Origin of the sequence: Streptococcus cristatus, assembly GCF_001578775.1 — a bacterium.
Taxonomy (GTDB): Bacteria; Bacillota; Bacilli; order Lactobacillales; family Streptococcaceae; genus Streptococcus; species Streptococcus cristatus_A.
This window is the reverse complement of sequence record NZ_KQ969062.1, coordinates 585,410-641,234: the sequence shown is the minus strand read 5'-3', so window position 1 is coordinate 641,234 and position 55,825 is coordinate 585,410. Positions and strand designations below refer to the sequence as shown.

Below are 55,825 nucleotides of genomic sequence, written 5' to 3'. Positions count from 1 at the left end.
ATCTTAGGCTTGCCGAATGGCTGCACCGTCTTTAGTGAAAGAGCTCCCTCCCCCGCTGCGACGACTAATTCTTTCTTGCTGATCGTCAGGATTTCACCCGGACGACCACTGCCTTCTACTTGGCTAACCTCGTAAATCTTGAAGCGCTGGCCAGCTAGCAAGGTATGGGCCACCGGCCAAGGATTCATGCCCCGAACCTGATTGAAAATCTGGCGACTGGTCTTTGTCCAATCAATCCGCTCTTGTTCTGGGCTGATATTCGGTGAAAAAGTCACCAGCTCTGGATCTTGAGGCTGAGCTTGAATCTCTCCTGCTACATAGGCTGGCAAAACTTCTAAAAGAAGGTCGCGACCAATCACTGCTAGTTTTTCAAAGAGAGTTCCCACATTATCAGACTCTTCAATAGCTGTCGCTCGGCTGGAAATCATATCACCAGCATCCATCTCCTTGACCATCTCCATAATGGTCACACCCGCTTTTTGGTCACCATTTATCAAGGCATAGTGAATGGGCGCTCCGCCACGGTATTTGGGCAAGAGAGACGCATGGACATTCACTGCAAAGTTAACGCTGTCCAGCAAGCGGCTAGGCAAAAATTGACCAAAGGCTGCTGTCACGATGCCGTCAGCCCCTAAGTTCATAATCTCTTCCAAGTCCGCGCTTTTAGCTAACTTTTCTGGTTGGTAAACTGGCAAGCCGTTGGCTAAAGCTACTTCCTTAACCGGTGTCATGCGGATTTCCTTTTTGCGGCCCACCGCTCGGTCTGGCTGAGTAACTACCGCTAAAATCTCATATTGTTCGCTTTCCAGCAGGCCTTTTAAGACCGTTGCTGAAAAGTCAGGCGTTCCCATAAAAATTAATTTCACTGTCATTTCCTCAAATCTGTCGCAAAATCCTGTCACCTGCGACTGTTTTTCTTTCTATTATATCAAAAAAGCGAGCAAAGCTGATAGCTCTCGCTCACTTTCGCCATCAGATAAAATTCTGGGGTTCATTATCAATACTGAGGCGCAGGTTCTTATTTTCCGCTTGCTGCGTTAGTTCCAAGACCCGATCGAGTGTAGCTTGCAGATCATCCTCAAAGCGATACTTCAGTAAAATCTGATAGTGGTAGAGATTGTGGGTTCGAGCAATGGGCTTGGGTGTGGGACCCAAAATTTGCACCTTGTCCGATAAGCCACTCCGTAAAATTTCCATGACCTGATAAGATTTCTTGACTACCGTTTCCTCATCCTTGTGGGACAGGGTCAGCCCGACTGTATAGTAATAAGGCGGATAGCCCAACTGTCGTCGAATTCCCATTTCATAAGCGTAAAAGCCTTCGTAATCCTGCTTTCTGGCAAAGTCAATGGCATAGTGCCGAGGATTGTAAGACTGGATAAAAACTTGTCCAGCTTTTTCAGCCCGACCTGCCCGACCGGCTACCTGAGTCAGTAGCTGAAAGGTCCGTTCCGAAGAACGAAAATCTGGCAGATTCAATGCCGTATCCGCATTAAGGACACCGACCAAGGTCACATTAGGAAAATCCAATCCCTTAGCAATCATCTGAGTTCCCAGCAGAATGTCTGCCTGTCCCTGACCAAAAGCCTCTAGGATTTCTTCATGACTGCCTTTCTTACGGGTCGTATCCACATCCATCCGCAGAATGCGAGCCTCTGGAAAGAGAGTCGTCAGCTCATCATAGGCCTTCTGCGTCCCCGTACCATAGTAGCGGATGCTGTGACTGGCACAATTAGGACAGGTTTGCGGAATGTCCTTGGTGAAGCCGCAGTAGTGGCAATTCATGGTCTTGGTATCCATATGCAGGGTCAGAGAAATGTCACAATTGGGGCAGGTGTCCACCGTGCCGCATTCCCGACACATGACAAAGCTGGAATAGCCTCGCCTGTTGAGCATGAGAACCGTCTGCTCGCCTTTATTTAGACGATCCTGAATAGCTTCTAGCAGGACTGGTGTGAAATTGCTAGCTTCATTTTGCCCGATATAATCTCGGAAGTCCACCACTTGAACCTGAGGAATCTGCGCCAGCGGATTGGCCCGCTTGGTCAGCTGCAAAAAGTCATAAACGCCTCGGCTGGCTCTGGCCCTGCTTTCCAAACTCGGAGTCGCCGAACCCAGCACCAAGACAGCTTGATTGTAACGAGCTCGCAGAAGAGCCACCTCTCTGGCATGGTAGCGAGGATTGGAATCCTGCTTGTAGGAAGACTCATGCTCCTCATCAATGATGATAGCTCCGATATTTGTCAAGGGGGCAAAGATGGCCGAACGAGCACCGACAACGACCTGAGCTTCTCCCCGCTCCACCTTGCGCCACTCATCGTACTTCTCACCGTCAGATAGGCCTGAATGCAAAATAGCTACCTTGTCACCAAAGCGCGAAATAAAGCGATCGGTCACCTGAGGAGTCAGAGAAATTTCCGGCACCAGCATAATTGCCGTTTTACCTTGACCTAGAGCCTCCTCAATCACCTTGAGATAAACCTCGGTCTTGCCACTCCCCGTCACTCCTTCTAGCAAAACGGGCTGAGCGTCAGCTTGACCAATTTTTTCACAAATCGCAGCGACCGCGATTGCTTGCTCCTCATTTAGAACCAGCTTTTTATCCTGTCGCTCCTTTTGGAAATGCGCCGCAGACCGGCTGACCTCTCTCTCCTCTGTATGAAGAAGCTCCTTTTCTAAGAAAATGCTGACCACTGCAGGCGAAAACAGTTTGCGTAGGTTTTTGAGAAGCCCTGATTGCGGATTTTCCAGCAGAAATGCCTGAAGCTCCTGCTGCTTTTTCGCTCGGGCAGAAGGCAGAAACTGAACCAATTGCTCTCTATCAACTTGATACCAGGTTTCTGTCTTGATATGCTTACGGTCCGTCGCTTGGTATTCCAAGCGAATCTTACCAGCCTGAGTCAAGCGCATGAGCTTGGACTGACTTTTCTTGTCCAAATCAGAAAAGCGAAGACTAGCTTCCTGGCCAAAAATGGCCTGCCGCTCTTCGGAAGAAAGCTGCTCCGTTGGATAAAGCAACTTGTCATAGCTGGAATTAAGAAGACTCGGCAACATGGCCTTCAGAATGGAAATTTTATAGGAAAAGACAGACTGGCGCAATTGGTCGGCTAACCAGAGCTGCTCGGCATTGAGAACCGGCCTAAAGTCAAGAACTTCAGCAATATCTTTCAATTCTCCGATATGCCCCGCCAGATCTTTAGCCTCCTCATCAGCCAAGCCAACAATCAGCCCCTGAATCAACCGACCGCCCTTACCAAAAGGCACATGCACCCGCATCCCAGCTTCTAGCATCCCAGAAAACTCCTCTGGAACCGCATAGCTGTATGGTTTATCCGTCTGCATCAGAGGAACATCGACAATAACCTTGGCAACTTTCACACTCTCACCTCACTTTCCCTAAACGAAAAATAAGATTGAGTAACCCCAACCTTAAATTTTCTCACCCTCTTCTTTTTCTTTGGCAATTTGTTCTTTGATCTTGCGCTCTTCTTCTTCTTTGCGCAGGCGTTCTTCTTCCGCACGTCGGCGAACTGCTTCACGTTTTCCTTCTGGATCTGGGTGAATCACAACATTACCAGATTCAATTTCTTCCAAAGCACGTAGCGTTGATTTCACTGATTTAAAATCTTGAGTTGGCTTAGCGCCAGCTTCTAGCTCATGGGCACGCTTAGCTTCTAAGATAACCAAAGAATATTTTGACGGCACCTTGTCTAACAAGGTATCAATAGACGGTTTTAACATCATAACTATTTACCTAATTTCTAACTTTATTAACGGACGACTGCTTCATCCTTAGGAAGCATGTCTTGGTAGTGACCGATGATCCGGTCCACACGAAAATGCTCGGCTTCAATCACACGTTTCACACGTTCAGCTGCCAAAGGCACTTGGTCATTGACAATAGCGTAGTCATACTCTCGCATCAAGGCAATTTCTTCTTTTGCTTTCTCAATTCGCTGAGCAATAACGTCTGCACTGTCTGTACCGCGGCCAACCAAGCGGTCTTTCAGCTCTTCCAAGTCTGGCGGAGTCAGAAAGATAAACACAGCATCGGGCACTTTTTTCTTGACTTGGAGTGCTCCTTGAACTTCAATTTCCAAGAAAACATCTATCCCCTTATCCAAGGTCTCATTGACATAAGTGAGTGGAGTCCCGTAATAATTGCCGACATACTCTGCATACTCGAGCATCTGCCCTTGACGGATCAACTCCTCAAACTCTTCACGAGTGCGAAAGAAATAATCAACACCATCAACTTCTCCAGGACGCTGCGGACGAGTCGTCATAGATACAGAATACTGAAACTGATTGTCCGTACTCTCAAAAATTTCCCGTCTTACTGTTCCTTTCCCAACGCCTGAGGGACCAGAAAAGACAATTAACAAGCCTCGTTCTGTCATCATATCTCCTTCACAGTCTTTCTATCTAGTGTAACAAAATTACGCTCATATTTCAAGAAGATTCAAAGAGATTTCCTTGATAATCCTCCAGAATTATGCTAGATTTTAGACGTTTTTATTCATCAAATAAACCTTGAAGGCTGGCAAAAGGACTGTTGGCTTCTTTCTTCTCCATTTGCTGCCTTTGATAGTCTTCCTCCGTCAGCACCTGCCAGTCATTTCCCGTAGGCATACTCGCACCTGCTTCCTCTTCAGGAGTCAAAACTTTTAACGGAATATGAAGTAAAATATTGTCCGCCACACTAGCTGCCAGATCGATCGAATCCCCCTCAAATGGTAGAACCAAATCATCTTCCAGCAAATCTTTTTGCACAGAGCCATCTTCGACAGAAGCAAAGACTTCATGAACCGCGTAGGCTTCCTCCCTATCAACTGGAGCCATACTGCGACTAGAAGCGAGGGTAATCTTGTAGGTCAAGGTGTAATCCAAAAAATAAAGCCCATTTTCATACTGAGCCTGACCTCTGGCCACGATTTTCTGGATATCTAACACTTCACGATTACGCTCTTGTAGCTCTTGCGCCAAATCAAATTCTTGGTCGAACTGCAAGCCGCCAGCATTCTTCTTAATTTCTTGAATATTTAACATTTCAGCCTCATTTTATATTATTTCTTTCTTCATTATATCATTTTATCGGCCAAATACCTATACCTTAAAAAGTGAATAAAGCAACTAAAAAGAAAATCTCTCAGCCAGTTAGACTGAGAGAAAACACGTTTTTCCTACAAAGGGGTTATTTTCGGAATTTGAACTGGCTGTAAAGACCAAAGACGACAATCCAGACAGCTGATCCGATTGCTCCCACCACCGTTGACTCTTGTAAGAAAAGAGTGACAAAGACAAAGGCAAAGAAGAGCATGGTCAAAGGATTGAGAAACTTGTAGGCTGGCATGAGATAACCATCTGCCATAAAATCTGGTGACTTGCGATATTTAAGGTGGGCCAGCATAGTCAGACCATAAATAGCGATGTAAACACCAGATGAGGAAGCCGTAATCAGAGCAAAGGAGTCCGATACTCCCGGAAGAATCTTGATAAAGGCCGCAAAGGCAATGGTAGCCGCTGAAGCCAAAATCGCATTCTGCGGAACATTTTGCCGAGATAGTTTCCCAGCTCCTATTTTCTCAAGAAAAGGATTGGGCGTATCGTGGGCAATCTGATACAAATGGCGACCTGTTGAGTAGAGGGTCGAGTTCAGTGCGGAGGCCGCTGAGGTCAGAACCACGAAGTTAATCAAGGCTGCCGCCCATTTGAGACCTGCTAACTTAAAAACAATAACAAAGGGAGAGTCAGCCGTTGCTAGTTTTTCCCAAGGAATGATGGCCATAATGGCAAGAAGAGACCCCCCGTAAAACAAGACAATCCGCAAAGGAATTTCTTTGATAGCTTTTGGCAAGACCGCTCGTGGATTAGCCGTTTCAGAAGTGGTAATCCCGATAAATTCAATGGCCTGATAGGCAAAGAAAACCATCTGGAAAGCCATGACAAAACTTACAAAGCCATTAGGGAAAAGATGAAAACCTCGGCCAATATTCCCAAAACTGGCTACTCCGTGAGGCGTTTTAAAGCCTGTCAATACCATAAAGATAGCCGTTGCAATCAAAGCTATGATGGCTACAATCTTTATCATAGCAAACCAAAATTCGACCTCGCCAAAGACTCGAACCGCTATCAGATTGACCAAGCTAAGAAGGGCTAGAAAGACAAGCTGAATCATCCAAGCTGGCCAATCAGGAAACCAATATTGCACATACTGGGCAACAGCCGTAATCTCAGCCATTCCGATAAAAATCAGAGAAATCCAGTAGGACCAACCAGAAAAATACCCCCAGCCAGTTCCCAAATATTTGGTAATAAAGTTGATAAAGGTATGCTGGTCAGGGTCGTAGTAAAGCATTTCCCCAATCGCCCGCATCATCAGATACATGAAAAGACCCGTCAGCATGTAAATCAAGATAATGGATGGACCCGTCAGGCTAATCGAGCGTCCCGCCCCCAAGAAAAGTCCCGTGCCGATGGTTCCAGCAATGGCTATAATCTGAACATGCCGATTTTGTAAGCCTCGTTTCATCCCGTTCTTTTCTGTTTTCTCGTTATTTTTCAACTTATTTTCACTCATTCAATCATTTCCTTTCACAAATCGCTTTATTGTATCACAATTCAAGCAATTCTGCTAGATTTTTCCATTTTATATAAACATTTACTCTAGAAAATTTATGCAAAAAGACAGACTCATAGTTCGTAGAATCATTTATAACAGACAGGATAAAGCTTTGTATGCTGTTCTTATAAAGAGGCTCTATCTAGCTCTAACTCCCTTACTTGTCTAGGATAAACATCCCTATTATCCACCACTTGATGATAATCTGCAAGCAAGTAGCAGTCCTGAAAATTCAGTTCTTCATTTTCCTTAGCATACAAACAGAAATCATCTTCTAGCTCTTCCGATTTTACAGCCTCCATGATATCTTTTAAAAAATAGGTTTGGTTTTCTTCATTGGTCAAAAGTCCCTTTCCATTCATAGGCCAGATAAGCTCCTAGACATTGATAGTCCAAGCTTTCTGCAACCTTCTTGGAAGCTTCGTTGTGCGCATCCCATAGTGGAAAGAGTGAGCGTTTTTGAGCTTCTAAAATCATCCGGGCTCCCAAGATTTTGGCCAAGCCCTGCCTTTGGTAGGCTGGCTTGGTAGCAATTTCAATCTCAAGAGCTCCATGATAGACCAATCCTGTCGATACAGCAGCGATGATTTCCTTATCTGAATAGAGTAAAAAACCAAAGCCACCCGACGCTTTAAAATGGTCAAAATCAGAAAAATCACCCCGCAAATCCTGAGACCAGACTTCCTCAGCCAAACGCTCATAACTCTCCTCAACAATCGGACAAAGGTGGTAGTTTACTGGTAGACTGCTCTGACATTTCTCCAAGGCCTCTGTGTCAAAGTCTGCCCTGTCAGCAAAAGCGTAGCGAGTAAACCGTTGCAACTCACTCTGACTATCCAGAAACTCTTGCCAACTGGGCTCCTCAGAGATAATGACCTTGTCAGCCAAGCTGTATTTTGTGCTATAGTCCTGCCACAAATCCGGATCCACCTGACCAGCTGGAAAAAGAAAGTTCCCTAGTTGGTAAAGGCAAGTTGTCTCAGGCGCATTCATGAAGAATTGCCCTAGACCAGCATCCAAACCGTAAATTACCATATTTTTGGTCCAGGTTTGGAAAAGGTTCTTAGCTTTTTTCATTGTTCGCATCCTTCATTCACTTACTTCAAACTCCAGCCGCCGTCGATTTTGATAATCTCGCCCTGCATAGCAGCTGCCTTACCACTTGCCAGAAAGAGGCTGACATCAGCCACTTCCTGAGGATCCAGCCAGCGCTTGATCGGCGTTTCCTCAGCAACCCAATCTGCCAGCCCGCCTGGCTCAAAATCTGCAGCAGTCATGGCTGTCTTGACAGCGCCTGGTGCCAGGCCAAAAACTTGGATATTTTGATCCGCATAGTCCAAGGCTATCTGCTTGGTCAAACCAGCTAGAGCATGCTTGGAGGCTGTATAGGCAGCACCGCCTCCGCCAGCCAAAAAACTAGCAATCGAGCACATATTAATGATGATACCAGACTTTTTCTCCAGCATTTTCTGCAGGTAAAAACGAGTGATTTTCATGGTTGCGGTCAGATTGAGCGCAAAAATCTGCTCCCAATCCTCGTCACTGGTCTCGTTCAAGGGACGATAATCGTCCAAGACACCTGCTGTATTACAGAGAATGTCCACCTCAGGCAAGCTAGTGAAGAGCGGTGTCAAATCCTCTGTTAAATCCATTTTAAAAAAACGTAGTTCATTTAAAAAGCCAGGATTTTCATCCTTATCTACCCCATAAACGCGGTAGCCATTTTCCAAAAAGGTCAGAGCCTGAGCTCGGCCGATGCCAGAGCTAGCTCCCGTCACCAGTACTGTCTTAGTCATCCACTTCTACCCAATCTGTCGCGAGGACATCACAAGGAGTTGGACTCCACATGGAGAAGCCCTCCCCTTCGCCTGAAACATTGATGAGGAAATAAGGTGTCACCTCGAGAGCCACCCCATTCTGCTCAATCGTGTCAAAGAGCTGGACGTAGTTTTCCGCTCCACCCCAGCCTGTACGCACATATTTTTTCTTGGCCTTAAGGCCTGGTAAAATTTCTTCAAATGTCATGGTTTTCTCCTTTTGTTTATTAATACTCTTATCAAAATTTGCTATTAGCAGTCATAGGTAAGTTAAAGCTTCTTCTCCATCTCCACAAAGAGGTGAATATCGTCATTGCTTTCCTGCGGAATGCGCCTCACCATTTCAAAGCCCATGTTGAGATAAAGCTGCTGGGCTCTTTGGTTAAAATCAGCTACAGACAGTGCTAGCTTCTTGACTGAGAACTGACCGCTGACAAAATCCAAAATCTCCTCTAAAAATGCAGCGCCTTGACCTTTTCCACAGTGCTCTGGCTTCATCCCCAAACCAAGCTCCAAAGTTCGATCTCCTTTCTGCTCTAAGCAGAAAAATCCATAGAGTTCCCCATCTCGCACCACTTGATAATAACGGTCCCCACGCGCTTCTAGGGAGACTATTTCTTCATAATCCTCCAGATCATTTTCCATATCATAAAAGTCATAAGGCGTCTCGTAATGCCAGTCGTTAGCAATTTCCAAAGCATGCTGCTGAGTTAATTGTTCGATCTTCATCTTCTCCTCTTTTCTCTAAAATTCCCAATAAAAGCGTTTCTGGTCTGCTTTTTCGCTACAGCCGAGGTTGCGATAAAATTCATGGGCTGAAGAGCGGGAAATGCCTGAATTAATCCGAATTCCTGTGTAACCTGCCGCTTTTCCCTCCTCACGCAATGCTTGCATTAGCGCTCTGCCATGTCCTTGCCCTTGAAAATCCTGAGCGACAGCCAAAGCCAAGAGATTGAGCAAGTACGGGAAATAGAGACAGTCGTAGCTAGCCGCATGAGCGTAACCTATGACCTGTCCGCCTTCTTCAGCTACCAAAATCAAATGCTGAACATTCTCTAGCAGCCTCTTCAGTTGAGCCTCCGTAGCGTCCCTATCGAAATCATAACCCAAGCACTCAGCATTGAGCCGCTGAATGGCTGCAGCGTCTCTTAGTTTTATTTTACGAATCATTTGTCACCTCGTTCTTCTCTTTATTATAGCAGAAAAGCAGTCTCTTGGACTGCTTTCAATGAACTATTCTCCTATCTGTCCCTTCAACCAAGATTCCGCCTCTTCTAAAAGGATGATCTGTTAGGACATGAAGTTAAACTACCTTATTTCATAGGCCGCTCCATATCTACAAAATCCTATTTCCATTTTTCACTCTTGGAAAACGCAATCATGAGACCAGAACCAGCTAGAACCGCTAAAATGACAAGACAGATATTTTTCAGAGGATAGAGCCAGTCTTTATTTTCCTCATGCCATCTTGACTTCCAAAGCCCAACATAGTCAGCGCTCATATGTTCGGGTTGATTCAGCTGGATATTGATTACAATCGCCAGTAAAAGTAGGGCAAACAGCCAAACCAATAATAGGAAATTTAATCTGATATTTCATATCTATCAACTAATCTGTAATTGAAGACCAATTATTCGTATCAGGAAAATCCATATTCTTGGAAAGACTAATTAGTTTAATATCATTTAAATTTAGGTTTAAGCCAAAATTCTTGAATATTGCCACACCTATCAATACCAGCAATAGTATTTCTGAAAAATTCAACATAGCTAAGATCTTCACTCAAAATTTCAGAACCAATTTTAAGCCAACCTGATTGCTCATCATAATATGTTTCCCAATTTTGAGCATAGTCAATTCGAAAACTATCCCCCCCATTAATATCATTATCTGTAACAACAATTACACCTTTATCAGATTTAGGAGGAACCAAACTTCTTTTTATCCAAGAAAAGTCGTTATGATAACCCCAAAATTGAGTGGACTCCATATTTTCTGAATTAAAACCTAAAAATAAATATATAAAATTAAAAGTAATATCGCTATTTATTGTTGGAGCAGCTATTAATTCCTTTGTATCTATTTTATATATTAACTCCTCTTGCTGATTATACTCTTTTTTTATTATTTTAAACATATTTTCCTACCTATTAGTAAAGTTAAAGTGTACAATTTGATTTGTATCTAAATCAACAACTAATTCCCAAATACCATTGCTTCTTCCATTAAATGAACCCTCCACTTCCCAACGCCAACCATTTGGTAAGTACTTATCTTTTACAGGGATGCCACCATCGATAATTTCTTGAATAATTAAATCTGTCCCAGCATTATCAACGAATGGCCTAGCTTTATCACCTATGTATTTGCCACGTTTAATAACATCATTTGCATGATTTTTGACTGTTTCCGTCATAGTTAATTCAGAAGCTTGTATATTTTTAGAAATAACATCATCACTTCTAGCTACATCTTTTGCCGTATCCGTGGTCTTATCCACCGCCTTGACCGCATCTGCCACATCATCGCCATGCTTAGATAGTTGTTCACTAGCTTCCTTGCTGAACTCCTTGCCAACTTTCTTGCCAGCTTGTTCTGCAGCTTCTTTCGCACCCTTAGCTACTTCATCACTATGCTTAGCCAACTGCTCACTAGCTTCTTTGCTGAACTCTTGTTGGGATCACAGACATGTTCCAATGTATTCTGTAAATGTGATTTTTTGATAATTATAAAGAGTAGAGTAATACTTCAAAATTTCATAAAAACACCCTGAAAGCTAGATTTTTTATTCTAACTTTTAGGGTGCAGGTCTCCTTTCTGTCAATGGACTTCTTCATTTTTGGAGTAGGAACCTAACTGACTATTATTCATATATACCATGTTTTTCTATATATTCTTGTTCCTCATTATCTTCAGCAACTCTATAGAATGCAAAACCAGTCCACTTATGTTTCATAACCATTTGACGAAATTTCTCTGATACATATATCACAGTAAAGTTTTTCGAAGCGCGAAAAACATCTACTCCTTGACACTTTAAGGAGTCTATTCTTTCTCCTTTGGGTTCGAAAAAATAAACATCGTATTTCTCATTATAACGGTATTTACTATTTTTCATATCAAATGCATCAATTACACAGAGAACATGTAAAACAAAATAATTTGTATTGATGCTTCCAGTAGCTACATCAATTAATTTTACAGGATAAAATTCTAAATTGGGGTATTCTTTTTTTAGTATTTTTACTACATTCTTTCTAAATATAGGCCATGAATCAATATTACCTAAGTAATCACTTTCCTCTGTCATCTCCAATGAATTATAATAGAATTCTACATTTGGCCACGACTCTACTTTCTTTTCAGAATATATTATTGTATGAAATCTACCTTTAGGATAATTTTCATATTCGATGTCATTGATATTATTACCATCCCCATAAATATAGCATTTCTTTTTTTCAATAACCTTATCTACAAGATCCATATCATATTTTAATTGATAAAACATTAGTCTAAACCTTTCCAATAATTCGAGTAAAGCATATCAGGATTATTTCTAATTATGCTTCTTACTTCTTTCTCATACAAATCAAGAAATATTTCTTGATTTCCATTTGCTACTCCATCAATAAAATTTAATTTATCTTTCACAAATTCATGATAAGCATTAGGATGCCGACCCTGGTGAGGCAGTAATTCTTTATTCCACATCTCATCTAAATCTAAATTATATCTTTGTACAATTCGTTCAAATTCGGCAGTATATTTTTTACTCTTATTTGTCGCATAGTGATGCATTTGTAACGGCTTGTTTACTTTATTAGCATCTTTAACATCATCCACTTTATCAACCACACGAGCAGCATCTGATGCTTTATCAGCTGCCTTCGTAGCTTTTGAAGCATCATTAACTGCGTCTACTGCATCGAGTGCTTTTTCAAGTTTCCTTAATTTGCCAGCCTTAGCTATAGGATAGAAATTACTTGCAATGTAAACAGCTAACTCTGCACCGCCGCCCAACGATTTGCGTCTTTGCCCGTTAGTGGATCTTTCCCTGTAACTAAACGTTCTCCATTATTCCAGCCTATTAATTCAGCTGCTAAAGTTGGAAGTTTAGCTTTATTTTCTTGGTTAAACTTCACAAATTTTACATTGGCTGCATAGGCATTTTCCTCAGGAGTCATTGGGGGAGCCTTTAGATACTCCTCTAATGTCATCCTATTATTAACTTAAATAAATAATTAAATTCCTATAGTCTCAGACACTAAATAACAATCACTTTTCCAACTTGAAAATAGGAGGAAATTTCTCAGAAATTACATCTATCCAAAAATTAATACCAATTACTTGATAACGATGAAAAAAATTAAAATAGGTTTGTTGTAATTTTTCTCTTAACCTAGTATTCTTATCTAACCTTTATCACTGTGCAATATCGGACCAAAAAGGAATTTGGGGTAAATTAGATAGATTTGTCTCTCTGCTTACTGTGATTCCATGAAAATAATCAGTTAGGCTTTTTGAATAATAAATGATATCTGAACCAACAATTGAAAATACAGGCGAAATTGGAGTATTACATGATGCAATATACCTATGACCAAAAATGGGCAATAATGTTGGGGAATTCATTAAACGACTTAGTATTTCTCCTTTTGCAAGTTCTAAATTGTTTGGAACTTCTCCCCAATTATCGCTCCAATCAACATATTCTATTTCTTCTGCTATATTTTCTTTTATTACTTGTATATAATTACTCAACATCTTAACATTCTGAGGTGAAAAATCACTCCAATCATACCAGTTTTCAGGCAGTTCCTCTATATTTCCATAGACTTTTTTAAATTCGTCAGGCAAATAAACGCTATAAATTTCTTCTATCTTTCTAAACGTTCTGTCATTAAATTTTTTTGACATTGTTTCCCCTTATTTTATTTTTATAAAAGTTTGATAGTGATCTCGAGTATACCAAATGGAACCATCATTACCTATAACAATTCTTTCCGTTCCTCTTGGTACCCTTTTTGATATGGATGAACATCGTACTCTTTATAAGTAATTCCATTAGGAAGGAGTTCTTCACCATTTAAAGGCTTATTTTTATAAAGTTTTCCTCCTTTAAATCCATCTGGTAGATTACCCTTATTGCTTTTAATCTGTGAAATAGTATCTTCAACATATTGAGGAATTTTATTAGCATCTTTGACATCATCCACTTTATCCGCCACACAAGTAACATCTGACTCCTTGTCCACCGTCTTTGTAGCTTTCAAAGCATCATTGACAACGATACTACTTGTTGGTAGCTATACTAGAATGACTTCAAAAAATCAACAACTCCATCATGTAATTTAATTTCTCTCTTTTAAGTTTTTTCAAAAACATTCTAAGTAAATTATTTCTGAAATACTTAGAACTTTTCGATTTATTAACTTAATTAAATTCCTATAGTCTCAGATACTAAATAACAATCAATCTTCCAACTTGAAAATAAGAGGAGATTTCTCAGAAATTACATCTATCCCAAAATTAATACCATTTACTTGATAATGATGAAAAGTTTTGAAATACACTTGTTGTAATTTATCCCTTAACTGACTATGAGTAAGTTCAACAAGAATTCCTTTAGCAATAGATTCCATATTGTTATTATCTAAAATCTCACTAGGATTTAAATCCCAACTTTCATCAATAGCTTTACAAAAGAGTATATTCCCAAAATCAATATAAAAATGATTATCCTGATTCTTTAATCCATCTAGATAAATTTTTAGGTGAGTTCCTTTGTCTAATTTACAACGTAATTCATACCAATCGCTTTCAATCTTATTTCCGACGTTAACCCAATTCACTATCTTCTACCTCATCTATATTAACTTGAATCTCTTCCCCTTGACACAAAATTATGTCAAAAATCAAATTACTAGAAACAACTCGGTAATGTTCCAATTCATTTTTTTCTAATAATCCTCCTGAACTATGAATAATATGTTCAATTAAAGAACTATTTTCTATTCGATAAACAGGATAGTCTTTATCTAATTTATTTAAATGAATAGTTTGGCAAAATTTTGAGAAGATTCTTCTGTCCATTATTTGATAACAATGGCTAAAAGGAAATTTTAAATTTAACGAATGCTGACTCCCTTTTAGAAAAACAGTAGCTAGTTCATAATCGGTATTTTCACTGAATTCTGCTTCGGACTCATATCTATCCTCAAAAAAATTTCCCCACTTTATATATTTCTCATTTTTTACATACTTTTCACTTCTTGATTTATCAGAAATACAAGAGTGGGCAGCCGAGCCTATTCGTTTTAATATATTAGACATGTTATACCTCTTACTAATATTATTAGTATCTAATATTATTAGTATCTAATTTTATAAGGAGCTTTAAACTGAAATTCTAATGTTGGAATTCCATCTTTACTAGTTGGTCTTACTACAACCTTGGTACCGTCAGATAAATTCCCTACTTTTCCGGGACCAGCCACTCTTGATATATTTTTCACATTTTCTAAATTTAATGAATTGAAATCTTCAAGCGCTTTAGCATATCCCCCAGAAGATTGATAGTTTTTAGCAATACTACCTGATTTTGTTATATCATCTAAATCTTTAACAAAATCAGGTACAATTTCTTGACTAGTTAAAGCCTTTGTCTCGTCTTTAACATCATCCACTTTTCCGCCACACGAGCAACATCTGATGCTTTATCAGCTGTCTTTGTAGCTTTTGAAGCATCATTAACTGCGTCTACTGCATCGAGTGCTTTTTCAAGTTTCCTTAATTTGCCAGCCTTAGCTATAGGATAGAAATTACTTGCAATGTAAACAGCTAACTCTGCACCGCCGCCCAAATCATTCTATGCCCACTTGGGTCTGTATAGTTGACGGGATTGTTCTGCGCATAGCTGTAGCGGTTCTGGCTGAGAGGGGCCATCGCTTCACCTGGGTAGCTATCCTCGGTTAAGACAGTGCCTCCCTGACTATCATAATACCTTGCTCGTAAGTAGTCAAGTCCAGTATCGTCGCGGGCTTCGCCATTATAGGCAAATGGATTCCCTGTTGTGTCTGTGCTTGCCTTTCTTGCCCCATAGAGATGATAGCTAGTTGAAGCGACGGCTTGTCCATCTGACAGAGTTCGGTGAGAGACAAAATATCTTTTCATAGCAAAACACCCCAAAGAATTAGACTTTCTATCTAACTTTTGGGGTGCAGTTCAGTTTCTATCAATATTCCTTCAAAAAATATGACCAAATGAAGTTTGATATATCTTTGATAACCTCTATATAATTAGTTTCGACTCTACTCCTAATCATTTTTTATTATATAGACTTGAAAACTCTTTGCAACTCCTCCTACTACATATTTTTTAGCATCATTTTCCCACCACGGCAACACGTCTTCTTTCAGAATTTCTAAAAATAGCTCCTTCGAAACAAGATCATCCGCTAAGAAAGAATTATAATTGTCAAATACAAAAGCATATTTATCTGCTTTCAACCAAGATAGATCAGTTAACCAATCTATAATTGAGCTCCAATTATCCGAATCAGGAAGATCTATAGTGTCCTTAAGAAAACGAAATAATTCATTCTTATTGCGAATTTTCTTCCCGTCGAATAGAATTACAAAATCTTCAGAAGATAGTATTTCGTCAATCTTTTGTTTTAGTATATAGTGAATTTTATTTTTTATCATTTTTTTCTAATCTACTTAATTTTTTTAAACGTTTATAATGGTCATCTGTGTAGCAAACACTTTTATAACTTCCTTATTATTCTGAAACGACTATTGCAAAATAAAAATTTTCTCCATTACTATTTGTATACTGTTTAATATAATTTTTGGCCACAGAAATCGACTTTAGTGAATCATTATCTTTATTTTTAGGAGAATAATACCAGCTATCATAAGTTAAATCAAATATATCACCTTGTCTTGAATACACATCTCCACCAAGAATAATAAACTTTTTTGATTCTATCCAGTCTATATATGCCAAAATATCTTTAAATTTATATGCATAATTTGTAACACCAAACTCTTCTAACGAACTACCTCTATTTTCAAAATTATATTTACTTAATTCCATATTGTTTAGCTCCTACTTTTTAGGTCTAAAGAACCTATGATTTACAGTATTATCAGGTTCAATTATATATTCGAATACTCCATCCTTACCTTTATAGGATCCCGGAATTTCAAGTTTTTTTCCGGACAATACCGTCTCCACCTGTTATTGTTGATAATTTCCCTTCTGATCCAAATGGTTCTACCACTTCTGGAAATGAGTGTAGATCTCCTTGTTTCATTTGTTTTTTTACCTTATCTGTAAATATGATATCTTCTAAAGGATTTATCTTTATCCCATCTTTGACATCATCCACTTTATCTGCCACACGAGCAACATCTGATGCTTTATCAGCTGCCTTCGTGGCTTTTGAAGCATCATTGACTGCATCTACTGCATCGAGTGCTTTTTCAAGTTTCCTTAATTTGCCAGCCTTAGCTATAGGATAGAAATTATTTGCAATATCAACAGCTAACTCTGCACCTGTCTCTTAATAATGCACTATCTCGTCTAACAATTCCAAAAAAAGTTCTGGTCACTCACTAAAACCTTAGAGACTTGAATATCTTGGCATACAATGTCAATTAACATACTTGATAAAGTAATTGTAGCTCGTATCATATTATTTTTCTCTTCAATAAGTCTAATGTCATGTACAGTGTGAGACATGAGATTTTCAAAAGGAATATCTTTCATATTGAAATTTCTTGTGCCAGCCTCACTTTCCCAACATGTCCAACCAGCATCCGTCTCATAGTCAACCTTAAAACAACGGTAGAAAACTATCTCCCAGCAATACTGATCCGATTTGCCATTTTCAACTTCAATATAGAGTCTACATTCATCTCCAAAAAATGAAGCTCTAAAGTCTAATGCATATGCATCCCAGTAATTCGTACTGTCAATCTGTTCTTGAGTTTTTAAAATATTCATTAACTACCTCCATTGTTCCACGGTATATGACCAGCTGGATCTTTTCTACCAACAATTTCTCCATCAATGTTTAATAAATTTCTATTCTCATCATATATATGCCTATGGGGATAGGTTGTAACCTTATCTGGAGGATCCAATTTTATCTTGTCTACACCATTTTTCTTAATATGTACAAAACCATTATGCTCATAAAAAGCCCATCCGCTATTATCAGGTATAGTACTTTTGATTTCATCGAGAGTCATATTTTGCAGTTCCTTCGGAGAAAGTTCATCAATACTCTTCACTACTTTATTAGCATCTTTAACATCATCTACTTTATCAACCACACGAGCAGTATCCGAGGAGGTATTTGCTATTTTAGTGATATTATGCCATTAAAACACTATCTTTAACCAATAAACCTTAATCGGGTCATAAGATAAATTTCCTGAATAATTCTGGAATTCCACCTTCTTGTGTAAATAAAGTCTTTACAGCAAAATCATTATCGCAAAAAACAACTTCTTGAAAGTCATTATCAATTCTCCACTCAATATCCGTATAAGGAATATTATCATTTTCTACATTAACAATTTCAAACCACCCTATTTTCACTCCATAAAAAATAATATCTTCTAATATCTGAGTTGAATATCCTTTATTTTTAATAAAAAATGAAAATAAAGTCGAAATGATAGCATCTTCTTCCGCTATTGATAGTAGTAGTTCTCTTAAATCCTCAAAAGTCATTTTACCTACCTCCAGTCAATGGAATTCTAACTGTACCCTCACCTACTGTTGCTTTTAAATATGGAACACTATGAATTTCATCCGTAGCATCAACATAACCAAACCATATTATGTCCACTTGGGTCTGTATAGTTAACAGGATTGTTCTGCACATAACTGTAGCGGTTCTGGCTAAGAGGGTCTGTGTCCTCTCCTGGGTAGCTATCCTCGCTTAAGAAAGTACCTCCCTGACTATCATAATACCTTGCGCGTAAGTAGTCAAGTCCAGTATCGTCACGAGCTTCGCCGTTATAGGCAAAGGGATTCCCTGTTGTGTCTGTGCTTGTCTTTCTTGCCCCATAGAGGTTATAGCTAGTTGAGGCGACGGCTTGTCCATCCTTGGTCAAGCCTGTCACAGAGGCTGACTGATTGGTCAAGTAGTTGTAGCTGTCGCCTGTTTGGTTGTTGAGGTAGCTAGCTCGACCCTTGCCGTAGCTATAGGTCTCACGGGCCTTGCCATCATGGTCATAGGTTTCGAGGACTTCTGTATGTTCACGATTGACATCATTGACATAGTTGCGTTCCTCGTAGTAGTTGTAGGTGTCCTCTCGTGTAGTATAAGGGATGAGGACATCCTGAACCTGACTGGCATAGGTCACTTCTCCCTGACCCGGTAAGTTTCCAAGTTCTGGTGGGTTGACAACGATCCCCTCCTTGGTCGCTCGATCCTTAGCCACCTTCTGGTGGTAGGCTGTCGATACATCGTCAAAGATGCTGTGCCAGATGCTTCCTATTGTCTGTGGTAAAGTAGACAGGGCTTGGAGGACATTCTGAGTAAAGCCATACCAGAAGAGGGAGTGTTGCTCCCCACTTGGGGCTGTGTATGGTGATTTGCGACCTGACTTGGTATCCTTTGGTTTACGTTGGAAGAGCTGGTAGGTGTTCTTGCCTTCCTTACGACTGGCAGTGAAGACACGGTTATCATCCCCGTCGTAAAGCGCAGCCATGAGCAGGCCTTTCTTGTCCTTGATCGCAAGCAGACGGTTCTCTGTGTCGTAGATGTAGTCTAGCTTTTCTGAATTCTTCTCAGAAGCGATGCGATTGCCATTCTTGTCGTAGGTATAGGTGATGGTACCATCTGGCCCTTCCAGTTTGGTCAAGCGGTTATGGTCATCGTAGGTAAAGCGTGTCTGGCTCTCCTTGCCATCTACCGTCTCAGTGCTAGTCAGTTTATTGCCCGCTAGGTCATAGGTGTAGGAGAGTTTAGAGAGTTCCTTACCAGCTCCATCCGATACGGTCATGTTTTCCACTTGACCCAGAGTATCGTAGGTATAGGTATGGACTAGTGTTTCGCCATCCTGCTTGATGGTTTCCTTGGCGATATGAGCTTATACTGCTTGTCTACTGTGAGGCTAGTATAAAATAAACTAGGGGAAAATTTCCCCTAGTTAGAAATTGAACTAAGTCACAAATTGTATTTGTGAAAGTGATTTATACTTTCCAATCATCTAAATTCAACACTTTACTCACTCTAAAGTTTCATTATCCTGCCAAAAGAAATGAGCACTCTTTAAATCAAGATGTTCTATCTGAATATCACGACAAACAATTGTCATTTGCAACAAACCAATATCAACCATACACTTCACAAAATCAGGATTCTCCTCATAAATTTGTAAAGAAATTTCTTGACCATGATGATGTAATTCTCCTCTAGTCATGTTTTTAACGGATTGATCTTTTCTCCACTGAATGTCTAAAGCATCATTGCTATACTCTACTTTTGCGCATACTAAAAACTTAATTTCCCAGTATTTTTCTTTGTTATGATAATCTTCTATGCACAAAGAAACCTCATCTCCAAAATAGGATATCTTTAAATCTAGTATTCCCATTTCCCAATAATCTATTGCTGCAATCTCTTTTTGTTTAGTTATTAAATTAAATAGTAACATAACTCTCTCCTTACCATTTATCCCAAGGAATATGTCCCGCAGGGCTTTTTACATCAACATTATTCCCATGAATATCTAACGGTTTCCCATTTTTATCATAAATGTGCATATGAGTATAATCTGTACCAACATTATCAGGTGGATCAATACGGACTCTCATTTTCCCATTCTCCTTAATATGAACACGTCCATTATTTTCGTGGAATGTCCAGCCTTCTGGCAGTCTTCCTTTTAGCTCCTGTATATTTAGGTCAACTATCTCTTTTGGAGATAATTTATCTAATTTAGGAGGATTAAAAAGCTTACCAGCATCGGACGCCTTGTCTACCACTCTTGCAGCTTTCGAAGCATCATTAGCTTTATCAGCTGCCTTCGCAACTTTTGATGCATCATTGACTGCGTCTACTGTATCGAGTGCTTTTTCAAGTTTCCTTAATTTGCCAGCCTTAGCTATAGGATAGAAATAACTTGCAATATCAAAAGCTAACTCTGCACCGCCGACCCAATCATTCTATGCCCACTTGGGTCTGTATAGTTGACAGGGTTATTCTGCACATAGCTGTAGCGGTTCTGACTGAGAGGATCCGTCGCCTCACCTGGGTAGCTATCCTCGGTTAAGAAAGTACCTCCCTGACTATCATAATACCTTGCTCGTAAGTAGTCAAGTCCAGTATCGTCGCGGGCTTCGCCATTATAGGCAAAGGGATTCCCTGTTGTGTCTGTGCTTGCCTTGCTTGCCCCATAGAGATGATAGCGACTGGATGCGGCAGCTTGTCCATCTGATGGAGTTCAGTGAGAGGCAAAATATCTTTTCATAGCAAAACACCCCAAAGAATTAGACTTTCTATCTAACTTTTGGGGTGCAGTTCAGTTTCTATCAATATTCCTTCAAAAGATATAACCAACTGAAGTTTGATATATCTTTGATAATCTCTATATAATTAGTTTCGACTCTACTTCTAATCATTCTTTATTATATAGACTTGAAAACTCTTTAAAACTCCTACTACTACATATTTTTTAGCATCATTTTCCCACCAGGGCAACACTTCTTCTTTCAGAATTTCTAAAAATAGCTCCTTCGAAACAAGATCATCCGCTAAGAAAGAATTATAATTGTCAAATACAAAAGCATATTTATCTGCTTTCAACCATAAAAAAGTAGGTATCCAATCTATTGTTTTAGTTAACTTTTAATAACTGATAAAAACTTAATACTCTTCACAGATAACTTCAATATCTTCATCTGAAATATCTGGATTATATTTTAGGATAAATTTTTTTATATTATTTATATCCTCATCTGTCATATATTCAACTTGGAACTCAATAATAAAATCAACTATACTTTCATTTCCTGAAATAATAATCATAGCATCCTTAAAAAACTTTCCTAAAAATATTTGTCCTACATGTAAATATCCTGTAGATGGACTAGAAAAATACTGCCCCCATTTTATATCATTTGAATAGTTTATATCCTGTTTATTATAATAAAAATGAGAATTAATTATCTGTTGACTAATATCTAACAATTTCAATAATCTATCTATAATGGCTAAATCTACTACCGCTATTCTCAATTCAATGTTTACCATAATTTCATTCCTATTTATCAATAAATCCCTTGAAAGAACCATCCATATTTAATCTCATCCCCCGTCCATCAGGTAATTTTTTCTCAAGAAAACTAATACCTCTATCAGTTGTATGAATCATGAAGTCCCCTGGTGATTTAAGTATATCATTAATATGTTCCATGGCTTGCCTATTTATTGACTCTGAATTCCCTTTTACTGCGCCCCAAATCTGCGGATTTCTGCCAGCGTGCTTTTGTAAAGCATGGCCTGCTATAGTTTCCCCTCCGCTGTTTCTAATTATATTAGCAGTATCATTAATTCTATCTACATCAACTATTTTTACTATATCTGACGCCTTGTCTACCGCCTTTGCAGTATCCGTAGTCTTATCCACCGCCTTGACTGCATCTGCTACATCATCTACCTTGTCAGCTGTCTTTGCGATTTTCCCTAACTTACCCGCTTTGCCAGCTTTGAGGAAGGGTAATATATCTAAGGCGAGCCATAAACCTGCTTCTAAGCGACTGGTCTCCTCACCCGTAACTGGATCAATCCCTGTAATCAAGCGGTAAACGTCATAGATTCCAAAAATTTCGCCTAAAATATGTTGGCCAGTTGTGAGGGTCCTATCCCAAACTTCTTGATTTAACCGAGCTAATTCAGCTTGAGAACGATAAGGCACGGTCCTCTCCATCGTCTTATCATAGCGATAACTCTTAGAAAGCTCACTAATAGCCTGAAGATCGCCTTTGTTAGCTTTCTCAATCAAGTCTTTGGTCTTCTCATCCAGCTTATATGGTTGCATGGAAGCCTGAACAGGACGCTTACTGTAATAGGAATCTACCAAGGAACGAGCTAGTTTCTGCTGAAGCATGACTCTATAATTGGACTGGTGACTAAGTAGCTGGTATTGCGTTACAGATAAAGCAAAGTTTTGATTCGTATAAAGTGCCCTGGCCTTTTCAGTCGCATACTGCGGCCCCTGAACAGATCTCAGTACTCCAAGTTGGGCATTCTGTTGCGAGATAATACTGGAAAAAGTCTCTGGTCTAGGCAAATCATTGAAAGCTGACATCTTATCCGTTGTATCCGTCAAAATTTGCTTAGCCGCACTCAGATTACTGGATATATCCGAGGTTGAAGACGCATCCAGTGTGATTAAGTCTGATATCCTTGAATAAGTTCCAGATAGACTCTGCCGAATAGTGGCCAAGCCCTGACTAATCCCTGGAAAGATAGTGCCCAACTCTGCCAGATAGTCCGTATCAATCACTGCATCCTGAGCACTCTCTCCCACCTCCGACTGAAAGGTGCTAATCAATGCCTCGTAGTCAGCTGACATAATCTCCAAAGCTGTCAGATAATGCGTCATCATAGGCATCTGGTGGTTCTTAACTTTAGCATCAATAGCTGTCTTTACATCTCCCTGCAGTGCCTGACTCTCTACAATCTGATTCAATTTTGAGCGGGCTAATTCAACCTGCCCCCGCATCAGCTTGATTGAAGTAGCCAATTTGGTCTTGTTACTCTGCACTTCATTCATATCAATCTTCATTGGCAACCTCCACATCATAAATGGTAGAGTAGACAGATCCCTTGAAATAGAACTCTCTCAACTCCTTATCGCAATGCTGGCTGTCTTTTGCATCACTGTAACCTTCGGAAATCACCCGCTTGATAAAGAGATTACTGATGTAGAGAGGCAATGTATCAAAACGCATACCGTAAGGATAGACATGTCCTGCGTAATCAATGTATGACTGAGAATCCAATTGCAGTCGACGACCAGATAGAACTGCATAAAAATCCATCTCCTCCGAAGCAAACTGCTCAACCAACTCGGTCGGAAGCAGCTCCTTATCCAGCTCCACAATCGTTCCCAATGGGTAGATCTTACTGAAGGCCAAATCAACTAAAGCAAAAAAGCGAATAAACACAGAAAAGGATACACGATAGGCGGTCTCAATCCGCTCAATCTCAACTTCTTCCTGATGATAATGAAAACTGAATAGAAGCGGAGCCCCAATCAATGGCTTGTACCTGCATTTGGACTCTCCTTTCAGAAAAGCAATATAGCAGGAGCGCAACACTTTGGGATGACCCGCTAAGGTCATGCCAATCGTGCGTAAATGTTGGTGTTCTGCTTCACACAGACTCAGCTCCTCTAATCCCTGCTCGAATATATACAACTGCAATTCGTTCATTTCTTCCCCCTCGAACTTTGAATATTGGATGCTTCCGTATGATCATCAGCAACTTTATTCTGTGCTGCACGGTTCATATTTACCACATCCGTACTGGTAAAAGTCCGCAAACTACTTAATGAACTGTTTAATAGCGTAATATAGTCATTAAAATTCACAAAAGGGGTTAAGTCTGAGTTGTTAAATTCCAGCGGAGTCATATCAAAAATAGAGGATACATAAGTTTCAGCAGATTTAGTAGTACTTTCCCATACTGACAAATCAACTTTTGTTTCTGACATTTAATTTCCTCCTACGAATAGCTGAGAGCTATGGAGTAGTAACTATCTGCTTCTGTAAAGGCCATCGAACTCTTTCTTAGTAAACTATCTGCTTCATCTTGAAGTTCCTTAATTTTACTACTAATCTCACCTTTATTTGAAGTTTGTTTAGACTGGTAGGTCATTAGATTTTGTTTAGCATGGGTGCATTTCTCTAAAAATCTACCCTTTACACTTCCTCTAAAACGAGACCCATCTACCTTCTCCAGTCGAGAAAAATCATTGCTCAGTAGTGAATTGATATTTTCAATTTGTTGGTCTAACTCACGATTTGCCTGCTCTAAGCGCTCAATCTTAGCAAGTAGCTCTTGACGTTGAGCTTGCAGATTGTTGCCTTTCTTTATACTTGTCTGATATTTTTCCATATAAAAATTGGCCAGTTGAGGATTTGACTTCATAAAATCTGACAATTCCTTCCGTTTTTATATCATTGTCACTATCCACATTCTACCATATTTTATTACTGATTTCTAGAAAATATAGATGAATATTGACAGAGAAGAAATTGCAAAATTATCATATTACTGCTCTTATGTCCTCATAGCAGATTCGGATCATATTCAAAAAAGAAACTCTTCACAGAGTTTCTCAGATTGAAGACAAAGTCCTTAGAACTCAAGTTTCTAAGGGCTTTTCTTTTTGTAAAGTCGTATAATAAAGGTAAGAAGAATTGTGAGGTATTCTCTATGTTTCACAAAGAAAAACCAGATTATCATCGCTGCCAATATGGCTTCTATACGATCGACGAATTGGTCCCAGAGGATCACTTTCTTCGCCAAGTGGAATCAGAGGTTGATTTTGACTTTATCTATGACTTAGTTGAAGATACCTATAGCCCCGATCAGGGTCGTCCTAGTCTCGATCCTGTCATGTTAGTCAAAATCCCTTTAATTCAATGTTTTTATGGCATTCGCTCCATGCGCCAAACGATTAAAGACATTGAAGTAAACGTCGCTTATCGTTGGTTTCTTGGGCTAAGCTTGGATGACAAGGTGCCCCATTTTACTACATATGGAAAGAATTACAGTCGTCGCTTTCAAGATAAAGCACTGATTGCTGAGATATTTTCACAAGTACTCCATCAAGCTTTATGTGCTGGTTTGATTAATCCTTCTGAAATATTTGTGGATGGTACCCATATCAAAGCGGCAGCTAACCGTCACAAGTATCATAAGGAAATGGTTGCCCAACAAGCTAAATTTATGAGTGAGCAATTGGCAGTTGAGATTGATTTAGATAGGAGAAAACACGAAAAAAAGTCCTTAAAGCCCGCAAAAGAAAGCGAGGCTAAAGAAAAGAAAATCTCAAGGACAGATCCTGAGAGTGGTTGGTTCCACAAGGGGGAACACAAGGAAGTATTTGCCTATTCTGCCCAAGTAGCTTGTGATAAGCATGGCTGGGCCTTAGCTTATAGTGTTGAAGCAGGAAATGTTCATGATAGTCAGGCTTTCCCTGCCCTTTTTTCAAAGTTAGAAGCTTTCTCCCCACGCTACATTATTGCGGACTCAGGCTATAAGACCCCAGCTATTGCCCATTATTTATTACAGCGAAACATTATCCCCGTCTTCCCTTATACCCGCCCCAAGGGAGTAAAGGGGAACTTAAGACCCGGTGATTTTGTTTATGATGCCTTCTATGACTGTTACCTCTGTCCAGAGAACCAAGTATTGGCCTATTGCACGACGACTCGAGAAGGCTACCGTGAGTATAAGAGTCATCCAAAAGTATGTGTTTCCTGTCCCCTATTATCCGTTTGTACTCGAAGCCAGAATCAACAGAAAGTCATCACAAGACATGTATGAAAGGACGCGCTTGAATTTTGTGAAGAGATTCGCCACCAAAAAGGGATGAAGGAGCTCTATAAGAAACGCAAAGAAACTATTGATCGGCTCTTTGGGACAGCCAAAGAATACCACAATCTCCGTTATACAAGAGAGAAAGGCAAGTCCAAGATAGAAGATAAGATTGGGCTTACTTTGGCGTGTTTGAATCTCAAAAAACTAGTAAAAATGAGGGTGGGCAAGCCTTTTTATTTTGTTCTAAATCCGATTTTTGGATGGAATAGCAGATGATGAGACAAAATATTTTTGAAAATACAAAAAGACAAACGCCAAAAATGACGTTTGTCTACGTTCTGAGAAACTCTTCACAGAGTTTCTTGCATTATCTTTCTTTCACTTCTATTTCCGAATGACGATAGCCATAGCCAAAGTAAATCAAAATTCCTAAAAGAAGAGCGATTCCAAAGGCCAACCAAGTGTCCCACGTGTACTGAGTCATAAAGGAAAGGCAGATGACAATGGACAAAATCGGAGTTAGAGGCACCAGCGGAGTTTTAAAATCTCCTGCCTTAGGCTGCCCTTTTTCCTTCCGCAACTTCAAAATGGCAAAGGCCAGCATAATCAGATAGGCCAGAGTACAGATGTTGAGGAAAGAAGCGATGCTGGCAAGAGGGAAGATACCCGCACAGATAGCCGAGGCAATCCCCACTAAGATGGTAGCATTTTGAGGCACACGGCTAGTAGCAGTTAATTCCTTGAAAGACCGCGGTAAAAGTCCGTCGCGCGCTATACTGTAAATCATCCGAGACAAGGCATAGGTCATGGAGATGCAGACAGTGATCAGGGTCAAAATCGCTACGATAGAAACATAATTGGCCGCCCAATCCAACCCAATACTGCGAAGTGAGAAAGCTACTGCATCTGGAACATTTAGCTTGGTATAGTGTACCAAGCCTGTCAAAACCAAGGTTACTAAGATATAGAGGATGGTCACAATCCCAAGGGAAAGAACAATGCCGCGCGGCACATTTTTTTGAGGCTCTTTGATCTCATCCACAGACATAGAAATCGACTCAAAGCCCAGAAAAGCAAAGAACATCAGAGAAGCTCCAGCCATAATCCCCGTCTGACCGCCATAGATCTGACCAAAGCCGAAAGGTGCAAAATTGGACCAATTCTCAGGTTGAAGATGGAAAAGCCCAACGAGAATAAAGAGAGCTAAGGCTGAGAATTTGAGGACTACTAAGGCTGAATTGAAGCGCAGGGCTGCTTTTGAATTCAGAAGTACCACGCCTGTCACAAAAAGAATGACCAAAATTGGCAAAATATCGACATAGGTCCCTGCTTGTGGAGCAAAAGTTCCATTTAAGGCAGTCGGTAGCTGGATATGAAAGCCGCTCAAAAGCCCTTTCAAGTAAGAACCCCAGCCAGAAGCCACACCTGATATAGCTGTCATAAATTCCATGATGGTCAGCCAACCAGCCAGCCAAGCCGGAAATTCTCCTAAAACAGCGTAAATATAGCTGTAAGCTCCACCATTAGCTGGAACTCGAGAGGCAAATTCCGCATAAAACAGGGCAGAGATACTGACACACAGGGCAGAAATCACGATCGACACAATCAGAGCTGGACCAGCATAAGTCGCCGCACCAATTCCTGTAACCGTGAAAATCCCTGTACCAACCATGGCCCCGATCCCTAAAAGAATCAAATCCATCAGTTTCAGGTGCCGCCGCATTCCCGTCCTGTTTTTACTGGCATCTTTTTTTCGAAAAATATTCATAAAATCTCCCTCCAAAGCATAGATGGTTTATTATATCATAGATTATTGGATTTACCAAAGTCTCTTTTAAAATACCACTTTATCATTTGGCAAAGAAATGCAAAATAAGAAGCTGGGAAATCCCAACTTCTTACATAGAGACAATTTTACGATAACTGCGAGAAGTAATCATGAAGACGATCACATAGCTGATAAAGAAGATCGCACAGACACCCAGTGTCACAGCCAGCATGAGAGCTGAGTTAAGAACACCGAGAGCAGACAAGATCAAGCTCAGCATATGATAGGCAAAGGTCAGATGGATAAAGGCAAAGGCCAGCGGCAGGAAGAAAACAATCAAGATCTGTTTCCGAATGGTTTGTCTGATTTGCTTCTCATCCAGACCGACCTTTTGTAGAATCACAAAGCGATCCCGATCCTCGTACCCTTCTGAAATCTGCTTGTAGTAGATGATTAGGATGGTTCCCAGCATAAAGACGATTGATAGGAAGATACCGATGAAGAACATGCCACCCAGCATGCCTTTGATTTCTTGCTTATCAAAAGCTGTTACCGAACCATAGACCGCTTGATTCTCAGGCAAGGTCTGATTAAACTGATTCAATTTTTCTTGGTAAGCATCCCTCAGATTACGCTGTTCTTCCGTTGACAGCTTTGTATCAAGCCAACCATAATAATTAAGGTTTACAGCATATTTATCCGTCATTGCAGAGAAGATTTGGTCGGGATTTTTAAGAACCATGTAGATTTTCTCTGGGACGATCATGTTCATCTGGTCTGGCAAATTGCCAAAGATAAAGTCTTCTTTGAGTTCTTCCTTGATTTTAAAGGTCTGACCAGCCAGCTGCAAGTCTTGCTTGGAATCCAACTTCACACCTTGCTGATAGAGTGCCACCTCGTCATCCCCAAGATTCAGAGTTTTCCCTGTCATATTCTGATAATCCACTTCTGAAACCGCCAGAATATACGTTTTCGGTGTGACAAATTTTTGAGCGGCAGCATTGATATCAAGCTGGTTGCCAGCACGACTTGTCACTCCCATCGTATAGTATGGATAGACACCTTTCTTTGTGACTGGTAACTGCTGCTCATTCACAAACTCTGTCAGCACTTGGTCCATCTGCTCACCTGTGGTTCCTTTTCCTTGAATGCTAAAATCATGAGGAAACATAGCCTTTTGCATGTAGTCACCACCGGCATAGATGTTAGCTCCGCCAGATAAGGTCACCAAAACCATGGTTGATAGGATAGCAATTGTCGCTAGACCCACCGCATTTTTCTTCATGCGGAAAATCAGGTTGGAAACGGAAATCATGTTATTGGGCTGGTAATAATAGGACTTCTTCTTTTTCAAAAATTTCAGAAAAACCGTAATTCCAGCATTAAAGAGCAGGTAGGTCCCCAGAATCACAAAAAGTACCGCGACAAAGAATGTAAAAATTGCTGATAGAGGATTGGTCACTCCTAGTGCAAGAAAGTAACCATAAGCCAAGGCTGCAAGCCCAAGTAGTGTCTGCAGGAATAAAAAGCGACTTTTCTTTTCTCCGCTATTCTTTTCTTTGACCAATTGCAATGCATCAAGCTTTCTCAAGCGCAGACCATTGCTGATCATCAAGCAGAAAAAGACAAAGGCATAGAAAACTGCAACCGCGATAACTACAGCAGGCTGAAAAGTTGACACCAAGACGACCTTTATCGCCATGATTTTTAGCAAGAGAGCATAGATCAACTGGTCAAATAAGAGCCCAATCCCTAGTCCAAGGATAAGAGTGACCAGACCAAATACCAGTAATTCAATTACCACCATGACAAAGAGGTGGAATTTATTTAGTCCTAGCACACTGTAGAGACCCAGCTCTTTGGAGCGATTCTTGAAAACAAAGCTATTAGCATAAAAGACGATAATGCTGGTCGTGATGCTGACAATCACCATCCCAAAAGATAGCACCATAGAAACGGCGCTTGCCCCCGTCATTTTTACTAAATTAGGATTAAAGGTCAGAGAGAAAAAGATGTAGGAGATGGCGATAGCCAGGCAAGTCGCCAGAGCGAAAGGATAATAAAGCTTACGATTTTTGATTAAGTTAGAAAGCGCAAGCTTACTAGTTAATCTAAGCATGAGCTTCCACCTCACTTGCCATAACTGTCAGAGTATCGGAAATCTCTTGGAACATCTGCCGCTCGGTCTTGTTGCCACGGAAGATTTGATTGTAAAGAATCCCGTCCTTGATAAAGAGCACCCGCTTGGCGCGGCTAGCCGCTGAAGTCGAGTGAGTTACCATGAGAATGGTTTGGCCGCGGTCGTTGATATCGTCAAAGACATCTAGGAGAGCAGCCGAAGACTTGGAATCCAAGGCTCCTGTCGGCTCATCCGCCAGTAAAATCTCAGGCTCAGTGATGATAGCGCGAGCAACTGCCACCCGCTGCTTCTGACCACCGGAAATCTCATAAGGAAACTTCTCTTGTAGCTTGTTAATCCCCAACTCATTGCAGGTGGCAACCAGCTTTTGCATCATCTCGGTAATGGGACGGCGAGAGAGGACCAAAGGCAGTAGAATATTATCCTTGACCGACAGAGTATCTAACAGATTGAAATCCTGAAAGACAAAGCCTAATTTTTCTCGGCGGAAGCTGGAAGCCTGGCTGTTTTTGATGGTTGCTGTGTCAGTTCCGTTGAGAAAGACGCGGCCCTCAGTCGGCTTGTCCAGCATGGCTAGGATGTTGAGCAGGGTGGATTTCCCAGAACCTGATTCCCCCATAATGGCGACATATTCACCTTTTTCTACCGTAAAATGAATGTCTTTCAAGGCCTCTACTTGGCTGCCCTGAAAGCGGGTTTTATAAATTTTTTTCACGTGTTGTACGTCTAATAATGTCATACTTGAACCTCTTTTTTTATTTATGTGTAAAATGGTTATTTAACTTAGCTTTCAATGCTTTATTAGCTAGTCCTGCTCTAAGATTACCTGAGCCACTGCCTCCTACTGAAAGCGAACTAAAAACGATACTATTATCATACCGAAAAGCCCGATAAGTTTCCATAAGCTAATCTTTCATTTTGGACGCTAATCTTACATTTTTGTCACTTAGCGTTTTTCCAGTTATGGAAAAACCTGATGTTCATTAGAGGGAAAGGGCTGTATGATTTGGGTTACTTTCCCAGTTTGCCTCCCTAAACTTTCAGTTCTATTTGAGCAAAAAGGTGGTGGGACAGAACTAAGCATCTTACTTCTATCCCAGCCCCTTCACTGCATCTGCTTCTTAATGACTATACTGTAGCCAGAAATAATACTGGCTTGATGCACAGCCCAGTCTAGTTTTTTCGATTTCTTCTTTGGAAATCTTTTGCGCCATTTGTGTTTTTTGTTTATGGTTGAAGAGATTTGTTTTCATAGTGGGCCTCCTTTTATTTGGATATTATTTGTGATTTGTTTTTCCTTACACCTATATGATATAAAATTCCCCGTCCCGCTACCATCGAATAACCTTTCATTTTAGGATTTAAACTTACATTTTTGTCATTTTAAAAAAAGATGAGTGATTATCACCCATCCTTTTCCCATATATTTATCATATAAACAATCCGCTCTTAGAGTTTAGCTAGGTATTCCTGTACAAGTTTGACGTCTTCTTCCTTGCCACCTCGGTCAATATCGCAGATATGCGGCAGCCCATATTTTTCGATAATCAAAGGTGTAGCCCCGCAGAAGGTCCGTCCATGCTTAACCGAATCTCCATTATTGACAAAACCCTTAATCAAGCTTGAATGTTTCTTAATAAAGCGCTTAGTGGACCAGGGAATTTTCCCAGCTCCAGCATTTCGCGTGATGAGAATGCAGGGTTCCTCCAACTTTTCCTTGATAGTTTGTGTCGGATAGCCCAGCGATTCTGCAAATTGCTTCCCAACACCCGTAACTGAATCATAAACTATAATCATTTCCTCTACCTACTTTCTCAATAAAAGCACTGCCAGAAAAGCAGCAAAGCCTATAACAGCCACATCCGATATCAGTTGTAAGAGAAATGCTAAATCAGGCATACTGTGAATATAGAGCAAGATACTGATCGTCGTCAAGGCCAAGACCACCAGCTTGACAGCTACCGCCACGCTCGGCATTACAAGCAATCCAACCAAGATACAAAGGAGACCACCAATCAGAAATGACTGAAAGCCTAAACTTAGGCCAAAGCCAAATTCCACACCGCCATAACCAAGGGTCAAAAAACCAATCACAACTAGGCAAAGCCCCAAAATAGCCCTTCCACTCAACAGCATTCCACCTTGTTTCATCATCATTTTCCTCACTTCCCTATTTGAATGAATATTTTTAAAGGTTCATTCACATCTTCTCAAAAAATTGTTTTCCTCTAATTTGCTTAATCCATCGCTCTATATCACACAAATCCACCTCCTTATATGAATGAATATTTTTAAAAATTCATTCACGTTGTCTTCCAAGAAAAGGAAATTCTTATTTAGAAAAAACTCCCTTTAAAAAATATTTCACCAATGTCTCGATACTCTCAAAATAACCTGGAAAATCCTGCTCTGTCACATGCATGTCAATGTAGTAAATCAAATCGTAAGCCTTCATGAGTTGGGCGACTTCCTCTTGTGAGAAGCCCTTCTCCTGCAAACGCTGGCTGAAAGTCCGAATCAGAAACTGGTGAAAGGCATTGGCCGCGCGGCCAGCATCCTGATTATAGTAGTCGTGCAAGATCTGAGAAATGCCCGGCTTGGTCCACTCAGCCAAAATTTTATTAGGCGAAATCAACTCAAAAGTGACTGCAAAAAGCTGCTCAACGACTGCCTCTGGCTCACCCTGCCAATCCACGCGCTGCATGGTTTCCTCACGTATGCGGTTATTCTCAGCTACATAAACCTCTAAAAAAATAGCTTCCTTGGACTCATAATACTTATAAAAGGAGCCAACAGCCATGCCAGCACGCTTGGTAATATCTGAAATATTCGTCTTTTTATAGCCCTTCTCAGCAAACACCTGCCTAGCCTCAGCCAATAATTCAGCTTTTTTGTCCATGACTTCCTCCTTTTATGAATGAATTAAATTTTCTATTCATTCAAATTATAACACTTTAAAAATCTTTGTCAAGAAAATCGGAAATCGTACTTTGGAAAGAAGACGGCAGTTTGAGATAATAGCTCCTTTGTTAAATAAAAAAACAAACAAGTTCTCGATAAAACTTGCTTGTGTATTAGATACATTAGTGTTTTCTACGATTTTTCAAGGCCTCGTTAATTTTCTTGGTTTTAATCATCGAATCGACGGAGATAAGAAACCAAACCAAGAGGTAAATCAAAACAAAGTTTAGCCAGAAGAACCAGCCAAAAAGCATATTTCCCCAGCCATTGCAGATCACAGCTAGACAAACGATGGTCGCTGTCACTACAAAGTGGCAGAAGAGTAGGAAAGGAAATGGAAAGCGATCTGTCGCATCAAAGATATAGCTTGCTACTCCTATCAAGGCGCTGACAAGGAGGACACTGAGAATAGAGCTAGGAGTCAACAAAAATGTTTTTCCTGAGAACAGGCCTACCAGCAGAAAGACCAAACTACCTGTTCTCAGACCATCCTGCATACCGATAAGAATTTTTTTAAAGGTCATGATTCTCCTCCTAAATTCCCAAATAGTCCATGAGCAACTTGACATAGCGGCGACTGACATCGGTTTTGAGCTGATTGGTCAGCTTAGCAGTCATATTACCCGAAAAGCTATCCGACAAGGATTCCAGATGATCGATGTTAATGACTGCGTGGCGAGATACCTGGATAAAATTGCGACTATTGAGACGATTTTGAAAACGAGTCAGCGTTTCTGTCGTTGTGTAAATGCCCTCGGTACTGTAAATCATCAATGTTGTCTGATTGATGTCAGCTAGGATAATATCCTCCGTCTTGAGCATGACCAGCTTATCATCTGACTTAATAGGCAGGACACCACTTGGCCCAGCCTTATAGTGTTCCAGATAGTCTAGGACGGTCTTGGCCTCACCAGCCAGCTGATCAGCTCTCACGACCACCAGCGGGTCTTGGGAGGAAATCTGAGCATCTTCTTCAAATCTTGTCTGCAAACCTAAGCCTCCTACTTTCTTTACTTGAAGCTCATCCGTCGATTCAGCAGCCAATTTTGACCTAGCCAAAACAGGGCTGCTACCGCGAGCACTACTCCAACTATATAGTATGTTTCCTGGCTTGTCAAGAGCTTTTGCCATTCGATACGGATACCTAGGAGCTTCTCAAATTCTTGCTGGAGCTGACTCTGGTCCGCAAAAACTTCAGTCAGAGAATCCTTCATCAGGACTTGTCTGAAGAGGGAAGCCATGTAGGTTGAGGGAGTCAGTTTCATGAGATTTTGGGCAAGGCTGGGCAGAGTCCCAATCGGAATATAGGTTCCCACTAGAAAACCAGAGGCCGCACCGATGACCGTTGCGTATTGCCCCAAGGAATTCACAGATTTGAAATAAGGAACAACTAGCGCATTGAGGAGACTTGCTAGCAAACTATTGAGCAGCATGAGGCCGACCAGCTGGGGAATTAGTGCCCAGTCAAAGGCAATCTTGTCCGCTAGGATAAAGTAGGTCAGCATGACAGCAAACATGAAGACTTGCATGACAAAGCCAATCACAAAGGCACTGATTAAGTAGCTAAACCGCAATCCCCATTGACCCAAATCTGTGATAAAGAGGTCGGCAGTCACCTTTCTTTCTCGGTCTTCAGTTTGTTGTGAAAAAGCTAATAGGGTGGTTGTCAAGGCGGTGACAGCTAGCGTTCCGCTAATCAACCAAAAGTCGAGCAACTCCGCCGCATGGCTACTGTCTGACCAAGAACCTTTCATGTTGTTCTTTAGGAAAACCAGATATAAAACAAAGGGAATAATGGCTCCAAAGAGAGATAGGATCATCCCACTATGATTGCGAAAATAGAGTAAAAAATTTCGTTTGATCAACATTAACATTTAACGTACCTCTCTTCCTGTCAGGGCCATAAAGGCATCATCCATCGTCCCTGGTTGGAATTCAAATTGTTCAATATAGGAGCCAAGCTGGCTCAGCAAAGCCAGCGCTTCTTGGGTCGTCTCTGGGTAAAAGAAAAACTCATTTTCCTTGCCTTGCTCCCATTCGCAGCGAGTCTGCAAAGCGGCCTTCAAGCCCTCTGAATCTGAGGTCAGAGTCCGCAAAACATTGCGGGCATAGCGCTCCTTGATCTGGTCAGCAGAGCCTTGCGCAATGACTTGGCCATGGTCTACGATATAAATCTTATCCGCATTGTCTGCTTCATTGAGATAGTGGGTGGTCAAAACTACGGTCATCTTTTCCTTCTGCTGCAAGTCTTTGAGCAGCTTCCAGATACTTTCTCTAGTCTGGATATCCAAGCTTGTCGTCGGCTCATCTAGAAAAAGTAAGTCAGGGCTATTGAGCAGGGCTCGGGCAATGTCCACCCGTCGCTTTTGTCCACCAGAAAGGGTCCCATAGCGTTGTTTGGCAAAGCTAGCCAGTCCTAGTTGCTCGATCAATTGCTCAATCTTACCAGTCTCCACCTGCTTGTACTGCTTGGCACGGATTCGCAGATTTTCAACTACCGTCAAATTGGCATCTAGCACACTATTTTGAAAGACCACACCCAGTTTGGTTTGTTCTGCATAAGTGATTTGTCCTGATGTTGGCTGCAAAAGTCCAATCAACATCTGAATCGTTGTCGACTTGCCTGCTCCATTAGGGCCCAAAATTGCTGTGAAACTGCCTCTCTCAATCTGAATATTCAGATCATTAACTGCCACCTTATCGCCATAAATCTTGCTAAGATTTCTTGTCTCTACTAACATGATCTTTTCTCCTGTCTTAACTTCTGATACTATGATAGCAAGTCTTTTTTGAAAAATCTCGGCTTTTTGGACAAGCGGTAAAATGAGGGAGACGAGAGGTAAAAATCGAGCCACCAAAAAAATCCCCGACCAGAGGTCAGGGATTTGCTATTAACGAGCGATAATCTTGCGATAGCTTCTGGAAGTCAGAAGAAAGACCAAGATATAGGTCAGCAGGAAAATGCCACATGTTATGATCGTTGTTTGAATGAGCAGAGACACATTGGTCACGCCCAGCAAGGCCACAATCAGACGCAGCATGTGAAAGGCTGCCGCAATATGGCAGAAAGCAAAGATGAGGGGTAGGAAGAAGACGGTCAGAATCTGCTTGCGAATCGTGCTCTTGGTTTGTTTCTCATCCAGACCGACTTTTTGCAGGATGACAAAGCCAGCCCGGTCTTCATAACCTTCTGAAATCTGTTTGTAATAGATGACCAAAACAGCCCCCAACAGGAAGATAATAGAAAGAAAGACACCGATGAAGAGGAGGGTTCCTGTGAGTTCCTGATAGCTCTTTTCTGCGCTATGACGATCACTAGCCATTGCGTAGCTGCCATCTTGGGCCTGTTCCTGATCCAAAGTGTCCCGCAGTCCCAGCTGGACTTGCTCGACAAATTTCTTACTGCCCTTAGTCTCTGAAGCAACTCCAATGTAGTAATAGTGTGCAACATTTAGTCCTACTTCTTTACTATCATTGACCACCATATAGATGCCCTGCTCCATGGCCACGTCGTTTGGATTAGGGATTTCCCCATGCGTGAAATTCGACGGTAAAATCTGCTTAATCTTCCAGTCTTTACCATTTACTCGGAGAGGCTGATCCTTATTTAAGGAAACATTTTTTCCATAGACAAGAGTTTCATCATCTGCCAAGTCTATCTTTTTCCCTGTCATTTTTTCATAATCCTGACGATTGATAACTGTAATCGTGCCGGCAGACTTAGTCAAGATACTTGGATCCGAATCCAGCTCGCTTTGCATTGGAACCGTCACATCATTACCAGCCAGTTTCATGATGAAGGCTGATTGGTAGAGATAGGTAGTATAGCTTGGCTTCTTCAGGCCTGTGTCCTGAGCGACCTGCTGAACCTTGTCCAACATAGCCTCCTTCTGCTCGGTCGATTTTGGTAAGACGACGCTAACATTGTAATCCTTTGGATGCAAGGTAGTAATATAATCCTGACCTCCAACATAGATATTGATTGTACCAACCAGAGTCACTAGGAGCATGGTAGATAGAATGGAGATAGTAGCTAATCCTGCCGCATTTTTACGCATCCGCGAGATGAGATTGGAAACAGAAATGAAATTCTGCGTTTTGTAGTAGTAGCTTTTTCTCTTTTTGAGAAATTGCAGTAGCGTAATCGAGCCTGCATTAAAAAGCAGATAGGTTGCTAGGATAACCATGATCACAGCTATAAAGAAATTGCCGATAGCGGCGACAGGTTTGGTAACGGTCAAAGCCATATAATAAGCTACACTCATGAGCAGGAGCCCTAGCAAGGTTTGCAGAAAAAGGAAGCGTCCCTTCTTCTCGCCTGCTTTCTTTTCTTTCATTAGATTAAGAGAGCTATAGCGTAGAAGTCGGGTAGAGTTGAGCAACAAAATCACCGCAAAAGCGACACCCAGACTGACTAGGGTCACCCAAACATTCTGCCATTGGAAGGTCGAGGCAAGAACGGCCGGCATTCCCATCAATTTCAAAAGAACGGCGTAGAGCATCTTGTCCAAAGCTAGGCCAGACAAGATACCTAGACCAACTGTAGCTAGATAAAAGACACAGAGCTCAAAGAAGGTCATAAGTAGCAAGTGACGCTTTTCCATCCCTAGCACACTATAAACACCGAGCTCCCGCGAACGGTTCTTCATGACAAAGCTATTGGCATAGGTGATAAGGATGAGCACCGCAATCTGAATGACTTGGATACCAAACTGCAAAGTCATGCGAGCTGCTGTACCACCATAAGAAGTTTCCATATTTGGACTGTGAGCCAGTGAGACAAAACTATACAAAATCGCTGTTGCCAGTACCGTTGCCAAGGCAAATGGATAATACAAACTGCGATTTTTAACCAGATTTGATAAGGCCAGTTTACTCGTTAGTTTGAACATAGTTGCCCACCTCACTTGCCATGACCGTCAGAGTATCGGAAATCTCTTGGAACATCTGCCGCTCGGTCTTGTTGCCGCGGAAGATTTGATTGTAGAGAATTCCGTCTTTTATAAAGAGCACTCGCTTGGCCCGACTAGCCGCCGAAGTCGAGTGGGTTACCATGAGAATGGTTTGGCCGCGGTCGTTGATGTCGTCAAAGACATCCAATAGAGCTGCCGAGGACTTAGAATCCAAGGCTCCCGTCGGCTCATCTGCCAGCAAAATCTCAGGCTCAGTGATAATAGCGCGGGCTACTGCCACCCGCTGCTTCTGACCACCAGAAATTTCATAAGGGAACTTCTCTTGGAGTTTATTTATCCCCAGCTCGTTGCAGGTCGTGACCAGCTTTTGCATCATCTCGGTAATAGGACGACGAGAGAGCACCAAAGGCAGCAGGATATTATCCTTAACCGATAATGTATCCAGCAAGTTAAAATCTTGAAAGACAAAGCCTAATTTTTCTCGGCGGAAGCTGGAAGCCTGACTGTTTTTAATAGTTGCCGTGTCAGTTCCGTTGAGAAAGACGCGCCCTTCGGTCGGCTTGTCCAGCATAGCTAGGATGTTGAGCAGGGTGGACTTCCCGGAGCCTGATTCTCCCATAATGGCGACATATTCGCCTTTTTCTACCGTAAAGTGTATGTCTTTCAACGCCTCTACTTGGCTACCCTGAAAGCGAGTTTTATAAATCTTTTTCACATGTTGTACGTCTAATAAGGTCATCATGATCTCCTTTTCTATAATTCCATTTTAATACAGAAACAGCTTTATTTCCATATTTTACTAATTTTTAAATGCCAATATTTTTATCTCTGCACTAGATATGCAATCAGTGCGATGATCCAGAGATGGGCTGGGTAAAAGATATAGAAGAAATACTTGCCCCACTTGCCATTATAGCCTCGCTCGCCATTGTAGAGATGGAGGAAGGGCAAGACGGTAATAAAGGCCCAGTCTGAATTGTAGAGCATCATCGAAATGGTGGCCCCCATGGTTGGGTAAATTTCAATGCTCAGACAGAAGAGTAGAAAAGCCAAGACCATGTAAGAAAAAGTTCTGAGAGCAGGCTGATTGCGGAAGATATAGCTAATCAGCATCAAAGGAATAATGGTCATGCCGCTTTCTGTCAAAAAGACTCCTGCCAAACCAATTAAGGCTGCCGCTCCAATCCGCAAATAGCGCTTCTCATCCATAATCTTTTCACTATTTTTGGAAAGACCAAATACAAGATTGAGCACCAGAACGCCACAGGCTAAGCTGAGAAAGATATTATTCTCAAGATGAATCCCCTTGCTATGAAAGAGCATGGTCAGGATGGTATTGCCCAGCTGCATGATAGCCGCCCAGATAAACAAGCGGGCATTGTAAGCCAAGCGATTGCGCGTATGCAGAAAGCCTTCTACTGCGCTAAAGGCAAACCAGGCAGCTACACAGCGGGTCAGCAGGTGGAAAATCCCGTCCCAGCCTGTCGGCAAAAGCCCTGGAATCTTACCAATATGATCAAAAACCATTAAAAAGGCCATGAAAAGCTTGAGTTGGAAAGCATTGAATCCTCTTGTTTTCATTTCATATCTCCTTGTCTTCTTTATACATCTATCTTACAAAAAAAGAAAGGTCGGTACCATAACCTAACCTTTCAATTTCACTGGCCAACCTTACAAATTTGTAAGAATGCCTTATTCAAATATCATCTTCTTCTCTGAAAAACTAATCATGACAGTTGTTCCCTGACCGACCTGCGAAGCGATGCTGATCTGATGCCCCAGCTCATCTGCAATTTTCTTGGACAGATAAAGTCCCAAGCCAGACGATTGCTGGGTCAAACGACCATTATAGCCCGAAAAACCTCGCTCGAAAACCCTTAGCAAATCCGCATCCTGAATCCCCAGACCGCTGTCTTTGATATAAAGCGTATCCTCCTGAAAATAAATTTCAATCCCGCCTTGACTGGTGTATTTCAGACTGTTCGACAACACTTGCTCCAAAATAACAACGAACCACTTTCTGTCTGTGATGATGGTTCGGTCTAGATCATGCAGATTGAGGCTCAAGCCCTTTTGGATAAAGAAAATCGCATACTTCTTGACAATCTCCTTGACCAAATCTTCAACATTTTCCTTTTTCAAGACCAAATCCTCGTGGAAACTCTCCAAGCGAAGATACTGCAAAACGATATTGACATAGGACTCGATCTTGAAAAGTTCTTGCTCCAGCTGGTTCTTGACCTTCTTGTCCTCAATCTCTCCGACCAGCAATGAACTAGCCGCAATAGGCGTCTTGATCTGATGAGCCCAGAGCGTATAATAGTCCATCAGGTCATTTAGCTTCTCCCTCTCTTCAATCGCACGGTTCTTCTTGTCCATTTCCAAGAGAGCCAGTTTCTCAAAAAGGAGAACCTCTAAGGCTGTCTGAGGCCGACCTGAGGCATAAAAGAGCTGGTTACGGTATTCCTTATAGGCACTAGCTAGATCCATTCCCAAGAAAAAGCTAGCAAGGAGAAAGGCTAAGAGCAGCTGATACTCTAGCAGACTGCGCCCATCCTCGAAAATAAAGGCAAACATCCCCATAATTGAAAATACAATCAGCAAGAGCAACAAGATGAAGCGACGGGAGTACAGATGATGCTTCAAAAAGAAAAATTTATCCTGCATGTCCATTGGTTAAACCGTATCCTATCCCTTTTTTCGTCTCAATAAAATGTTTCAGACCGTGCTCTTCCAGCTTCTTGCGCAGGCGGGCAACATTGACGGACAAGGTATTGTCATCGATAAAGAAATCACTGTTCCAGAGCTCTTTCATCAAGTCATCACGCGCCACGATGCTGCCAGAATGCTCAAAGAGCACCCGCAAAATCTGAAATTCATTCTTGGTCAGCGTCACAATCTCGCCCTCATAGACCAAATCCATGGATTTAAGATTTAAAATCACACCCTGATATTCCAAAAGACTTTGATCCGTCCCAAACTCATACGAACGCCGTAGCAGCCCTTGAACCTTGGCCAAAAAGACATTATTATCAAAAGGCTTGGTCACATAGTCATCTGCGCCCATATTGATGGCCATGACGATATCCATGGACTGGTCACGCGAAGACAGAAACATAATCGGTACCGTCGAAATCTTCCGAATTTCCTGGCACCAATGGTAGCCGTTAAAGAGAGGCAAACCAATATCCATCAGCACCAGCTGGGGCTCCTCCTTAACAAAGGTTGTCAAAACCTGCATGAAGTCTTCAATCGCCACAACCTGATAGCCCCATTGCTCCAGCATTTTTTTGATCATTTGACGGATGACCGCATCATCCTCGACCAGTAAAATCTTGTGCATTCCATTTCCTCACTCATTTTTCTTACTGCTATTATATCAAATTCTCCCTTAAATCACAGAGACTTTTTTGATCTGGGATTCATCTTATTTTCAGAAAGTTTCAAGAAATCCTCCAAGAAGTATTGACAAAAGTAGAGTAAAAAGATAAAATGACACTACATTCAGAATTGTCTGAAAATTCATTTTTTATAATAAGGAGATTATTATGCTAGAACAAACTCAGACATCTACCTGGCAGTCTAAACTAAAAGCTCTAGGCCCTGGGATCCTCATGGCCTCTGCTGCTGTTGGTGGCTCTCATATTGTTTCCTCTGCTCAAGCGGGTGCCAAGTATGGCTGGGCCTTGATGGGACTGGTCATCTTGGCCAACCTCTTCAAATATCCCTTCTTTCGCTTCGGTGCTGAGTATACCTTAGAAACTGGTCACAGCTTAGTTGAAGGCTATGCACAAAAAGGAAAAGTCTACTTAGGCATCTTCTTCGTTTTAAATGTCTTCTCCGCCTTGGTCAATACAGCAGGGGTTGGAATTCTCTGTGCTGCTATCATCGCTAGCGCCTTTCCAAATGCCCTTGGACTCAGCATTACTCAATGGTCTCTGATTCTCATCATCCTGATCTGGGCAATGCTACTCTTTGGTGGCTACAAGTTCCTCGATGGCCTTGCCAAATGGATCATGTCCGCTCTAACCTTTGCAACCGTTATTGCGGTCATCGTTGCCATTATCAAGCATCCTGAGTACGGAGCAGACTTCGTTGAAAAGACACCTTGGCAAATGGCTGCCTTACCTTTCATCGTTTCTCTAATGGGCTGGATGCCAGCTCCAATCGAGATTTCAGCAATCAACTCCCTCTGGACTGCTGAGAAAGGAAAATCTGTCAATATCTCTGTCACGGACGGACTCTTTGACTTTAACGTTGGCTATATTGGTACAGCCATTCTGGCTATCTTCTTCGTCGCTATGGGGGCTCTCATCCAGTATCCAACTGGTCAAGCAGTTCAAGATGCTGGTGCTGCCTACATCCAGCAATTCGTTGGGATGTACGCATCCGTTCTTGGCGACTGGTCACGGATTCTGATTACTTTCATCGCCTTTCTCTGTATCTTTGGTACGGTTATTACCGTTATCGATGGCTATTCCCGTGTAAATGCTGAATCTCTACGCCTCCTTCTCAATGAAGAGAAGACTTCTCAAAAAACTCTGCATATCTGGATGACAGCTACAGCTATTATCGGTGGCGTTATCATCTACTTCTTCCAAGGTAGTGTGGCTCTCATGCTTCGTTTTGCCATGATTGCTTCCTTCCTGACTACTCCATTTTTTGCCCTTCTAAACTATCTCCTCGTTACGAGCGAGAATAAACATCTGAGCAAATGGCTAAAAAGTCTTTCCATCCTTGGTTTGATCTTCCTCTTTGGCTTTGCCTTATTCTTTATCTACGCCATCCTCATCGGTAAGGCTTACTAAATCAAAAGAGCTGGAAACCTGAAGCACATCTTCAGGTTTCCACTCTTTTCTTTTTTCTTTCCTAACAATCTACGTCCACTTATGCTATACTGGAAGAAGATAGAATATTGGAGATAAATATGGGAATAATTTTTGATTACCTAGACCAAGTAGCTTACGATAGTATCTACGACACCCCCTTTAATGAACTGGATATGCTGATGCTGACGGAGATAACTTATCTGCCTTTTGACCAGATCGTATCTGATCAGATGTCCCCTGATTGTAGTTGCCGCTTGTTTGAAGCTGCTGAAAAAGTGCCTCAAGATTTGTCCATGTTGGTGACTAAAAATCGTCTGAAACTTTTAGAAAAGGTAGCTAGCTCAACCCGTTTTAAAAATATTAAGCTTATGGGCTATGTCAATGATATTGATCCTGATGTTCAAAAGCAGTTTGCAGCTATGATTTTCAAAATCAAGCCTGATAGCTATGTTCTAACCTTCCGCGGAACCGATGATTCCATTATCGGCTGGAAAGAGGACTTCCACATGACCTATATGGATCAGGTCCCAGCTCAAAAAACGGCGGTCAATTATCTGCAAAAAGCTATGGACGCTCTGCCTGGGCAGTTCATCCTGACAGGTCACTCGAAGGGCGGCAACTTAGCTTCCTACGCTGCTAGTCAGATCGAGCCAGAATACCAAGAGCGCATTCAGAATATTTACAGCTATGATGCTCCCGGACTGAATCACTCGGTCATCACCAGTCAAGGCTACCAGACTATTTCAGACAAGATAAAGCGCTACATTCCGCAGGGCTCTATCGTCGGAATGATGCTCGAAACGCCCAAGCAGGCTCAGATTGTCAAAAGTACAGCTATCGGCGGTCTGGCCCAGCACGATACCTTCACTTGGCAGATCAGCGGCCAGACTTTTGTCCTACTAGATAATCTCAATCCAGAAAGCCTTCAAGTAGATAAAACGCTGAAAAACTGGGTAGATAGCGTTTCTGATGACGAACTAAAAGACTTTTTCGATCTCTTTTTCGGCCTCATCCTAGATGCTGGTATCAGCTCCATCAATGACCTCACCAAGCTGGAAAATTTCAACAAAATCCTAGCTGTTTTTGAAAATGCCAACGCCCTCACTGACCAGGAGCGGGAAATGCTGGCGCGCCTGGCCAAGCTACTGGTAGACATGCGCTACCAGTCTTGGAAAGACGACATGAACCTGCTGAAGCCTAGCAAGCTTGTTCAAGAGGTTAAGGAAAATCTATCCGAATTCACTAAGAATCTTTCTTTCACAAGTAATGAGCCTGTTCAAACAGATGAACCCGATGAGCAATAAGCTATAATACAGCACTTGGCAACTCTCTAATATGAAAGAAAAACACTCCTGTCACAATCTAGAAAACTAGACTCAGGAGCGTTTTTTATGGCTAATAAGTGAATTCTCTAAAATTGGAAGCAACTTGTAGCATGATTACAACTCAGTCTTGACAGCTTGTTTTTTCTTTGTTAGAATGTAATGAATTCATTTACAACTAAGTAGTGATAAAAATCAGAAAGGAGAACATCATGAAATCTATCAAAGGAATCGCCCTTATCGCTGTCAGCATAGTCCTGACCATCTATGCTTGGGCTTCAGCTGGAATGACCAACTTTATCGTACCCGGTCTGGCCTTAACTACCCTTTCGCTGACCTTTTTACTTGCGACTCGGAATGCCCTATTGGAAAAATGGTTCAATGGCATCGAAAAGATGTACGCCTATCATAAGTTTACAGCTATCTTTTCCGTCGTCCTGCTCGCTCTCCACAACGTTGCCATGGGTGGCAGTCTCTGGGGCTCTCATCTAGCAGGCCAGCTTGGTAATGTCGGTATCTATCTCTTTGTCAGCATTGTTCTGGTGGCCTATCTTGGCAAGCACATCAAATATGAGGCTTGGCGCTGGATTCACCGCCTTGTCTATTTGGCCTATATCTTTGGTCTCTTCCACGCTTATATGCTGATGGGCGGTCAACTCCTAACACCTACCTTGCTAGGATTCGTTGTGGGATTCTACGCTATCATCGGTTTAGCTTCTGGCTTTTACATCATCTTCCTCTACCAAAGTTTGGCCTTTCGCCATCTAGAAAAAATCATGCAGGTCAAACGCCTAAACCACGATACCGTGGAGTTGAAGATCCAGCTCAGTCAAAAGCTAGACTACCAGTATGGACAGTTTGCCTTTATCAAGATTTTCCAAGAAGGATTTGAAAAAGCGCCACATCCTTTCTCTATCTCTGGCGGTCATGACAACATTGTTTACTTTACTATCAAGAACTCTGGTGACCATACTAAAAAACTTTATGACAAGATCCAAGAGGGAACCAAGGTCACCATTGACCGGGCTTATGGCCACATGATTCTTGACCAGGGGCAGGAAAAGCAGATTTGGATTGCTGGCGGGATTGGCATTACGCCCTTCATTTCCTATATCCGTGAAAATCCTAATCTGAATCGTCCAGTCAGCTTCTACTACGCTTATACTGGAGCAGAAAATGCTGTTTACCTAGACCTCCTCAAAGACTACGCGGCCAAGAATCCGCAGTTTAACCTTCATTTGGTTGATAGTAAGGTCTCTGGCTATTTGGACTTCAAGAATTATCCTTTGGACGACAAAACCACCGTCTTCATGTGCGGACCTGTCAAGATGATGGATAAACTAGCCAACGAATTTAAAAAGACCAATCCTAAAGCAGATCTGGTCTATGAAGGTTTTAAGTTTAAATAAAGAAACCAAAAAGAGGAGTTCAATCCTATTTTTTCCCATTTTTCTTTGTTTGTTTTAAACAAAAGTGTGATATAAAAATCCGAGAACAGTAACTATTTCTGTTCTCGGATTTTTAATTTTTCCTACTGTCTATAGTAGTATTGATCACCAGGGACATTTCCGATATTCTGACCAAAAACTAATCTCGGTCTACTACTATCAGATTGATCACCATACGGATTTCTAAAGCCAATTTTAAATAAAGCAATCATAGCCCCTGAATTCCCTGACCGAATGTTGAGTGTTGGAAACTTAGAATTGGAAATCGGATTTGGTGAGATACTCTCATTTCTGTTCGTTTTTCCATCTGCGGATATAATTACTTCCAGACCTTCTCCATTTTTCCAGACACCTGCTAAAGTCGCATAATCACCTTTCATAATGGCTTCAATGTCTAAATCTTGTTTCTCTACTGAGTCAGTAGTATATTTTTCCCACCACTTATCTTGATATTCTCTAAAACTAATTTGATTTGTTTGACCAAATATTATTCTTTTTTCAGAACTAATATCTCCATTTGGTCCCTCAATATTTTCTGGAACCAATAACACTGAAATTTCTTTACCCTCTACAGCTATTTGGTTTACTCCAATAAAGTATGCTTCATAATAGTCTCCTATTTTTCTAGGCAGTTTATTCTCATTCAACTTATATTGCATATGAGAAGAGCCACTCCAAAAATTCCAATCATTGCCTTTTCCAGTAAGTCTTGGGAATACACTGGTTCTATTTTGAAAATAATCTTCAGGCTTATATGCATATAAAGTAAATCCTGAATCAGCTATTGATTGTTCCAAATCGTCATTGGAATAAACACCGTTAAATGAAGATAAGTTCCCCTTGAGTACTAAGTCCTGGTCTTTGGCATTATCTGATTTTAAAAAATCTTTTTGATTGGAAAATATCATTTCATGGTCTATATCTCCATCAGATAAAGTAACTGTAATAAGTTTAGCTTTGTCATCAAATACTTCAATAGTAATCTTAAAACTATCATAACCATCAGATTTTTTCATTTTGCTAGTGGATGTTTTTTTCTTTTCCTCTTCTTTCCAATTAGTCTCAAAAATACCAGAAACCATACCATCAGAGGTTTGATAGTCTATTTTCCACTTATGGTCAAGGGAACTAATTATAGCTTTACTGCCAGTATTAGAAATATACTCCCCTGTAATATCAACTTTATCTGAACTATATATATGTTCACTAACTTCTTTAGTATTTTTCGAACTATGTTGCTTATAGACAAAAAAACAAACTAAGCCTAGGATAGTTATAAAAATAATAGAACCCCAAAATATAAATTTCTGTTTTTTAACTCTATTTGTTCCCCTGTAACTTTTTCTCATATTTCCCTCCGATTCATTTAATAATTTTTAACTCCCTTATAAAACCAATGTCATTATAACTTTTTGATTTTGAATTGTAAATCCTTAAAATAAATATATGAGTTATTTCTAAATAGAAAATACTAATAAATCCCCCAGCAGCTTCCTGCTGGGGGATTGTCATTAGATTAAAGATTGCTACCCAATCAAACTTCCATTTGTCACTTTCTCGTCCACGGTAAGGAGAGTCAGTTTGTCGCCGTGTTCAGCTGAGAGAATCATACCTTGGCTGATGCGGCCCATCATTTTGCGCGGTTTGAGGTTGGCTACGATTTGGACTTTCTTACCGACCAGTTCTTGCTCGTTTGGATAGTATTTAGCAATACCAGAGAGGATTTGGCGGTCTTCGCCGTCTCCAGCATCTAGGCGGAACTGGAGGAGCTTATCAGAGCCTTCAACCTTAGAAACTTCTTTGACTTCTGCAACACGGATTTCTACCTTATCAAAGTCGTCAAACTTGATCGCTTCACGGTTAAGTTTAAGCTCGACTTCTTCTGGATTCCATTCTTTTTGAGCCGCTGGTTTGTTTCCTTCCATTTGTCCTTTGATATAGTCGACTTCTGCTTCCATATCCAGACGTGGGAAGATTGGTGTTCCTTTTTCTACAACTGTCAGACCTGTTGGGAGCTGGTCAATTGCTAGGTTTTCTAGTGAAACTGCTTGAGGCAAGCCAAGTTGGCTGAGGACAGCCTTGCTGGTTTCCATCATGAAAGGCTCAATCAAGTGCGCCACAACACGAAGGCTAGCTGCCAAGTGGCTCATGACTGCTGCCAGTTCTTTGACCTTGGTTTCATCTTTTGCCAGAACCCAAGGAGCGGTTTCATCGATGTACTTATTTGTGCGGGAGATGAGTGTCCAGACTGCTTCTAAGGCGCGTGGGTAATCAACTGCATCCATGTGTTTGTAGTAGTCAGCGATGGATTCAGCTGCCACTTGAGCCAGAGCACCATCAAAGTCCGTTACATTTTCTTCATAGGCTGGCACTTGACCGTCAAAGTACTTGTTAATCATGGAAACAGTACGGTTGAGGAGGTTTCCAAGATCGTTGGCTAGCTCGTAGTTGATGCGGCCAACATAATCTTCTGGCGTGAAAGTTCCGTCTGAGCCGACCGGAAGACTGCGCATGAGGTAATAGCGTAAAGCATCCAAGCCATAACGTTCGACCAGCATTTCAGGATAGACCACGTTTCCTTTAGACTTAGACATCTTGCCATCCTTCATGACAAACCAACCATGAGCAATCAGGCGGTCAGGCAGCTTGATGTCCAGCATCATGAGCAAGATTGGCCAGTAGATAGAGTGGAAACGCAGAATGTCCTTACCCACCATGTGGAAGACCGTTCCATTCCAGAATTTGTCGTAGTTAGCATGGTCTTCCTGACCATAGCCAAGGGCCGTCGCATAGTTGAGCAGGGCATCAATCCAAACATAGACAACGTGTTTAGGATTTGATGGTACAGGAACGCCCCAAGTAAAGGTTGTACGAGAAACTGCCAAATCTTCCAAACCAGGTTCAATAAAGTTTTTCAACATTTCATTGAGACGGCCGTCTGGCGTAATGAAGTCGGGCTGTGATTTGAAAAATTCTACCAAGCGGTCTTGGTACTTGCTGAGGCGGAGGAAGTAAGACTCTTCTGATACCCACTCCACTTCATGTCCAGATGGCGCAATTCCGCCGGTTACCTTTCCATTTTCATCACGGAAGACTTCAGCCAGCTGGCTTTCAGTAAAGAATTCCTCATCAGATACAGAATACCAGCCTGAATATTCACCCAAGTAGATATCATCTTGGGCTAAGAGACGTTCAAAGACGTCAGCCACAACCTTTTCATGGTAGTCATCAGTCGTCCGGATAAATTTATCGTACGAAATGTCTAGCAGTTTCCAGAGTTCCTTGACCCCAACTGCCATGCCATCGACGTAAGCTTGCGGGCTGATACCAGCTTCCTCCGCTTTTTGCTGGATTTTTTGACCATGTTCATCCAGACCAGTCAGATAGAAAACATCGTAGCCCATGAGGCGCTTGTAGCGAGCCAAAACATCACAGGCAATAGTCGTATAGGCAGACCCGATATGAAGTTTACCAGACGGATAGTAGATAGGGGTTGTAATATAAAATGGTTGTTTTGTAGTCATTTTTAATCCTTTCAAGGCTAATGAAACCTTTTTTGATAACACTTCATTATATCATATTTCCTAGCGATTGAAAGAGGGGACCTGACATTGATTTTAGACGTTCTTCTCTTAAAATAAATAAGGACGATAGGTTTTATTCCATAGTTTCTTTCGACGATAGTAATAGTAAAGAACAGCTCTATTCATCAAATCAGTTGAGAAACAAGCATCTTAGTTTGTTCATAATTCTTCTCTAGCGCTATAATAAAACAGCTTGATTTAGCCATCTATTTTGTTCTAGTCAAAGATCGCTATTTCCCCAAAACTTGCCAATTCTTGCTAAATTATAGTAGACTATATAAAAAATATTTAAGGAGATTACTACATGATTGATGCATATAAAAAATTTTGGAAGGGCTATGTGGATTTCACCGGTCGCTCAACTCGCCCAGAATATTGGTGGCCAATTCTCTGCCATTTTTTAGTAATGATACTAATACTTTGTACTGCTCTTCTGATTGAGACGGTTTTGAACTCTGAGACTGGAGGAGCCTTATCTACCGCCTTTGCTGGCCTGATGGTTATCTATTACATTGCAATTCTGCTTCCCTCTCTCGCCATTCAAGTTCGACGATTGCGAGATGGTGGCTATCATTGGGCTCTTCTCTTTTTGTACTTGGTCCCACTTTTTGGCCATTTTATTCTGTTTATTTTTTATTGTCAGCCTACAAAATATGAACTTGTTAGCAATGATTCCTATAATAATACAGACTACCAAGATCAGCAATTTAGCCAAAATCCCTATCAAGAGCAGCAAAATTACCAACAAAATTTTGTGGTAACTGAAAACGAGTAAAGTCCATTTGAATAAAATAAAAACCATTCTACTTTAACAGGCCTCCCGAAAAGTTAGATTTTTTATGTCTAACTCTTTGGGAGGCCTGTTAAATTCACCTGATTTTTTCTGTTTGTTAAAGCATACTATTTTTCCACAGCTTCATTATAGATTCGAATCCGAGGGGCAACTTGATTTATTATATCTAAAAACTGTAATAAGTCAATATATTTTTGATCCGTATAAGGTCCAAAAGCCAGACGAATATCTTTATTAGAACTCATTGGATTGTAATACAGATACAGGTGATGAACTTTTGCATACTTTGTTTCTTGCACTTCCTCAATCTTAATGGTCACATCAGATAAGTCAGAAAGCATGAGAAATTGGAAATAACTATCAACCCGTATGATGGCATCCTTGTAGAGATAGAGAGATAGGCTTTCACGCGCATAACGAGAGTCGCTATAAATCAATTGAAAATCCTTTTCAAGCTCTGGAAAGTGAGAATAAAGTTCTTGACAGCGTCGCAAACTTTTTTCTCTATTAACTATAGCAAGGCAAGTAAAGAGACCACTCATCGCCATTAGCAAGATGATTGAAATAAGGGCCATTCTCCCCCCGACTTCATCTGTCTGTGACAAAGCCAAGAGCAAAACGAAAGCCCCTAGACCACAAAAAACAGGAAAAAGTAATTCCTTATAAAATTTAAAATTTATTTTTTCTTGCACCAATTATCCTCTCAATCCAAACATGGCTCATTTTCCACCTCGATCCTAGGCCCAAGGATTATAAAAGCGTCCTTGATTAACAACGAAAAGAAGAAGGCTAAGAACTAGTAGAAGGACGGACACCAAGATTACAAGTTTGTCTAGTTTTCCGAAGACTTGCTGGGTGTACCAGGTCCGCTTTTTATTTTTCCCAAAGCGGCGTAGCTCCATGGCCGTCGCGATAGTATTGATTCGCTCGAGCGAGCTGAAAATTAGGGGAATGACGATTTGCAGATTGCCCTTGACCCGCTTGCTGAGGGAAGCTTTTTGGGATAATTCTTGTCCACGCGCCTCTTGAGACATCTTGATGAGGTAAAATTCCTCCTGCAAATCTGGAATATACCGCAGGGTCAGACTGACCGCATAGGCAATCTTATAGGAAAGGCCGATTTGATTTAGACTGGAAGCAAATTGACTGGGATGGGTGGTCATGAGAAAGATCACCGCTAGGGGAATCGTTGAGAAATACTTGAGCAAAAGATTCAAGAGATAAAAGAGTTCCTGAAGCGTGAGATTATAAGCTCCCCAGCCTGTCCAAAGCAAATTCTTTGCTCCATAAATCTCTACCCCATACTGAGGGGCAAAGAGATAGACCATGAAAATATTCAGCGCTGCAAAGGTTCCCGCAAAAGCCAGAACAAAAGAAATATCTTTCAGCCGAATCTCAGACACTCGAAATAACATCAGAGAAGCCAGAGCCACAATAAGGAGGAAACGCGTATCGTAGCTCATCATGGCCGCCACTGAAACCAAGATAAAAAAGATGAGTTTGCTGGCACCAGAAAGAGCATGGAGAAAAGTCTTTCCGGCATGGTAGCCAATCAATTTCTGTTGATTAAACATGACTTTCCTCCTTTTTTCGCATGTAAAATTGGGTCAGAGCTAGCGGATCCACTCCCAGCTTCTCAGCCAAGCTAAAAATCGATGTTTCCTTTAGATTGGCCGCTGCAATCAACTCATGATTGGACAAAACCTGAGCAGGCGACTGGTCTGCTAAAACCTGACCGTCCACCACCACGATGGCCCGATCCGAATAATCCAGCATGAGCTGCATATCATGGGTAATCATAATAATCGTGTGTCCCTGCTGGTTTAGCTCATCGAGAAAGTCCATCATTTCTGTATAATGGCGCTGATCCTGACCAGCTGTCGGCTCATCCAAAAGGATAATCTCTGGATTTAACACCAATATAGAAGCAATGGTCACCCGCTTCTTCTGACCAAAAGACAGGGCTGAAATCGGCCAACTGCGGAATTCATAGAGGCCACAAGTTTTGAGCACAGCATGAACCCTTTCTTCAATCTCTGCTTCTGCCAAACCACGCAACCGCAGTCCCAGAGCCACTTCATCAAAAATCATTGTGGTCGAAATCATCTGATTGGGATTTTGCAGGACATAGCCAATCCGCTCCGCTCGCTCCTTGATAGAGTCTCCCTTGATATCCCGCCCCTGCCAATGATATTGCCCTTCTGTATCAATAAAACGACAGAGAGCCTTGGCTAGCGTAGACTTGCCAGCACCATTTTTGCCAACGATGGCTATCCGCTCACCCTTGAAAATCTTCAGACTGATATCCCGCAAAATAGGTCTGTCACTCTTATAGGCAAAGGAAACATGGTCGAGTTCTAAAAGAGCTTCGTGCTTACTGTCAACCTGCTCTACTTTTTGCTCGGTCAGTCTCTGAGAAAGTTCCGCAAGCTCCAGCTTGGTCAAATCAGCCAGATGAGCTACGCTTGCTACATCGAAACCAAGCTGCCGCAAGGCTGTGATATAGAGGGGTTCTCGGATCCCATTTTCCGCTAATAGCTCCGTCTTGAGCAGATCTTCCGGCGCACCGTTAAAGAGGATTTGCCCATCATTGACAAGAACAACTCGATCAACAGGTCGATAAAGAACATCTTCTAAGCGATGCTCGATGATGATGGTCGTGGTTGCAGCTTCTCTATGAATCCGATCAATCAAGTCAATCGTGTCCTGACCAGACTTGGGATCGAGATTGGCCAAAGGCTCATCAAACAGCAAAATTGGACTCTCATCAATCAAGACACCCGCCAGACTGACCCGCTGCTTCTGCCCACCAGACAAGTCTTGAGGACGATGGTCCAAAAGCTGCTCTAGTTCCAGCTGCTTCGCCCAACGCAGGACTTTCTCCCGCATCAAGGGCAAATCCACCATATCATTTTCCAAGGCAAAGGCCAGATCCTCTGCCACACTGAGTCCGATAAACTGACCATCCGTGTCCTGCAAGACCGTGCTGACAAGATTTGACTTGTCATAAATACTGCTATCAAAGGCTGGCTGTCCCTTAATCAAGAGTTGTCCACTGGCCTGACCCTTGTAAATATTGGGAATAATACCGTTGAGGCACTGACCCAAGGTTGACTTACCAGAGCCAGACGGCCCAATCAGCAGCACCTTTTCCCCTTCATAAATGGTCAGATTGATATGCTTCAAAGTTGGCTCCGACTGAGCCTGATATTGAAAACTAAAATCTTCAAATTGAATAATTGGTTTTTTCATGTTTTTCTATAAGGCCAGAGCGATCTGAATCGCCAGATTGGCCACCTTGTCTTTCTCGTCTAAGTCCGCGTGATTAGCCAGGTTGCGCATATCCCAAGCCTCCTCAGACAGATGATCCGCCGCATAAAAGAACTGGCAAACTTGAACGCCACGAAAGGCCGCCAGAGCTGCTACAGCCGAGCATTCCATATCCACACAGATAGCTCCCGCCTCTTTTCGCCTGCGCAGCTTGTCCGCAGTTTCTCGGAAAATACCGTCGGTCGTCCAAACCTTGCCCAAGCTATGAGAAATCCCTCGTTGCTCAAGGAAATCCAAGAGAAAATCCTGCGAGCCGACATTGACCGCTATCTCCGAACTAGCCGGCTGATAATGATAGCTAGTTCCCTCATCGCGTAAGGCTGCTGTCGGAATAATGACGGATGTTGCTTTGATATCCTCGTCCAGCACACCACAAGTCCCAAAGAGAACCAGCCTTTTCATACCAAAAGCAATCAAATCCTCCAGAATAGCCACACAAGCAGAAGCTCCAACTGGTGCATTGAAAAGAGCTAGCTCCTGCCCATCCGCAAAGACCCGATAGATAGGAATTTCAATGTTAGCCATAGACGTCGTCGTAATCAACTCATGGTCAAAATCCGCCAGCATTCGGGCAAAGGTCTCCCGAGCAAAGCAGGACACTGCTGTCTGCGGAAATCCTTCAATAGGATCTATCAAATCCTCTGGATTAATGATGGCCTTACGGTTTTGATCAAACTCTTCAAGAATCATCGACTTGTTTTGTCCCTTTCTTTAGCATAAAATAGCCAGTTAATCTCCACTGACTCTATCCTACTATTGTACCATAAAAAGGCGGTCTACTGACTATCGCCAGCATATTTTCTAGCTAGCCAAGGATATAGGCAGGCTCTATAGCAAGGATGGGTTCAAGCGCATTTCAAAACAAAAAAGAGATACTCATCATATTGACTATTAAATCATAATCTCTGATTTCCACCAAGCACCTTAGAAATAATGTCTTCATGTTTCAAAAAATTGAATTTCTGAATTCCAATAATTACGGTGCACATCTAGAATTTTTCAGAAAAGTTTGTAGGTGCTTAATTATCTAGTATTTCTATCTAAACCAACGTGTATATACGCTGAGTACTTCTGTTCTAAAGAATTAAAATCCAAACTCAGTGAGGTTATAAACCACCTTTGCTACCATACTTCTAAAACATGCTCCTTCTCCAAAACGAACTCTGGCATTGGTATAAAATCCGTGCAACAAAATACGAAAAAACTGTATCCATGAAGAGTCTTTCCGACTTAAAGCTTCATCAATACAGCTTCTGAGAATATATTTGAATTTCTAAGAAAGCAAAACTCATTCTGAGCAATTCTTACTTTTTATCATGCTGCGTCAGCTCCTGATTGTAGGACAAGGCTAGACCAATCCAGTAAGATAATTCTTTTTGTCCCTCGACATCTAAATCAATATAGCCATGATAAAGCTTGCCTTTCATTAACGTCACACTAGCACCATTTTTAGGCAGGACCTGCTTTTCCATTTCCTTACCGATGCGGACCATGACAAGCTCTTGACTTCTCGAACTCACAGTAACGGTCATCTTACCTCGGACCATAAAAGCCAAACCACCAAACATCTTCTTCTCTTCTAGCTCTTCTTCAAAAACATGAGGGGGAAGAGCAATAGCTAAAATGGCACGGACTTGCTGGGCTAGGGATTCACTATAAGCCATCCTTCTACCTCATTTCATCACATCCCAGCCGATACCAAAACGGTCAATCAAACGGCCATAAAACTTAGCAAAAACTTGATTCTCTATAGCATAGAGAATTTGTCCACCTTCAGCAAGCTTAGCAAAGAGCTCATCGGCTTCTTCTCTACTATCTGGGCTCAGAACCAACCATTGATTAGGCTGATGATTGCTAGGAATAGATAGGTCATTAAAAACACCTACATCCTCACCATTCAGGGTTAAGTTTTCCGTATCTAAGGCAATCCAAGCAATCTTATCCCGTTTTTCTGCAGGAAGGTTTGCTGGGCCCATCATCTCACTGGCTCGGACAAGTCCCTTTATCTCTGTCTGAAAAAGATCTGCATAGAAACGAAAAGCTTCTTCGGCCTGACCATTAAAACTTAAAAACACGTCTAATTTCATTATTGTTCCTCCAATTGTTTATAACTGAGAATAAATCTCTAGTATCAGTTTATCAATTAAGATAAAAATTTTCTTATTCTCAATTGCGCTTGTTTGGCTAGGGAACGCATGATTAAAACTGGAAGATTAACTGTAATAGGAGGATCACTGGGCAAGGGCCTGCGCATGCTGATTTCCTCCTGATAGATGCTATCGCCTGAAAAAGTGAGAGGCTCATCGCTGCCCCAGCGAAAGTTATGCTTCAAGACATAGTTTTTAGTTAGGCATAAATCCTCCAGCAATTCACAGGCCAAAAGATAGTAGTGACCATCCGGTACATTTTCAAAAATAAACCGGCTCTCCTGACTCAGTGCTACTCCGATAACCGGCTCTTCTTTGGGTATGCGGGTTTTAAAAAGCCCGACACAACTAATACGTGGTTCATACCCCTCAGGATAAGATAGCGTCACAGTCAATCGATTGCCACTTTTACAGTCGGGATCCTGATGCAAAAAAGCTCCCTTCTCATCCAGCTGTTTGACCATGAAATCATAAGCCTTGGTTGATTCCTGATAGTATTTTTTAGGCGAAAGTCCAGTATGCCGCTTAAACGTATTGGAGAAGCTGCCTAGGCTATCATAACCAGCT

General features: G+C 41.4%; 67 protein-coding genes and 6 pseudogenes (1 of these 73 only partly in view). 5 read left to right on the top strand and 68 right to left on the bottom strand.

The window, feature by feature from the left end; all coding sequences use genetic code 11:
- The 42 genes and pseudogenes from fmt to SCRDD08_RS03020 all read right to left on the bottom strand — a co-directional run.
- Positions 1-872 carry the 5' portion of a methionyl-tRNA formyltransferase gene (fmt, locus tag SCRDD08_RS03215; RefSeq protein ID WP_061422416.1) on the bottom strand. The gene continues 67 nt to the left of window position 1, outside the view, so the window shows 872 of its 939 coding nt (coding positions 1-872); the start codon lies at positions 870-872; the stop codon falls past the left edge of the window.
- Between the two features lie 100 nt (positions 873-972).
- Entirely contained in the window at positions 973-3,378 is a 2,406-nt protein-coding gene (locus SCRDD08_RS03210; protein ID WP_061422415.1) for a primosomal protein N', read from the bottom strand.
- Positions 3,379-3,429: 51 nt separating this feature from the next.
- Positions 3,430-3,744 (bottom strand): DNA-directed RNA polymerase subunit omega, encoded by a 315-nt coding sequence (gene rpoZ, locus SCRDD08_RS03205; protein WP_005590937.1) that lies wholly within the window; start codon positions 3,742-3,744, stop codon positions 3,430-3,432.
- Positions 3,745-3,770: 26 nt separating this feature from the next.
- A complete protein-coding gene (gene gmk, locus SCRDD08_RS03200; protein WP_152902276.1) occupies positions 3,771-4,403 on the bottom strand; it encodes a guanylate kinase in 633 nt (210 codons plus the stop codon).
- A gap of 112 nt (positions 4,404-4,515) precedes the next feature.
- Positions 4,516-5,049: a YceD family protein gene (locus SCRDD08_RS03195; RefSeq protein WP_061422414.1), complete on the bottom strand. Its 534-nt coding sequence runs from the start codon at positions 5,047-5,049 to the stop codon at positions 4,516-4,518.
- A gap of 145 nt (positions 5,050-5,194) precedes the next feature.
- Positions 5,195-6,580, bottom strand: coding sequence for an amino acid permease (locus SCRDD08_RS03190; protein ID WP_061422413.1), 1,386 nt, complete (start codon positions 6,578-6,580; stop codon positions 5,195-5,197).
- A 182-nt stretch (positions 6,581-6,762) separates the two neighbouring features.
- Positions 6,763-6,984 (bottom strand): annotated as a pseudogene (locus SCRDD08_RS12185) (hypothetical protein); the annotation flags it as partial.
- Entirely contained in the window at positions 6,956-7,699 is a 744-nt protein-coding gene (locus SCRDD08_RS03180) for a GNAT family N-acetyltransferase (protein WP_061422412.1), read from the bottom strand. The pseudogene SCRDD08_RS12185 and the gene SCRDD08_RS03180, both read right to left, overlap by 29 nt.
- A 20-nt stretch (positions 7,700-7,719) precedes the next feature.
- Positions 7,720-8,418: a 3-oxoacyl-ACP reductase gene (locus SCRDD08_RS03175; RefSeq protein WP_061422411.1), complete on the bottom strand. Its 699-nt coding sequence runs from the start codon at positions 8,416-8,418 to the stop codon at positions 7,720-7,722.
- On the bottom strand, positions 8,411-8,647 hold the full coding sequence (locus SCRDD08_RS03170; RefSeq protein ID WP_002899859.1) for a DUF2829 domain-containing protein: 237 nt from the start codon (positions 8,645-8,647) through the stop codon (positions 8,411-8,413). The genes SCRDD08_RS03175 and SCRDD08_RS03170 overlap by 8 nt, the downstream gene beginning before the upstream one ends.
- Positions 8,648-8,709: 62 nt before the next feature.
- Entirely contained in the window at positions 8,710-9,168 is a 459-nt protein-coding gene (locus SCRDD08_RS03165; RefSeq protein ID WP_061422410.1) for a GNAT family N-acetyltransferase, read from the bottom strand.
- Between the two features lie 15 nt (positions 9,169-9,183).
- On the bottom strand, positions 9,184-9,609 hold the full coding sequence (locus SCRDD08_RS03160) for a GNAT family N-acetyltransferase (RefSeq protein WP_061422409.1): 426 nt from the start codon (positions 9,607-9,609) through the stop codon (positions 9,184-9,186).
- 176 nt (positions 9,610-9,785) lie between these two features.
- Positions 9,786-10,031 carry a hypothetical protein gene (locus SCRDD08_RS03155; RefSeq protein WP_061422408.1) on the bottom strand — a complete coding sequence of 82 codons (246 nt, stop codon included), beginning with the start codon at positions 10,029-10,031 and terminating at the stop codon, positions 9,786-9,788.
- Positions 10,032-10,120: 89 nt separating this feature from the next.
- Complete coding sequence (locus SCRDD08_RS03150) at positions 10,121-10,576, bottom strand: hypothetical protein (protein ID WP_061422407.1); 456 nt, start codon at positions 10,574-10,576, stop codon at positions 10,121-10,123.
- Positions 10,577-10,582: 6 nt separating this feature from the next.
- Positions 10,583-11,083, bottom strand: a complete 501-nt coding sequence (locus SCRDD08_RS03145) for a hypothetical protein (protein ID WP_061422406.1) — start codon at positions 11,081-11,083, stop codon at positions 10,583-10,585.
- Positions 11,084-11,302: 219 nt separating this feature from the next.
- The gene (locus SCRDD08_RS03140) at positions 11,303-11,950 is read right to left on the bottom strand and encodes an imm11 family protein (protein ID WP_061422405.1); all 648 of its coding nucleotides are present in this window, start codon (positions 11,948-11,950) and stop codon (positions 11,303-11,305) included.
- The gene (locus tag SCRDD08_RS03135; protein WP_061422404.1) at positions 11,950-12,462 is read right to left on the bottom strand and encodes an AHH domain-containing protein; all 513 of its coding nucleotides are present in this window, start codon (positions 12,460-12,462) and stop codon (positions 11,950-11,952) included. The genes SCRDD08_RS03140 and SCRDD08_RS03135 overlap by 1 nt, the downstream gene beginning before the upstream one ends.
- A complete protein-coding gene (locus tag SCRDD08_RS03130) occupies positions 12,441-12,659 on the bottom strand; it encodes a pre-toxin TG domain-containing protein (protein WP_061422403.1) in 219 nt (72 codons plus the stop codon). Before SCRDD08_RS03130 ends, SCRDD08_RS03135 begins: the two co-directional genes overlap by 22 nt.
- A 205-nt stretch (positions 12,660-12,864) precedes the next feature.
- Positions 12,865-13,359 (bottom strand): hypothetical protein, encoded by a 495-nt coding sequence (locus SCRDD08_RS03125; protein ID WP_061422402.1) that lies wholly within the window; start codon positions 13,357-13,359, stop codon positions 12,865-12,867.
- Between the two features lie 9 nt (positions 13,360-13,368).
- Positions 13,369-13,434 (bottom strand): hypothetical protein, encoded by a 66-nt coding sequence (locus SCRDD08_RS12180; RefSeq protein WP_223367802.1) that lies wholly within the window; start codon positions 13,432-13,434, stop codon positions 13,369-13,371.
- Positions 13,431-13,715 carry a hypothetical protein gene (locus tag SCRDD08_RS03120; RefSeq protein ID WP_223367651.1) on the bottom strand — a complete coding sequence of 95 codons (285 nt, stop codon included), beginning with the start codon at positions 13,713-13,715 and terminating at the stop codon, positions 13,431-13,433. Before SCRDD08_RS03120 ends, SCRDD08_RS12180 begins: the two co-directional genes overlap by 4 nt.
- Before the next feature lie 198 nt (positions 13,716-13,913).
- The gene (locus SCRDD08_RS03115) at positions 13,914-14,294 is read right to left on the bottom strand and encodes a hypothetical protein (RefSeq protein WP_061422400.1); all 381 of its coding nucleotides are present in this window, start codon (positions 14,292-14,294) and stop codon (positions 13,914-13,916) included.
- Positions 14,281-14,775, bottom strand: coding sequence for a hypothetical protein (locus tag SCRDD08_RS03110; protein ID WP_061422399.1), 495 nt, complete (start codon positions 14,773-14,775; stop codon positions 14,281-14,283). The genes SCRDD08_RS03115 and SCRDD08_RS03110 overlap by 14 nt, the downstream gene beginning before the upstream one ends.
- A 38-nt stretch (positions 14,776-14,813) precedes the next feature.
- Positions 14,814-15,128 (bottom strand): hypothetical protein, encoded by a 315-nt coding sequence (locus tag SCRDD08_RS03105; RefSeq protein ID WP_061422398.1) that lies wholly within the window; start codon positions 15,126-15,128, stop codon positions 14,814-14,816.
- Positions 15,095-15,304: a hypothetical protein gene (locus SCRDD08_RS11330; RefSeq protein ID WP_155719753.1), complete on the bottom strand. Its 210-nt coding sequence runs from the start codon at positions 15,302-15,304 to the stop codon at positions 15,095-15,097. The genes SCRDD08_RS03105 and SCRDD08_RS11330 overlap by 34 nt, the downstream gene beginning before the upstream one ends.
- Positions 15,283-15,615, bottom strand: a complete 333-nt coding sequence (locus tag SCRDD08_RS03100; protein WP_061422397.1) for an RHS repeat-associated core domain-containing protein — start codon at positions 15,613-15,615, stop codon at positions 15,283-15,285. The genes SCRDD08_RS11330 and SCRDD08_RS03100 overlap by 22 nt, the downstream gene beginning before the upstream one ends.
- Before the next feature lie 143 nt (positions 15,616-15,758).
- Entirely contained in the window at positions 15,759-16,148 is a 390-nt protein-coding gene (locus SCRDD08_RS03095) for a barstar family protein (RefSeq protein WP_231089323.1), read from the bottom strand.
- A 76-nt stretch (positions 16,149-16,224) separates the two neighbouring features.
- Positions 16,225-16,542 carry an Imm40 family immunity protein gene (gene imm40 / locus SCRDD08_RS03090; protein WP_061422396.1) on the bottom strand — a complete coding sequence of 106 codons (318 nt, stop codon included), beginning with the start codon at positions 16,540-16,542 and terminating at the stop codon, positions 16,225-16,227.
- A gap of 109 nt (positions 16,543-16,651) precedes the next feature.
- On the bottom strand, positions 16,652-16,849 hold the full coding sequence (locus SCRDD08_RS03085) for a hypothetical protein (protein ID WP_061422395.1): 198 nt from the start codon (positions 16,847-16,849) through the stop codon (positions 16,652-16,654).
- 182 nt (positions 16,850-17,031) lie between these two features.
- Entirely contained in the window at positions 17,032-17,454 is a 423-nt protein-coding gene (locus tag SCRDD08_RS03080; RefSeq protein WP_061422394.1) for a hypothetical protein, read from the bottom strand.
- On the bottom strand, positions 17,454-17,786 hold the full coding sequence (locus SCRDD08_RS03075; protein ID WP_061422393.1) for a hypothetical protein: 333 nt from the start codon (positions 17,784-17,786) through the stop codon (positions 17,454-17,456). The genes SCRDD08_RS03080 and SCRDD08_RS03075 overlap by 1 nt, the downstream gene beginning before the upstream one ends.
- An 85-nt stretch (positions 17,787-17,871) precedes the next feature.
- Positions 17,872-18,189 carry a hypothetical protein gene (locus SCRDD08_RS03070; protein WP_061422392.1) on the bottom strand — a complete coding sequence of 106 codons (318 nt, stop codon included), beginning with the start codon at positions 18,187-18,189 and terminating at the stop codon, positions 17,872-17,874.
- Positions 18,190-18,278: 89 nt separating this feature from the next.
- Entirely contained in the window at positions 18,279-19,469 is a 1,191-nt protein-coding gene (locus SCRDD08_RS03065; protein WP_061422391.1) for an RHS repeat-associated core domain-containing protein, read from the bottom strand.
- A gap of 225 nt (positions 19,470-19,694) precedes the next feature.
- On the bottom strand, positions 19,695-20,123 hold the full coding sequence (locus SCRDD08_RS03060) for a hypothetical protein (RefSeq protein WP_061422390.1): 429 nt from the start codon (positions 20,121-20,123) through the stop codon (positions 19,695-19,697).
- 10 nt (positions 20,124-20,133) lie between these two features.
- Complete coding sequence (locus tag SCRDD08_RS03055) at positions 20,134-20,454, bottom strand: hypothetical protein (RefSeq protein WP_196756165.1); 321 nt, start codon at positions 20,452-20,454, stop codon at positions 20,134-20,136.
- A gap of 152 nt (positions 20,455-20,606) precedes the next feature.
- Positions 20,607-20,864, bottom strand: a pseudogene (locus SCRDD08_RS12175) (RHS repeat-associated core domain-containing protein); the annotation flags it as partial.
- 218 nt (positions 20,865-21,082) lie between these two features.
- Positions 21,083-21,274 (bottom strand): hypothetical protein, encoded by a 192-nt coding sequence (locus SCRDD08_RS11805; RefSeq protein ID WP_061422388.1) that lies wholly within the window; start codon positions 21,272-21,274, stop codon positions 21,083-21,085.
- 60 nt (positions 21,275-21,334) lie between these two features.
- Entirely contained in the window at positions 21,335-21,721 is a 387-nt protein-coding gene (locus SCRDD08_RS03040) for a hypothetical protein (RefSeq protein ID WP_061423253.1), read from the bottom strand.
- Positions 21,722-21,731: 10 nt separating this feature from the next.
- Positions 21,732-23,258: a pre-toxin TG domain-containing protein gene (locus SCRDD08_RS10970; protein WP_196756164.1), complete on the bottom strand. Its 1,527-nt coding sequence runs from the start codon at positions 23,256-23,258 to the stop codon at positions 21,732-21,734.
- On the bottom strand, positions 23,248-23,907 hold the full coding sequence (locus tag SCRDD08_RS03030; RefSeq protein ID WP_061422387.1) for a DUF4176 domain-containing protein: 660 nt from the start codon (positions 23,905-23,907) through the stop codon (positions 23,248-23,250). The genes SCRDD08_RS10970 and SCRDD08_RS03030 overlap by 11 nt, the downstream gene beginning before the upstream one ends.
- Positions 23,904-24,188, bottom strand: coding sequence for a hypothetical protein (locus SCRDD08_RS03025; RefSeq protein ID WP_061422386.1), 285 nt, complete (start codon positions 24,186-24,188; stop codon positions 23,904-23,906). Before SCRDD08_RS03025 ends, SCRDD08_RS03030 begins: the two co-directional genes overlap by 4 nt.
- Before the next feature lie 11 nt (positions 24,189-24,199).
- Positions 24,200-24,592 carry a hypothetical protein gene (locus SCRDD08_RS03020; protein WP_125390189.1) on the bottom strand — a complete coding sequence of 131 codons (393 nt, stop codon included), beginning with the start codon at positions 24,590-24,592 and terminating at the stop codon, positions 24,200-24,202.
- A 321-nt stretch (positions 24,593-24,913) separates the two neighbouring features.
- On the opposite strand from SCRDD08_RS03020, the pseudogene SCRDD08_RS03015 reads away from it, so the two are divergent.
- A pseudogene (locus SCRDD08_RS03015) lies at positions 24,914-26,299 on the top strand (IS1182 family transposase).
- Between the two features lie 91 nt (positions 26,300-26,390).
- Here the strand turns inward: SCRDD08_RS03015 and SCRDD08_RS03010 are convergent.
- From SCRDD08_RS03010 to SCRDD08_RS02940, 16 genes and pseudogenes are all read right to left on the bottom strand, one after another.
- A complete protein-coding gene (locus tag SCRDD08_RS03010; protein ID WP_061422384.1) occupies positions 26,391-27,791 on the bottom strand; it encodes an amino acid permease in 1,401 nt (466 codons plus the stop codon).
- Between the two features lie 130 nt (positions 27,792-27,921).
- Positions 27,922-29,910 carry an ABC transporter permease gene (locus SCRDD08_RS03005; RefSeq protein ID WP_061422383.1) on the bottom strand — a complete coding sequence of 663 codons (1,989 nt, stop codon included), beginning with the start codon at positions 29,908-29,910 and terminating at the stop codon, positions 27,922-27,924.
- Positions 29,903-30,670, bottom strand: coding sequence for an ABC transporter ATP-binding protein (locus SCRDD08_RS03000; RefSeq protein ID WP_061422382.1), 768 nt, complete (start codon positions 30,668-30,670; stop codon positions 29,903-29,905). Before SCRDD08_RS03000 ends, SCRDD08_RS03005 begins: the two co-directional genes overlap by 8 nt.
- Positions 30,671-31,052: 382 nt before the next feature.
- Complete coding sequence (locus SCRDD08_RS12080; RefSeq protein ID WP_005590956.1) at positions 31,053-31,184, bottom strand: hypothetical protein; 132 nt, start codon at positions 31,182-31,184, stop codon at positions 31,053-31,055.
- 196 nt (positions 31,185-31,380) lie between these two features.
- Positions 31,381-31,728, bottom strand: coding sequence for a class Ib ribonucleoside-diphosphate reductase assembly flavoprotein NrdI (locus SCRDD08_RS02995; RefSeq protein WP_061422381.1), 348 nt, complete (start codon positions 31,726-31,728; stop codon positions 31,381-31,383).
- Positions 31,729-31,737: 9 nt separating this feature from the next.
- On the bottom strand, positions 31,738-32,085 hold the full coding sequence (locus SCRDD08_RS02990; RefSeq protein ID WP_061422380.1) for a hypothetical protein: 348 nt from the start codon (positions 32,083-32,085) through the stop codon (positions 31,738-31,740).
- A 178-nt stretch (positions 32,086-32,263) separates the two neighbouring features.
- A complete protein-coding gene (locus SCRDD08_RS02985) occupies positions 32,264-32,830 on the bottom strand; it encodes a TetR/AcrR family transcriptional regulator (RefSeq protein ID WP_061422379.1) in 567 nt (188 codons plus the stop codon).
- 184 nt (positions 32,831-33,014) lie between these two features.
- Positions 33,015-33,416, bottom strand: a complete 402-nt coding sequence (locus SCRDD08_RS02980) for a DUF3021 domain-containing protein (RefSeq protein ID WP_061422378.1) — start codon at positions 33,414-33,416, stop codon at positions 33,015-33,017.
- Between the two features lie 10 nt (positions 33,417-33,426).
- Positions 33,427-33,882, bottom strand: coding sequence for a LytTR family DNA-binding domain-containing protein (locus SCRDD08_RS02975; protein ID WP_061422377.1), 456 nt, complete (start codon positions 33,880-33,882; stop codon positions 33,427-33,429).
- Positions 33,883-33,902: 20 nt separating this feature from the next.
- Entirely contained in the window at positions 33,903-34,766 is an 864-nt protein-coding gene (locus SCRDD08_RS02970) for an ABC transporter permease (protein WP_061422376.1), read from the bottom strand.
- 218 nt (positions 34,767-34,984) lie between these two features.
- Positions 34,985-35,633: pseudogene (locus SCRDD08_RS02965) on the bottom strand (ABC transporter ATP-binding protein); the annotation flags it as partial.
- Positions 35,634-35,783: 150 nt separating this feature from the next.
- Positions 35,784-37,784, bottom strand: a complete 2,001-nt coding sequence (locus SCRDD08_RS02960) for an ABC transporter permease (RefSeq protein ID WP_061422374.1) — start codon at positions 37,782-37,784, stop codon at positions 35,784-35,786.
- Positions 37,765-38,544 carry an ABC transporter ATP-binding protein gene (locus SCRDD08_RS02955; RefSeq protein WP_005592422.1) on the bottom strand — a complete coding sequence of 260 codons (780 nt, stop codon included), beginning with the start codon at positions 38,542-38,544 and terminating at the stop codon, positions 37,765-37,767. The genes SCRDD08_RS02960 and SCRDD08_RS02955 overlap by 20 nt, the downstream gene beginning before the upstream one ends.
- Before the next feature lie 83 nt (positions 38,545-38,627).
- A complete protein-coding gene (locus SCRDD08_RS02950; RefSeq protein WP_061422373.1) occupies positions 38,628-39,386 on the bottom strand; it encodes a TraX family protein in 759 nt (252 codons plus the stop codon).
- 111 nt (positions 39,387-39,497) lie between these two features.
- Positions 39,498-40,478, bottom strand: coding sequence for a sensor histidine kinase (locus tag SCRDD08_RS02945; RefSeq protein WP_061422372.1), 981 nt, complete (start codon positions 40,476-40,478; stop codon positions 39,498-39,500).
- On the bottom strand, positions 40,462-41,148 hold the full coding sequence (locus SCRDD08_RS02940) for a response regulator transcription factor (RefSeq protein ID WP_061422371.1): 687 nt from the start codon (positions 41,146-41,148) through the stop codon (positions 40,462-40,464). Before SCRDD08_RS02940 ends, SCRDD08_RS02945 begins: the two co-directional genes overlap by 17 nt.
- Positions 41,149-41,353: 205 nt before the next feature.
- On the opposite strand from SCRDD08_RS02940, the gene SCRDD08_RS02935 reads away from it, so the two are divergent.
- The 3 genes from SCRDD08_RS02935 to SCRDD08_RS02925 all read left to right on the top strand — a co-directional run bounded on the left by SCRDD08_RS02935 (position 41,354) and on the right by SCRDD08_RS02925 (position 45,365).
- On the top strand, positions 41,354-42,613 hold the full coding sequence (locus SCRDD08_RS02935; protein ID WP_061422370.1) for an NRAMP family divalent metal transporter: 1,260 nt from the start codon (positions 41,354-41,356) through the stop codon (positions 42,611-42,613).
- Between the two features lie 119 nt (positions 42,614-42,732).
- Positions 42,733-43,938, top strand: a complete 1,206-nt coding sequence (locus SCRDD08_RS02930) for a DUF2974 domain-containing protein (protein WP_061422369.1) — start codon at positions 42,733-42,735, stop codon at positions 43,936-43,938.
- Between the two features lie 230 nt (positions 43,939-44,168).
- Positions 44,169-45,365, top strand: coding sequence for a ferredoxin reductase family protein (locus tag SCRDD08_RS02925; protein WP_061422368.1), 1,197 nt, complete (start codon positions 44,169-44,171; stop codon positions 45,363-45,365).
- 122 nt (positions 45,366-45,487) lie between these two features.
- Here SCRDD08_RS02925 and SCRDD08_RS02920 read toward each other — a convergent pair whose 3' ends face one another.
- Together SCRDD08_RS02920 and metG are read right to left on the bottom strand one after the other, a co-directional pair.
- Entirely contained in the window at positions 45,488-46,753 is a 1,266-nt protein-coding gene (locus SCRDD08_RS02920) for a DUF6287 domain-containing protein (protein ID WP_061422367.1), read from the bottom strand.
- Between the two features lie 177 nt (positions 46,754-46,930).
- Entirely contained in the window at positions 46,931-48,928 is a 1,998-nt protein-coding gene (gene metG, locus SCRDD08_RS02915; protein ID WP_061423251.1) for a methionine--tRNA ligase, read from the bottom strand.
- Between the two features lie 364 nt (positions 48,929-49,292).
- Between metG and SCRDD08_RS02910 the strand changes: the two genes are divergently transcribed.
- On the top strand, positions 49,293-49,763 hold the full coding sequence (locus SCRDD08_RS02910) for a DUF805 domain-containing protein (protein WP_061422366.1): 471 nt from the start codon (positions 49,293-49,295) through the stop codon (positions 49,761-49,763).
- Between the two features lie 125 nt (positions 49,764-49,888).
- On the opposite strand, the gene SCRDD08_RS02905 is transcribed toward SCRDD08_RS02910, so the two are convergent.
- The 8 genes and pseudogenes from SCRDD08_RS02905 to SCRDD08_RS02875 all read right to left on the bottom strand — a co-directional run.
- Positions 49,889-50,473 carry a hypothetical protein gene (locus tag SCRDD08_RS02905; protein ID WP_061423250.1) on the bottom strand — a complete coding sequence of 195 codons (585 nt, stop codon included), beginning with the start codon at positions 50,471-50,473 and terminating at the stop codon, positions 49,889-49,891.
- A 45-nt stretch (positions 50,474-50,518) separates the two neighbouring features.
- The gene (locus SCRDD08_RS02900; RefSeq protein WP_061422365.1) at positions 50,519-51,355 is read right to left on the bottom strand and encodes an energy-coupling factor transporter transmembrane component T family protein; all 837 of its coding nucleotides are present in this window, start codon (positions 51,353-51,355) and stop codon (positions 50,519-50,521) included.
- Positions 51,348-52,151, bottom strand: a pseudogene (locus SCRDD08_RS12170) (energy-coupling factor ABC transporter ATP-binding protein); the annotation flags it as partial. The gene SCRDD08_RS02900 and the pseudogene SCRDD08_RS12170, both read right to left, overlap by 8 nt.
- 27 nt (positions 52,152-52,178) lie before the next feature.
- Positions 52,179-53,033, bottom strand: a pseudogene (locus SCRDD08_RS12165) (ATP-binding cassette domain-containing protein); the annotation flags it as partial.
- Positions 53,034-53,039: 6 nt separating this feature from the next.
- Positions 53,040-53,801 (bottom strand): nucleoside phosphorylase, encoded by a 762-nt coding sequence (locus SCRDD08_RS02890; protein WP_061422363.1) that lies wholly within the window; start codon positions 53,799-53,801, stop codon positions 53,040-53,042.
- Between the two features lie 614 nt (positions 53,802-54,415).
- Positions 54,416-54,775, bottom strand: coding sequence for a TfoX/Sxy family protein (locus tag SCRDD08_RS02885; protein WP_061422362.1), 360 nt, complete (start codon positions 54,773-54,775; stop codon positions 54,416-54,418).
- A gap of 9 nt (positions 54,776-54,784) precedes the next feature.
- Positions 54,785-55,198 carry a VOC family protein gene (locus SCRDD08_RS02880; RefSeq protein ID WP_061422361.1) on the bottom strand — a complete coding sequence of 138 codons (414 nt, stop codon included), beginning with the start codon at positions 55,196-55,198 and terminating at the stop codon, positions 54,785-54,787.
- 56 nt (positions 55,199-55,254) lie between these two features.
- Positions 55,255-55,825, bottom strand: a 571-nt coding sequence (locus SCRDD08_RS02875; protein ID WP_231089321.1) for a helix-turn-helix domain-containing protein, incomplete at its 5' end; no start/stop codon positions are given.

Excerpts from the sequence above, each read along its gene's own strand:
- SCRDD08_RS03175 (WP_061422411.1), bottom strand. The coding sequence starts at position 8,418 with ATGACTAAGACAGTACTGGTGACGGGAGCTAGCTCTGGCATCGGCCGA.
- SCRDD08_RS03110 (WP_061422399.1), bottom strand. The coding sequence starts at position 14,775 with ATGTCTAATATATTAAAACGAATAGGCTCGGCTGCCCACTCTTGTATT.
- SCRDD08_RS03125 (WP_061422402.1), bottom strand. The coding sequence starts at position 13,359 with ATGTCAAAAAAATTTAATGACAGAACGTTTAGAAAGATAGAAGAAATT.
- SCRDD08_RS03195 (WP_061422414.1), bottom strand. The coding sequence starts at position 5,049 with ATGTTAAATATTCAAGAAATTAAGAAGAATGCTGGCGGCTTGCAGTTC.
- gmk (WP_152902276.1), bottom strand. The coding sequence starts at position 4,403 with ATGATGACAGAACGAGGCTTGTTAATTGTCTTTTCTGGTCCCTCAGGC.
- SCRDD08_RS12080 (WP_005590956.1), bottom strand. The coding sequence starts at position 31,184 with ATGAAAACAAATCTCTTCAACCATAAACAAAAAACACAAATGGCGCAA.
- SCRDD08_RS03070 (WP_061422392.1), bottom strand. The coding sequence starts at position 18,189 with ATGACTTTTGAGGATTTAAGAGAACTACTACTATCAATAGCGGAAGAA.
- SCRDD08_RS03140 (WP_061422405.1), bottom strand. The coding sequence starts at position 11,950 with ATGTTTTATCAATTAAAATATGATATGGATCTTGTAGATAAGGTTATT.
- SCRDD08_RS03025 (WP_061422386.1), bottom strand. The coding sequence starts at position 24,188 with ATGTCAGAAACAAAAGTTGATTTGTCAGTATGGGAAAGTACTACTAAA.
- SCRDD08_RS03030 (WP_061422387.1), bottom strand. The coding sequence starts at position 23,907 with ATGAACGAATTGCAGTTGTATATATTCGAGCAGGGATTAGAGGAGCTG.
- SCRDD08_RS03100 (WP_061422397.1), bottom strand. The coding sequence starts at position 15,615 with ATGAAAAGATATTTTGTCTCTCACCGAACTCTGTCAGATGGACAAGCC.
- SCRDD08_RS03130 (WP_061422403.1), bottom strand. The coding sequence starts at position 12,659 with ATGACATTAGAGGAGTATCTAAAGGCTCCCCCAATGACTCCTGAGGAA.
- SCRDD08_RS03180 (WP_061422412.1), bottom strand. The coding sequence starts at position 7,699 with ATGAAAAAAGCTAAGAACCTTTTCCAAACCTGGACCAAAAATATGGTA.
- SCRDD08_RS02890 (WP_061422363.1), bottom strand. The coding sequence starts at position 53,801 with ATGATTCTTGAAGAGTTTGATCAAAACCGTAAGGCCATCATTAATCCA.
- SCRDD08_RS02925 (WP_061422368.1), top strand. The coding sequence starts at position 44,169 with ATGAAATCTATCAAAGGAATCGCCCTTATCGCTGTCAGCATAGTCCTG.
- SCRDD08_RS03060 (WP_061422390.1), bottom strand. The coding sequence starts at position 20,123 with ATGTTACTATTTAATTTAATAACTAAACAAAAAGAGATTGCAGCAATA.
- SCRDD08_RS03165 (WP_061422410.1), bottom strand. The coding sequence starts at position 9,168 with ATGAAGATCGAACAATTAACTCAGCAGCATGCTTTGGAAATTGCTAAC.
- SCRDD08_RS02950 (WP_061422373.1), bottom strand. The coding sequence starts at position 39,386 with ATGAAAACAAGAGGATTCAATGCTTTCCAACTCAAGCTTTTCATGGCC.
- rpoZ (WP_005590937.1), bottom strand. The coding sequence starts at position 3,744 with ATGATGTTAAAACCGTCTATTGATACCTTGTTAGACAAGGTGCCGTCA.
- SCRDD08_RS02995 (WP_061422381.1), bottom strand. The coding sequence starts at position 31,728 with ATGATTATAGTTTATGATTCAGTTACGGGTGTTGGGAAGCAATTTGCA.
- SCRDD08_RS02955 (WP_005592422.1), bottom strand. The coding sequence starts at position 38,544 with ATGACCTTATTAGACGTACAACATGTGAAAAAGATTTATAAAACTCGC.
- SCRDD08_RS02900 (WP_061422365.1), bottom strand. The coding sequence starts at position 51,355 with ATGTTTAATCAACAGAAATTGATTGGCTACCATGCCGGAAAGACTTTT.
- SCRDD08_RS02935 (WP_061422370.1), top strand. The coding sequence starts at position 41,354 with ATGCTAGAACAAACTCAGACATCTACCTGGCAGTCTAAACTAAAAGCT.
- SCRDD08_RS03020 (WP_125390189.1), bottom strand. The coding sequence starts at position 24,592 with ATGGAAAAATATCAGACAAGTATAAAGAAAGGCAACAATCTGCAAGCT.
- SCRDD08_RS03170 (WP_002899859.1), bottom strand. The coding sequence starts at position 8,647 with ATGACATTTGAAGAAATTTTACCAGGCCTTAAGGCCAAGAAAAAATAT.
- SCRDD08_RS02880 (WP_061422361.1), bottom strand. The coding sequence starts at position 55,198 with ATGAAATTAGACGTGTTTTTAAGTTTTAATGGTCAGGCCGAAGAAGCT.
- metG (WP_061423251.1), bottom strand. The coding sequence starts at position 48,928 with ATGACTACAAAACAACCATTTTATATTACAACCCCTATCTACTATCCG.
- SCRDD08_RS03160 (WP_061422409.1), bottom strand. The coding sequence starts at position 9,609 with ATGATTCGTAAAATAAAACTAAGAGACGCTGCAGCCATTCAGCGGCTC.
- SCRDD08_RS03065 (WP_061422391.1), bottom strand. The coding sequence starts at position 19,469 with ATGACCGTATCGGATGGAGCTGGTAAGGAACTCTCTAAACTCTCCTAC.
- SCRDD08_RS02980 (WP_061422378.1), bottom strand. The coding sequence starts at position 33,416 with ATGACCTTTAAAAAAATTCTTATCGGTATGCAGGATGGTCTGAGAACA.
- SCRDD08_RS02910 (WP_061422366.1), top strand. The coding sequence starts at position 49,293 with ATGATTGATGCATATAAAAAATTTTGGAAGGGCTATGTGGATTTCACC.
- SCRDD08_RS03080 (WP_061422394.1), bottom strand. The coding sequence starts at position 17,454 with ATGAATATTTTAAAAACTCAAGAACAGATTGACAGTACGAATTACTGG.
- SCRDD08_RS02930 (WP_061422369.1), top strand. The coding sequence starts at position 42,733 with ATGGGAATAATTTTTGATTACCTAGACCAAGTAGCTTACGATAGTATC.
- SCRDD08_RS03190 (WP_061422413.1), bottom strand. The coding sequence starts at position 6,580 with ATGAGTGAAAATAAGTTGAAAAATAACGAGAAAACAGAAAAGAACGGG.
- SCRDD08_RS03095 (WP_231089323.1), bottom strand. The coding sequence starts at position 16,148 with ATGATAAAAAATAAAATTCACTATATACTAAAACAAAAGATTGACGAA.
- SCRDD08_RS02945 (WP_061422372.1), bottom strand. The coding sequence starts at position 40,478 with ATGGACATGCAGGATAAATTTTTCTTTTTGAAGCATCATCTGTACTCC.
- SCRDD08_RS02940 (WP_061422371.1), bottom strand. The coding sequence starts at position 41,148 with ATGCACAAGATTTTACTGGTCGAGGATGATGCGGTCATCCGTCAAATG.
- SCRDD08_RS03010 (WP_061422384.1), bottom strand. The coding sequence starts at position 27,791 with ATGAATATTTTTCGAAAAAAAGATGCCAGTAAAAACAGGACGGGAATG.
- SCRDD08_RS03005 (WP_061422383.1), bottom strand. The coding sequence starts at position 29,910 with ATGCTTAGATTAACTAGTAAGCTTGCGCTTTCTAACTTAATCAAAAAT.
- SCRDD08_RS02960 (WP_061422374.1), bottom strand. The coding sequence starts at position 37,784 with ATGTTCAAACTAACGAGTAAACTGGCCTTATCAAATCTGGTTAAAAAT.
- imm40 (WP_061422396.1), bottom strand. The coding sequence starts at position 16,542 with ATGGAATTAAGTAAATATAATTTTGAAAATAGAGGTAGTTCGTTAGAA.
- SCRDD08_RS03150 (WP_061422407.1), bottom strand. The coding sequence starts at position 10,576 with ATGTTTAAAATAATAAAAAAAGAGTATAATCAGCAAGAGGAGTTAATA.
- SCRDD08_RS02885 (WP_061422362.1), bottom strand. The coding sequence starts at position 54,775 with ATGGCTTATAGTGAATCCCTAGCCCAGCAAGTCCGTGCCATTTTAGCT.
- SCRDD08_RS02920 (WP_061422367.1), bottom strand. The coding sequence starts at position 46,753 with ATGAGAAAAAGTTACAGGGGAACAAATAGAGTTAAAAAACAGAAATTT.
- SCRDD08_RS03040 (WP_061423253.1), bottom strand. The coding sequence starts at position 21,721 with ATGGTAAACATTGAATTGAGAATAGCGGTAGTAGATTTAGCCATTATA.
- SCRDD08_RS02985 (WP_061422379.1), bottom strand. The coding sequence starts at position 32,830 with ATGGACAAAAAAGCTGAATTATTGGCTGAGGCTAGGCAGGTGTTTGCT.
- SCRDD08_RS02970 (WP_061422376.1), bottom strand. The coding sequence starts at position 34,766 with ATGTTAATGTTGATCAAACGAAATTTTTTACTCTATTTTCGCAATCAT.
- SCRDD08_RS03000 (WP_061422382.1), bottom strand. The coding sequence starts at position 30,670 with ATGACATTATTAGACGTACAACACGTGAAAAAAATTTATAAAACCCGC.
- SCRDD08_RS10970 (WP_196756164.1), bottom strand. The coding sequence starts at position 23,258 with ATGAAGATTGATATGAATGAAGTGCAGAGTAACAAGACCAAATTGGCT.
- SCRDD08_RS02990 (WP_061422380.1), bottom strand. The coding sequence starts at position 32,085 with ATGATGAAACAAGGTGGAATGCTGTTGAGTGGAAGGGCTATTTTGGGG.